The 57671-nt window shown below is 40.2% G+C and carries 44 protein-coding genes (2 of these 44 cut by a window edge); 25 read left to right on the top strand and 19 right to left on the bottom strand.

Annotated elements, in window-relative coordinates; all coding sequences use genetic code 11:
• A protein-coding gene (locus ACO6S2_RS08645) for a hypothetical protein (RefSeq protein WP_422362095.1) crosses the window boundary here: on the bottom strand, nucleotides 1-1288 show its 5' portion. It extends 518 nt beyond the left edge of the window; only the first 1288 of its 1806 coding nucleotides appear in the window; it begins with the start codon at nucleotides 1286-1288; its stop codon lies off the left edge, out of view.
• 341 nt (nucleotides 1289-1629) lie between these two features.
• Here ACO6S2_RS08645 and ACO6S2_RS08650 point away from each other — a divergent pair, with 341 nt between their 5' ends.
• The 3 genes from ACO6S2_RS08650 to ACO6S2_RS08660 all read left to right on the top strand — a co-directional run bounded on the left by ACO6S2_RS08650 (nucleotide 1630) and on the right by ACO6S2_RS08660 (nucleotide 7501).
• Nucleotides 1630-2763 (top strand): efflux RND transporter periplasmic adaptor subunit, encoded by a 1134-nt coding sequence (locus ACO6S2_RS08650; RefSeq protein ID WP_422362096.1) that lies wholly within the window; start codon nucleotides 1630-1632, stop codon nucleotides 2761-2763.
• Between the two features lie 3 nt (nucleotides 2764-2766).
• Complete coding sequence (locus tag ACO6S2_RS08655) at nucleotides 2767-5982, top strand: efflux RND transporter permease subunit (protein WP_422362097.1); 3216 nt, start codon at nucleotides 2767-2769, stop codon at nucleotides 5980-5982.
• A 166-nt stretch (nucleotides 5983-6148) separates the two neighbouring features.
• Entirely contained in the window at nucleotides 6149-7501 is a 1353-nt protein-coding gene (locus ACO6S2_RS08660; RefSeq protein WP_422362098.1) for a TolC family protein, read from the top strand.
• Here ACO6S2_RS08660 and ACO6S2_RS08665 read toward each other — a convergent pair.
• Complete coding sequence (locus tag ACO6S2_RS08665) at nucleotides 7498-7926, bottom strand: DUF3995 domain-containing protein (RefSeq protein WP_422362099.1); 429 nt, start codon at nucleotides 7924-7926, stop codon at nucleotides 7498-7500. The genes ACO6S2_RS08660 and ACO6S2_RS08665 overlap by 4 nt on opposite strands.
• A gap of 3 nt (nucleotides 7927-7929) precedes the next feature.
• Entirely contained in the window at nucleotides 7930-9165 is a 1236-nt protein-coding gene (locus tag ACO6S2_RS08670; protein WP_422362100.1) for a D-alanyl-D-alanine carboxypeptidase/D-alanyl-D-alanine-endopeptidase, read from the bottom strand.
• A 216-nt stretch (nucleotides 9166-9381) separates the two neighbouring features.
• On the opposite strand from ACO6S2_RS08670, the gene ACO6S2_RS08675 reads away from it, so the two are divergent.
• A complete protein-coding gene (locus tag ACO6S2_RS08675; protein WP_422362101.1) occupies nucleotides 9382-10320 on the top strand; it encodes a zinc dependent phospholipase C family protein in 939 nt (312 codons plus the stop codon).
• 41 nt (nucleotides 10321-10361) lie between these two features.
• Here ACO6S2_RS08675 and ACO6S2_RS08680 read toward each other — a convergent pair whose 3' ends face one another.
• The 5 genes from ACO6S2_RS08680 to ACO6S2_RS08700 form a co-directional block, all read right to left on the bottom strand.
• Complete coding sequence (locus ACO6S2_RS08680) at nucleotides 10362-12065, bottom strand: hypothetical protein (RefSeq protein WP_422362102.1); 1704 nt, start codon at nucleotides 12063-12065, stop codon at nucleotides 10362-10364.
• Nucleotides 12066-12229: 164 nt separating this feature from the next.
• On the bottom strand, nucleotides 12230-13108 hold the full coding sequence (locus ACO6S2_RS08685) for an alpha/beta fold hydrolase (RefSeq protein ID WP_422362103.1): 879 nt from the start codon (nucleotides 13106-13108) through the stop codon (nucleotides 12230-12232).
• A gap of 52 nt (nucleotides 13109-13160) precedes the next feature.
• Complete coding sequence (locus ACO6S2_RS08690; protein WP_422362104.1) at nucleotides 13161-13757, bottom strand: TetR/AcrR family transcriptional regulator; 597 nt, start codon at nucleotides 13755-13757, stop codon at nucleotides 13161-13163.
• A gap of 54 nt (nucleotides 13758-13811) precedes the next feature.
• Nucleotides 13812-16754 carry a DUF2723 domain-containing protein gene (locus ACO6S2_RS08695; RefSeq protein WP_422362105.1) on the bottom strand — a complete coding sequence of 981 codons (2943 nt, stop codon included), beginning with the start codon at nucleotides 16752-16754 and terminating at the stop codon, nucleotides 13812-13814.
• 21 nt (nucleotides 16755-16775) lie between these two features.
• A complete protein-coding gene (locus ACO6S2_RS08700) occupies nucleotides 16776-17291 on the bottom strand; it encodes a DinB family protein (RefSeq protein ID WP_422362106.1) in 516 nt (171 codons plus the stop codon).
• A 276-nt stretch (nucleotides 17292-17567) separates the two neighbouring features.
• Between ACO6S2_RS08700 and ACO6S2_RS08705 the strand changes: the two genes are divergently transcribed.
• The 7 genes from ACO6S2_RS08705 (at nucleotide 17568) to ACO6S2_RS08735 (ending at nucleotide 24344) form a co-directional block, all read left to right on the top strand.
• Entirely contained in the window at nucleotides 17568-17807 is a 240-nt protein-coding gene (locus tag ACO6S2_RS08705; RefSeq protein WP_422362107.1) for a hypothetical protein, read from the top strand.
• The gene (locus tag ACO6S2_RS08710; RefSeq protein WP_422362108.1) at nucleotides 17792-18088 is read left to right on the top strand and encodes a type II toxin-antitoxin system RelE/ParE family toxin; all 297 of its coding nucleotides are present in this window, start codon (nucleotides 17792-17794) and stop codon (nucleotides 18086-18088) included. The genes ACO6S2_RS08705 and ACO6S2_RS08710 overlap by 16 nt, the downstream gene beginning before the upstream one ends.
• A 276-nt stretch (nucleotides 18089-18364) precedes the next feature.
• Nucleotides 18365-19222: a helix-turn-helix domain-containing protein gene (locus tag ACO6S2_RS08715; RefSeq protein WP_422362109.1), complete on the top strand. Its 858-nt coding sequence runs from the start codon at nucleotides 18365-18367 to the stop codon at nucleotides 19220-19222.
• Between the two features lie 88 nt (nucleotides 19223-19310).
• The gene (locus ACO6S2_RS08720) at nucleotides 19311-19700 is read left to right on the top strand and encodes a DUF5367 family protein (protein ID WP_422362110.1); all 390 of its coding nucleotides are present in this window, start codon (nucleotides 19311-19313) and stop codon (nucleotides 19698-19700) included.
• An 11-nt stretch (nucleotides 19701-19711) separates the two neighbouring features.
• The gene (locus tag ACO6S2_RS08725; RefSeq protein ID WP_422362111.1) at nucleotides 19712-20551 is read left to right on the top strand and encodes an NAD(P)H-binding protein; all 840 of its coding nucleotides are present in this window, start codon (nucleotides 19712-19714) and stop codon (nucleotides 20549-20551) included.
• Between the two features lie 644 nt (nucleotides 20552-21195).
• The gene (locus tag ACO6S2_RS08730) at nucleotides 21196-23817 is read left to right on the top strand and encodes an AAA family ATPase (protein ID WP_422362112.1); all 2622 of its coding nucleotides are present in this window, start codon (nucleotides 21196-21198) and stop codon (nucleotides 23815-23817) included.
• 83 nt (nucleotides 23818-23900) lie between these two features.
• Nucleotides 23901-24344, top strand: a complete 444-nt coding sequence (locus ACO6S2_RS08735) for a hypothetical protein (RefSeq protein WP_422362113.1) — start codon at nucleotides 23901-23903, stop codon at nucleotides 24342-24344.
• Between the two features lie 44 nt (nucleotides 24345-24388).
• On the opposite strand, the gene ACO6S2_RS08740 is transcribed toward ACO6S2_RS08735, so the two are convergent.
• From ACO6S2_RS08740 to ACO6S2_RS08765, 6 genes are all read right to left on the bottom strand, one after another.
• Nucleotides 24389-24592: a hypothetical protein gene (locus tag ACO6S2_RS08740; RefSeq protein WP_422362114.1), complete on the bottom strand. Its 204-nt coding sequence runs from the start codon at nucleotides 24590-24592 to the stop codon at nucleotides 24389-24391.
• A gap of 228 nt (nucleotides 24593-24820) precedes the next feature.
• Entirely contained in the window at nucleotides 24821-26140 is a 1320-nt protein-coding gene (locus ACO6S2_RS08745) for an MFS transporter (RefSeq protein WP_422362115.1), read from the bottom strand.
• 3 nt (nucleotides 26141-26143) lie between these two features.
• Nucleotides 26144-27502: an alpha-amylase family glycosyl hydrolase gene (locus ACO6S2_RS08750; RefSeq protein ID WP_422362116.1), complete on the bottom strand. Its 1359-nt coding sequence runs from the start codon at nucleotides 27500-27502 to the stop codon at nucleotides 26144-26146.
• Entirely contained in the window at nucleotides 27502-29505 is a 2004-nt protein-coding gene (locus ACO6S2_RS08755; protein WP_422362117.1) for a glycoside hydrolase family 97 protein, read from the bottom strand. Before ACO6S2_RS08755 ends, ACO6S2_RS08750 begins: the two co-directional genes overlap by 1 nt.
• A 16-nt stretch (nucleotides 29506-29521) precedes the next feature.
• Complete coding sequence (locus tag ACO6S2_RS08760; protein ID WP_422362118.1) at nucleotides 29522-31939, bottom strand: glycoside hydrolase family 31 protein; 2418 nt, start codon at nucleotides 31937-31939, stop codon at nucleotides 29522-29524.
• 200 nt (nucleotides 31940-32139) lie between these two features.
• Nucleotides 32140-33162, bottom strand: coding sequence for a LacI family DNA-binding transcriptional regulator (locus tag ACO6S2_RS08765; protein WP_422362119.1), 1023 nt, complete (start codon nucleotides 33160-33162; stop codon nucleotides 32140-32142).
• 629 nt (nucleotides 33163-33791) lie between these two features.
• On the opposite strand from ACO6S2_RS08765, the gene ACO6S2_RS08770 reads away from it, so the two are divergent.
• From ACO6S2_RS08770 to ACO6S2_RS08790, 5 genes are all read left to right on the top strand, one after another.
• Nucleotides 33792-36833 carry a SusC/RagA family TonB-linked outer membrane protein gene (locus ACO6S2_RS08770; protein ID WP_422362120.1) on the top strand — a complete coding sequence of 1014 codons (3042 nt, stop codon included), beginning with the start codon at nucleotides 33792-33794 and terminating at the stop codon, nucleotides 36831-36833.
• Between the two features lie 22 nt (nucleotides 36834-36855).
• Complete coding sequence (locus ACO6S2_RS08775; RefSeq protein ID WP_422362121.1) at nucleotides 36856-38478, top strand: RagB/SusD family nutrient uptake outer membrane protein; 1623 nt, start codon at nucleotides 36856-36858, stop codon at nucleotides 38476-38478.
• Nucleotides 38479-38542: 64 nt separating this feature from the next.
• Nucleotides 38543-39580, top strand: a complete 1038-nt coding sequence (locus ACO6S2_RS08780; RefSeq protein WP_422362122.1) for a SusE domain-containing protein — start codon at nucleotides 38543-38545, stop codon at nucleotides 39578-39580.
• Nucleotides 39581-39686: 106 nt separating this feature from the next.
• Nucleotides 39687-42449 carry an alpha-amylase family glycosyl hydrolase gene (locus ACO6S2_RS08785; protein ID WP_422362123.1) on the top strand — a complete coding sequence of 921 codons (2763 nt, stop codon included), beginning with the start codon at nucleotides 39687-39689 and terminating at the stop codon, nucleotides 42447-42449.
• 25 nt (nucleotides 42450-42474) lie between these two features.
• A complete protein-coding gene (locus tag ACO6S2_RS08790) occupies nucleotides 42475-44088 on the top strand; it encodes an alpha-amylase family glycosyl hydrolase (RefSeq protein WP_422362124.1) in 1614 nt (537 codons plus the stop codon).
• 48 nt (nucleotides 44089-44136) lie between these two features.
• Here ACO6S2_RS08790 and ACO6S2_RS08795 read toward each other — a convergent pair whose 3' ends face one another.
• Nucleotides 44137-45873: an ATP-binding protein gene (locus ACO6S2_RS08795; RefSeq protein WP_422362125.1), complete on the bottom strand. Its 1737-nt coding sequence runs from the start codon at nucleotides 45871-45873 to the stop codon at nucleotides 44137-44139.
• Between the two features lie 235 nt (nucleotides 45874-46108).
• On the opposite strand from ACO6S2_RS08795, the gene ACO6S2_RS08800 reads away from it, so the two are divergent.
• Complete coding sequence (locus ACO6S2_RS08800; RefSeq protein WP_422362126.1) at nucleotides 46109-46786, top strand: SiaB family protein kinase; 678 nt, start codon at nucleotides 46109-46111, stop codon at nucleotides 46784-46786.
• A 48-nt stretch (nucleotides 46787-46834) separates the two neighbouring features.
• Here ACO6S2_RS08800 and ACO6S2_RS08805 read toward each other — a convergent pair whose 3' ends face one another.
• Nucleotides 46835-47257 (bottom strand): OsmC family protein, encoded by a 423-nt coding sequence (locus tag ACO6S2_RS08805; RefSeq protein ID WP_422362127.1) that lies wholly within the window; start codon nucleotides 47255-47257, stop codon nucleotides 46835-46837.
• A 59-nt stretch (nucleotides 47258-47316) separates the two neighbouring features.
• Nucleotides 47317-48198, bottom strand: coding sequence for a MerR family transcriptional regulator (locus tag ACO6S2_RS08810; protein ID WP_422362128.1), 882 nt, complete (start codon nucleotides 48196-48198; stop codon nucleotides 47317-47319).
• 165 nt (nucleotides 48199-48363) lie between these two features.
• Between ACO6S2_RS08810 and ACO6S2_RS08815 the strand changes: the two genes are divergently transcribed.
• From ACO6S2_RS08815 to ACO6S2_RS08840, 6 genes are all read left to right on the top strand, one after another.
• Nucleotides 48364-50139 carry a fasciclin domain-containing protein gene (locus ACO6S2_RS08815; RefSeq protein WP_422362129.1) on the top strand — a complete coding sequence of 592 codons (1776 nt, stop codon included), beginning with the start codon at nucleotides 48364-48366 and terminating at the stop codon, nucleotides 50137-50139.
• A 76-nt stretch (nucleotides 50140-50215) separates the two neighbouring features.
• On the top strand, nucleotides 50216-50374 hold the full coding sequence (locus tag ACO6S2_RS08820; RefSeq protein WP_422362130.1) for a Lacal_2735 family protein: 159 nt from the start codon (nucleotides 50216-50218) through the stop codon (nucleotides 50372-50374).
• A gap of 11 nt (nucleotides 50375-50385) precedes the next feature.
• Nucleotides 50386-50565, top strand: a complete 180-nt coding sequence (locus ACO6S2_RS08825) for a hypothetical protein (RefSeq protein WP_422362131.1) — start codon at nucleotides 50386-50388, stop codon at nucleotides 50563-50565.
• A gap of 2 nt (nucleotides 50566-50567) precedes the next feature.
• Complete coding sequence (locus tag ACO6S2_RS08830) at nucleotides 50568-51056, top strand: SRPBCC family protein (RefSeq protein ID WP_422362132.1); 489 nt, start codon at nucleotides 50568-50570, stop codon at nucleotides 51054-51056.
• Nucleotides 51057-51074: 18 nt separating this feature from the next.
• Entirely contained in the window at nucleotides 51075-52490 is a 1416-nt protein-coding gene (locus ACO6S2_RS08835; protein WP_422362133.1) for an SDR family oxidoreductase, read from the top strand.
• A gap of 1 nt (nucleotide 52491) precedes the next feature.
• Nucleotides 52492-53766, top strand: a complete 1275-nt coding sequence (locus tag ACO6S2_RS08840; protein WP_422362134.1) for a cryptochrome/photolyase family protein — start codon at nucleotides 52492-52494, stop codon at nucleotides 53764-53766.
• On the opposite strand, the gene ACO6S2_RS08845 is transcribed toward ACO6S2_RS08840, so the two are convergent.
• Nucleotides 53763-55247: a dihydrolipoyl dehydrogenase family protein gene (locus ACO6S2_RS08845; protein WP_422362135.1), complete on the bottom strand. Its 1485-nt coding sequence runs from the start codon at nucleotides 55245-55247 to the stop codon at nucleotides 53763-53765. The two genes, ACO6S2_RS08840 and ACO6S2_RS08845, sit on opposite strands and share 4 nt — an antisense overlap.
• Nucleotides 55248-55460: 213 nt before the next feature.
• On the opposite strand from ACO6S2_RS08845, the gene ACO6S2_RS08850 reads away from it, so the two are divergent.
• Nucleotides 55461-55961 carry a paraquat-inducible protein A gene (locus ACO6S2_RS08850; protein WP_422362136.1) on the top strand — a complete coding sequence of 167 codons (501 nt, stop codon included), beginning with the start codon at nucleotides 55461-55463 and terminating at the stop codon, nucleotides 55959-55961.
• Nucleotides 55961-56719, top strand: a complete 759-nt coding sequence (locus ACO6S2_RS08855; RefSeq protein ID WP_422362137.1) for a hypothetical protein — start codon at nucleotides 55961-55963, stop codon at nucleotides 56717-56719. The genes ACO6S2_RS08850 and ACO6S2_RS08855 overlap by 1 nt, the downstream gene beginning before the upstream one ends.
• Nucleotides 56720-56783: 64 nt before the next feature.
• On the opposite strand, the gene ACO6S2_RS08860 is transcribed toward ACO6S2_RS08855, so the two are convergent.
• Nucleotides 56784-57671, bottom strand: partial view of a DUF2911 domain-containing protein gene (locus tag ACO6S2_RS08860; RefSeq protein ID WP_422362138.1) — the 3' portion only. Its footprint extends 195 nt past the window's final position; the window shows 888 of its 1083 coding nt (coding positions 196-1083); its start codon lies off the right edge, out of view — the gene reads right to left on this strand; it ends in the stop codon at nucleotides 56784-56786.

Here is a 57671-nt window from a genome sequence, read left to right on the forward strand (position 1 = left end):
GCCACTTGTATTGTGATTGTCTCTTCACAATATCTCGGCTAAATGAACCCAAAAGGTGCTCTGGGTGCGGAAAATTCATTTCCAGAAAAGAAGCAAAACGAGGAGGGTTGTGATCATCGAAATGATCTTTCTCGGTCTTGGCCAGGCTATGCATACCAATACCACCGAGTAGATTTCTACGGTCTCCTTGTATAAGTGTAAGCGGGAGCTCCCAATTTTCAGCGCTGAGGTCATTTTCAAATGGTTCTTGTTTGATGCGGCCCCCAGATGGCCCTTGTGACGAGAATGGAATTTCAATGGAGGTATCAGACCCTTCGAGGTATACAATTCCACCTTGAAAGGCCAGCAATTCGTCCCCATTCTCGTACGCATCTTCAAACAATTTTATGGTTCCGATATCAACTGTGCTATTGTATGTTCTCACATTTTCCCAACTGATAGGTACGGTATAGGGATTGCCAATCATGTTCCATCCACTTTGCAAGTTCATAGTGAAAAGATTTTCCTGATTGTTTGCCGAGGCCGTTACATTGGTTCCCATGTTGAGTGTTTGGTTGTTTTTGTCGTTGACCAATAACCAATAGCCCCTGCCTCTTTCGAGGCTTTGTGCACTTCCGTTGGGGTATTCCGTGAAACCTGTACCGCCGTCATGCGAAAACAGCCGCCATTTTGATTTATCATAGTCGCCCAGGTCTACCAAATTTTTCAATAAGGTGGCCACTTCATTTTGATCTATCTGATACGGAATGGAAATCATTCTGTAATCTTCAGCACTGCTGCCCGGACTGATCAAAGTACTTGGGAAGGTGACCTGGGGATCTGTTGCGTAAGCGAAAAGACTACCTGTTGCTGGATGTCGCCTTCGTCTTGTAGTGTTGTCACCAGCTACAAAGTAGTACTCGATACCCATTTCATCAAAATCTGACAAAGAAAGGGTATAAGCGTACTTATTGTTGGATTCGAGCGTCAGAGGGATAGAATCGAAGGCGGCACTTGCAATTGGTCTGATCCAGATGGCAGCATAGGCTATGCCATCAAGATCGGATATATCTGCTGCTATGGATATATCTGTATTCGTAATGTCAAATTGAGAGAATTTATAGTCATCTATGACATCGATTAACGGAACCAGATTTGTGCTTAATAAGTCGGTAGCGGCTGAATAAAATCCTCCTGATAGGGTTTCATTATCAACATTTGATAGGGGTTGACCAAAGCTTCCTGATAAACTGATGGTACCATTTGATGAATTGGTATGTGCTGCAGATACAACAGTTTGTAGCTGCATGTTTTGGGAATATGAGAAGGATATTCCTAAAACAAAGGTTAGAATAGTAAAGGTGGTTAGTCTCAATTTTACATTTTCAAGATAAAATAAATCTCAAATGCTATTATGAATTTAGTTATATTTTTTTGAATAAAAAAAAGATTGGTAAACAGGTTTGCCAATTTCATCTCAAATGCAAAGCTTTTTTACAAGTTTTAAACTTACGCTCTTGACTTAATTTGGAATCATGAAGATTATTGAGCTTGATATGTATGAGTTAACCGCTTATAAAATAAAATCATATATCTGAAACAAATAATTCAAATTTGCGATAGAAGATTGACTATTACTATCTATCACCAATGAGAAGAAAACTTGTATCTTTTGCAGTTGTTATATTAACTGTTGTTGCCGTATATTTTGCCTTTCAGGCGCTTTCTAGTCAGAAAGAAGAACCACCCCAAAGACCAAAACCGGTTGCTAAAAATTATGTGTCCGCTCAACCTTTTCAGCCTCAGAGGGTGGAAACGGTGATTGAAGCTTTTGGTAGAGTAGGATCTGCTGAACAGTTGAACGTAATTGCTGAAGTAGGAGGAAAGTTGCTGCGTGGCAGTTCTACTTTGAAAAAAGGTTCAAGGTTCAAAAAGGGACAATTGCTTTGTCGAATTGATGATGTAGAGGAGAATTTAACCTTGCAAGCTCGAAAAAGTAGTTTCTTACATACTTTGGCTTCTATTCTTCCGGATATTCGAATCGATTTTCCCAATAGCTTCAATGATTGGCAGTCTTATTTTGATGGAATCAAATTGGATGAAAAGTTGCCGGCACTTCCAGCACCTAAATCATCCAAAGAAAAAACTTTCCTGGCAGCCAAGAACATACTAAGCGAATACTACGCCATCAAAAGTGAAGAAGAAAACCTTAAAAAGTTTTATATCTACGCACCCTTCAATGGTAGTGTAGTCTCTATCAATTATTTAGTCGGGTCCGTGGTCAGTCCTGGTGCTAATATTGGAACTATCATCAGTACGGATGAATTGGAGTTGGAAGTGCCTGTAGAACAAAGAGATATCGAGTTTGTGCAAAAAGGAAAAACAGTAACCATTGTAGATGAGTCTGATTTTGAACAAAATTGGGTAGGAAAGATTACGCGTGTTGCCGACTTCATCGATCCCAATTCTCAAAGTGTAAGCGTATTTATCAATATTAAGAAAAGATCTAAATATGAGGCCTTGGATGGATTGTTTTTGAAAGCAAGAATTCCTGGAAAGGCAGTGGAAAATGCAGCCGAGGTACCTCGCAGGATATTGAAAAACAAGAATGAAATTTTTGTGGTTCAAGACAGTGTATTGGTGACTAAGAAAGTGCGGGTTCACAAGGTCTCGGATAATAATGCCATTATCAGTGGTTTACAGTCAGGGGAAATGATGGTCACTGATCGTCCATCCAATGCTTCTGAAAACATGAAAGTAGAAATCATAAAACCTAAATCGTAAGTCATGAGAAAGGTTGTAGAATTTTTTGTCAAATATCCCATTTGGGCTAATGCCATCATTATGGTGGGGGTACTCGGTGGACTGGGTACTTATTATTTTAACCTCAAGAAGTCTTTTTTTCCTGAACGAGAGGCGCGATATGTTAGTGTAAATGTGTCCTATCCGGGAGCTTCTCCGGTGGAGATGGAAGAAGGGGTTACTATTAAGATTGAAGAGTCTCTCAAAGGACTTGAGGGAATAGAGGAGGTAACTTCTACTTCTTCAGAAAACTTCGTCAACATAAGTATTCGGTCTAAGGATGGCTATGACTTGGATGAGCTAACCACTGAAGTGAAAAACGCTGTAGATCGGATTAATGCTTTTCCTGTGTCGGCAGAAAAGCCGGTAGTGGCTAAGCAGAAATCCACCAGTATGGCGGCCTTCATGGGTATTAGAGGAACTGTTTCTTTGCTAGAACTCAAGAAAGCGGCCGAACAGGTTGAAGACGACTTTCTAAAGTCAGGTTTTATCTCGCAAGTTAGAGTTTCTGGTTACTCGGATTTGGAAATTTCTATTGAAGTGAGAGAACAAGACCTGAGAAGGTATAACCTCACCTTTGCAGAAGTAGCTAGCGCTATCCGAATGAATAATAGGGATGTATCTGGCGGGTCAATCAAAACGGTCGATGAAGAAATTCGAATTAGAGCTAACTCGAAGGAGTTTGATCCCAGTATTCTTGATGAAATTATTGTCAGAGCGAATCCTGATGGTACCAAACTTCATTTGGGAAAAATAGCTGATGTGAATTTGCAATTCGCTGACGTGCCGAATAAGTATTTTTCCAATGGCAAACGAGCAATCAACATTGCTGTACAAAAATTGCCTGAAGAGGATATTGAAAAAATATCAAAGTTTTTAGACGAATACGTTAAAGAATTCAACGCTCAACAAGAGAATATAGAGCTGTCTATGGGATTTGACTTCAACTCCATGTTGGAAGATAGATTAGACTTGTTGATTAGGAACTTTGGTACGGGGCTGGTGCTTGTTCTCCTCACTCTTGGCTTTTTCTTGTCTTTAAGATTGTCCTTCTGGGTGGCTATGGGTATCCCCATTTCATTTTGTGCCATGTTTATTATTGGGGATATGGCAGGCATTACTATCAACATGCTTACGCTGACAGGAATGTTACTTGTAGTAGGTATTTTGGTGGATGACGGTATTGTAATAGCTGAGAATATTTATACTCATTTCGAAAGAGGAAAAAAACCACATGAGGCGGCCATAGACGGTACGATGGAAATGTTGCCGTCCGTATTTACTTCTGTCATGACTACGATTGTAGCCTTCATGCCATTGATATTTTTGGATAACAATGGGTTTACCAAAGAAATGGCTATAGTGGTGATTGCCTGCTTGGCTTTTTCATTAGTGGAGGCATTCTTTGTTTTACCAGCGCACTTGTCTCACAAGTGGGTGTTGGAAGGAAGAAAAACAGACGGTTGGTATCATAGATTCCGACAAGGCATGGAGCGGATGATCGACCATGTGCGATTCAACATGTACTCTCCATTTATTGGAAGATTGCTGAAATACAGATGGATTTCGTTCATGGGCCCTTTTGTATTTATCATTTTGATCATTGGCATGTTTGCTGGTGGCATTATCAAGTTTACTCCTTTCAGTCGCCCACCTATTGATGACATCAACGTGGATTTGGTATTGAAGCCTGGAACAAGAGAAACTGTCACTGAGGAATACCTATGGAGCTTTGAACGATCGATTTGGGACGTACACCAGCGGATGCTAGATGAGGGTAGAATCAAAGATACCATCATGACAGACGTAGATGTACAGCTAGGCTCTACTTCGGATCGGCAAAATACGGGATCTCATACCGGAGCAGTAAGAATTGATTTTGATAAACTTGATGACAATAATATATCTGGCTACGAAGTAGCATCAAAAATCAGAGAAGAAATTGGCCTGGTTCCGGAAGCAGAGAAGTTTAGTGTAGGCGCTGCGAACTACTGGGGTAAACCCGTAGCCATTTCTTTGAAAAGTAAGAATATTCCTGACTTAGAAAAGGCTAAAGAGGAAGTGAAAGATGCCTTACTCAAAATGTCTGATCTGATCGACGTGGGGGATGATGCTTCTGCAGGTCAACGCGAGTTGGAATTGAAACTAAAGCCCTTGGCATACCATTTGGGCTTGACCCAAAATGATATTACTCAACAAATTCGTCAAGGGTTCTTTGGAGAAGAAGTTCAACGCCTTCAAGTAAATACTGATGAAATTCGAGTATGGGTGAGATACCCGAAAGAAGACCGTTTGAGTATCACCCAACTGGAGTCGATGAAGGTGAAGAAAAACGGAGCCGAATATCCGCTTTCCGAATTAGCAGATTATGACATTGGGCGTGGGATCACAAGTATCAACCACTTCAATGGTAAAAGAGCCGTTCAGGTTTATGCGGAGCTGGCAGATTCAAAAACCACATTACCTCCAATTTTGGACAAGATCACAAATGAAATCATGCCTCCAATCATGAATAAGTATGCAGGACTGGAGTATAGTTTTGAAGGGCAGTCGAGAGGTTCTCAGAGACAAACAGATTCCTTTATGGAAATTTTGGTTCCTGTAATTTTATTGATGTTGCTGTTCATTACTTTGAACTTCAGATCTTTTTATCAAACCTCATTGATTTTGGTGTTGTTGCCGTTAGGATGGGCCTGCGCAGCATTTGGGCACTTTTTCCATGATGCGGTGGTCTCTTTTGTGAGTTTTTATGGTATGCTAGCGTTGTCTGGTGTAATAGTGAATGATGCAGTGGTAATGCTCGATCAATACAATAGAAACCTCAAAGAAGGTTTAAGTGTGATGGATGCGATCAACAAGGCAGGAACCGCAAGGTTTAGAGCCATTTTGTTGACGTCCTTAACAACAGTGGCAGGGCTGTTTCCATTGATTTTGGAGAAAAGCTGGCAAGCACAGTTCATTATCCCAATGGCGATTTCACTAGCGTATGGTGTGCTTTTTGGTACGCTGTTTATTTTGTTCTTCTTCCCAGTCATGATCTTGTGCTTCAATGACATCAAGGTATATGTAACCTGGTTCTTTAGAAGTATCTGGCTAAGCCTGAAGGCCGTATTCTGGGGAGATCATCAAGAAATCCTGAAACCAACCAAGGAAGAAGTAGAACCAGCCATTATTGAAGGAAAAAAATTGGCGGAGTATTAAATAAACCGTCTTAAGATAATATGTCATTTCGAACCTTCAGGTGAGAAATCTCATCGACATTTCTGGTAAGGTCATTAAGATTTCTCCTTGCCAGTCGAATTGACAAGAAAGAAAATTGAAGTAATTAAGTTCGGGTGTTTAGCGCCTGAGTGAAGAAATAAAATAGATGAATAATCAAATTAGGATAGCCGCTTTGGCTTTGACCCTTTTGGGTGTTTTTTTAGGAAATGTGGTGCGAGCTCAAAATGAGCTGTCCCTTTCTCAAGCTATTGAAACGGGATTGGCCAATAATTTTTCTATTCAAATAGAAAAAAACAAGCAGCTACAAGCTGCGAATCTCAACACATGGGGGCAAGCAGGCATGTTTCCGAATATCACATTGAATGGTTCTCCGGGGGTTAGTCAGACTAATATGGATAATCCGGCAGGGTTTATACAATCGGGTAATATCAAGTCGAACAGTATTAATCCTTCGATCACTGCTAATTGGACTCTTTTTGATGGTTTTAATGTTAGAACGACTAAGCGGAGGCTAGAGCTGTTACAAGATCAGTCGGATGGAAATGCTATGATCGTGATTGAGAATACGGTACAGGCGATTATTCTTGCCTATTATACCGCATTGTTGGAGCAGAGGAGGACGGAGGTATTTTCAAACACCCTTGAATTATCAAGAGACAGATACAACTACGTGAAAATGAAAGGGGAGCTTGGGAGTGCTGTTACTTTTGATATACTCACGGATAAGAATGCGTATTTGACTGATTCTTCGAACTACTTGAGTCAAGTGCTAAATCACAAAAACGCAGTTAGAAATTTAAATTTACTCTTGGCGCAGCCAATAGATATGACTTATCAGTTTACGGATAGTTTAGGCGTACAAGAAACAAGTTTCAGTTTGGATGAATTGGCTGCAGCTATGAAATCCTCTAATAGCAATCTGCGAAACCAATATGTAAATCAGGAAATTTTGAGAAAGGATATTAAACTGTCCAAATCAGCTATGTATCCTACAGTTAGTTTAGGATTGAACGGATCCAAAAATTGGCAAACGCAAGACTTGAGTGATGCAGTTTTTGCTGGCGGAGGCAGTGGTGAGTCAGGAATCAAATCTTCGACAGCTAATTTGTCTGCAAACCTCACCTTGTCATTTACCTTGTTTAACGGAGGTAGAATCAAAAATCAAATCAAAAATGCCCGTATCGCGGAGCAAATTGGCCAATTGCAGGTCAAAGACTTGGAACTGACTTTAGACAATTCCTTAATCAGTACCTATGATCGTTACAATCTGCGCCAGAACCTTAATAGCATTGCTGCTGTCAATTTGGAAACGGCGGATTTGAATTTGGACATGGGGGAGGAACGCTACCGTAATGGTAGTATCAATTCATTCAACTATAGAGATTTACAGATTACCTACTTACAAACGGCATTGGTTTATTACCAATCGATTTATAACCTGATCGAATCTAAAACAGAGCTGCTACGATTGAGTGGTGGTATATTAAGTGAAAACTAGTCGTTCGGTTTTACTACGAGGAATCCTAAGAGAGCAATCAAAAGGCATAGGGGAGAGTAGAAAAAAAAGTCTGCCTGAGCGAACACTGTTTCCATCGGTGGTTTAAATATGCCCACATATTGAAAGTCGCCCACTGCTCGTAGTAAAAAGATACCTGGAATAATCCAGCCAATGATGCGGTTGATTTTGTTAGGCAATGGTTTGTTGATCCATTGCGTTTGAAGCAAATAGTATATGGCAAAAGCTAGTAACCCGAATCCAACAATGGCTGAATCTATCGGGGTGGGTTGCAGCAAAAATTCGCCTTCAGCTGTAGTAGGCAAGGCAGCTGCAAACCCCCAGTTACTCCCTAGAGCCCAAGAAAAGTGAAGACATGCTAAAACAGAGAATATGAGAAGAAGGAGAATAGGGTTTAGGGATTTCATGTTTTAGTATTTTTCATAGATGAGCCGCATCACCTTTTCCATTTCCAATTTAACGGGCTTTGAACTAGAGGCATAGTTGTTGTTCATAAAGCTGAAAAACAAGTCTTTACCGGATTGGGTATGGATGATTCCTGTGAGGTTGTGATTGTTACTTAGCGTGCCTGTTTTTGCGAATACATAAGGCAATTCGCCTTCTTTAGGTTTATACCAATTTTTGAGTGTACCATCGACTCCACCTACAGAGAGTACTTGTTTCATTTGAGCTATACTAATTTCTGTGGAAATATAATTCAGGACGCCGATCATACTTTTCGGTGTCACCAAATTGTAGCGAGATAGTCCACTACCATCCTTCCATATAGGTGGTTTGGGAAATATTTTTAGATTTTGCTCTTGAGTGAACAGTCGAATGGGGTCAGCTTGTAACGGCATACGCATTTCAGAAGCACAGAGATAAAGGATTTGCTCTGCGGCAAGGTTATCACTGCGTTTGAGCATAAAGGCGAACAGTTCCATAGAAGTGCGACTATAGGCCAGTTTAGAATTCTCGAACTCAAAATCTTCTACCCAGTGTACTTTTCTTCCGAGTGTGTCTTCCAATAGGGCAAGCGTAAGTGCGTCGGATGTTTTAAATGGTATACTGTTTTTGTAGGTGCTTCTTGCCGTATCGGGTGCAAAACTGAAGATGTTGGTATTTTGAAGTCGATAAGGACTTTGCTTTTCGGAGTCTATTTCACGTATTTCTGCAAAGTCCGCAAAGAAACTTGGCTTCACTGAGAAGCTGTCATTCACTGAATCATATACATAGCGAATCGTATTGCCATAAATTGGAAATGCCGTGCGTTCAGGTTGAAAGTAGTATTCATAGTCTTCCCAAGACCAACCAGGTGCAAAGGGCTCGTCTTTAAACTGTGGTTTTACATAGTGCAAACTATAGCTTGAGTCCATCAGCATATCAAGGATGGGCTGCTCAGCAAAGTCTGGGTGTAGAAGAGTAGGGTCCCCAGTGCCTGTGAAAAAAAGAGAATCTCCTTTTAGAATATATTTCAGTCCTGGCACTGAATCTCGCATGAGTGTAAGCCCCGCATAGAAGGTAAGTAGCTTGGTGTTGGAAGCTGGGGTGAAGTATTTGTCTTCGTTCCAGGTGTAGAGGAAAGTGCTATCCTCAGGGTCATAGAGAGTGAAACCTGTGAGATGGCTGTCAAACAAAGGAGAGTTAGCTAGACTCTTGTTCATCATTTTTTTGTTTGTCACAGTTTTGATGGCAGTACAGGACGAAAAAACAATGGAAACGGCCAGGAAGAACAGTAATTGTCTTAGGGTCATAGATTACTTCGAATAGAACTGAAAATTAATGGCTCGAGAAATAATTATACTATTAAAGTCTTTTTATTTTAGTCGAATCTAAACGTCACCACCTGATTTTTGAAAAAGTACTTCGTTATATTTCTGATTTTGACAACTAGTCTTGCGTTGTCTTCTTACCGCTGGGGGTTCTATGCGCACCGCAGAATTAATCGCTTAGCTGTTTTTACCATTCCTCCGGAGCTTATTGGATTCTATAAAAAACATATCGTCTATCTGACTGAAAATGCAATAAATCCAGATCAACGGCGCTATGCTGTAGATTATGAGGCGCCGAGACATTACATAGACTTAGATGTTTATGGAGATAGTGCCCTGCATGTAGTACCTCACAATTGGTTTGATGCAGTAGAGAAATATACTGAGGATACTTTACAGGCTTATGGTATTGTGCCCTGGCATATCACCTTAATGAAGCATCAATTAACTAAAGCTTTTGAAGAGCGGGATCTGGACAAAATTCTTAGATATTCTGCCGATATAGGTCATTATATTGGAGACTCTAATGTGCCACTTCATACCACGGAAAACTATAATGGTCAATTGACGGGTCAGTATGGTATACACGGATTTTGGGAGTCCAGGCTACCTGAGTTGTATGCAGATGACTATGATTTTTTTGTAGGAAAAGCAGAATATGTGGAGAACGTTCAAGAACGGGCTTGGGGTGCGGTAACTGCAGCACACCTGGCCATGGATTCGGTGCTTCGGTTTGAGAAGGAATTATCCAAAAAATTTCCTGAGAGCAAGAAGTACGCTTACGAGGAGAGAGGCAATTCTACAGTTCGGGTGTATTCGCAAAAATATTCTCATGCTTACAATACAATGCTCGATGGAATGGTAGAACGTCGGATGCGGGCGAGTATAAAGATGGTGGGTGACATCTGGTTTACTTGTTGGGTCGATGCTGGTCAGCCGGACGTGGAGGCACTTATGTCTCTGGAAATAGGAGAAAAGGAAAAGAAGAAAATGAAAGAGGAAAAGAAGGAGTGGGAAAAGCGAACGATTAAAAGTCGTGAGCATAATTGACACACAAGACCCATTGAAAATGAGTCTTGTGTGTCGTTATGTTATTTGCCTTTGGATAGTGTCACAATATCAACCAAGGCACGAATAAGATTTCTGGACTCCTCCACGCTGTTGGCATGAATAGTAAACTCATCTTCATAGTTCTGAATTTCGCCGTCCTTGTAGAATTTAATTATCTTCTCCTTAAAGTTAGTTTCAACAATCACAGAAATTGATCTACCAGAAATGTCAAAATCTATGTTTCGTTCGTTCAAATCTGCAAAATTCACTTCGTAGATGTGTTCTGTGCTACCTTTTTCATCGATCTCAATTTTCTTAAACTTAAACTTCTTAAGATCTGCTTCTTCAACTAGCGACAGGGATTGACTGTAGGTGTCATCTCCTTCACGTACTTCTTTTACTGCTCCAGTTAACCAGTCAATTTTGGCTTTCAACCCATTGCTCGGTACATCCGGGCGATAGCTTCTTCTGCAGAGCTCTATAGATTTTTTTATTGCATACTGAAGTCGTCTGGCATTCTCTGCATCTTCACAGTAAAGCTTGAATGATTCATCGTAAGGATCTACTTCTCCATTTTCAGTCACCTTCATTAATTTCTGTTTTTTGTTGGTGATGAGTTCGATGTACATTTTTGATCCGCTGATATCGTAGTCAATTACTTTGTCGTTGATGTCAATCCAGTTAAAGTTATGTTGTTTTTTTTCAGACTTACTTTCTGAAATTTCAGTGATCAAATATTCGGCCAAACAATCAGAGTTGAGGCTCTGCTCATATGTATTATCGCCATAGGTCAACACTTTAGTGCCTGTACTCACAGCTGCCAAGGCTTCTTCTTTGCTGCTGAATGTTGGAAAACTTGCTTCTACTTGCTTTTCAGCTTCTGGAATGATCAGGGTTAACACGGTTTGAAGATCCCTCGCTTCCTCTACATTGTTGGTTTTGATAACAATGTCATCAATGAATGGCTTGGATTCACCATCTGCTGAATATTTGATCAACTTGTGTTTTCTTTTCGTTTCAAATTCCAATCCAAACTCGGACCCACTGATGTCAAATCTTACCGTGTTTACATTGATGTCTGCAAGATTAAAAGAGTAGTCCGCTTGCTTAGATGATCGACCGGTTTCTACTATGCTGAGGTTGACCTTTCCTGCATATTGTGGGTCGGCTTGTAATGATTGGGCATAAACTTCATCTGAATAGGTGGCGTCTTTTACGTTAGCTGCGAGCCAGTCGAGCATTTCGTCATAATTGGCTAAACTCAATTTATTGAGCATTATTTTCTCAGCTATAGGAATGGCTTTTTCAATTATCTCTCGGATTTTTCTGGCATTGTTAATATCTGAAGCCACAATCTGCAGCTCTTCAGCATAAGCCTTCACTTCTTGATCTTCGAAGGTTTTGATTAAGTCTTGACTGTTCTTGATTTTAATGTTCACTACGATCAAATCGCGTTCTGTACTCTCGCGTACCGTGTATGGGTCTATATCTGCAATGTTCAATTCATAGGCGTATGAATTGGCTGAGCCCTTGGTACTGGTTTTCGTGTAGCTATACTTGATCACACTTGTATGCTCAAAGAGCAGCTCAGGTTCATATTTATATTTACTGGTTTCTACAGTACCTACCGCTGCTTCAAGGTCACTGAAGAGTTGGTTGAACTCTTGTTGCTGCCCATAGGATACTCTGGATAAAAGTAATAGTACAAAGAATGTTTGAGTGGCGATTTTCTTTATTGAAAGCATAGTTTGCTAGATTAATTCGAGCTACAAGATATTAACTAGCTTTTTGGAAGCAAAATTAGGGTTAGATTTTAATGAGAATATTTATAAAAATACTTAGTAATAAGTACTCTTGCGAACCCACAAGAACACCTTGGATTCACAAGAGTTCTAGAAACGAATGGTTTCTAGAAGGCCAAAGCATAGAGACTTTTCTCTTTGTTTGTGTCCTCATCAGGCTGAAACTCTTTCATAACCCTATCTATTACTTTTTTGTCCCATAGCATTTTGTAATGACCAGTTTTGTCTAGTAGGTCCAAATCGGAATTTGGCCATTGATTGTAAATGGCAATCGAATTGGACTTAGGAATAATCTTGTCTTCCGAATCGTGAATAAGAGTAAGATTGTTGTAGCGGATTTTTTTATGAAGTTGATCTACTCGCAGGTCTTCAAGTGGTTCGTGAAGAATATTTTCTGCTCGCTTATTCAATTGTCGATGGGCACGCTGATTGAGACCAATAAAGTTAGCATAGTCTTCAAAAATTTGTGTGATTTTGTTTGGACTGGTCAAGAAGATCAGCTTTTCCACCTTGTGTGTGGTTTTTGATAGCGCATATGCAGTGACAGCAGATCCGAAGGAATGAGAAACGATAGAAAAGGGCTGTTTGGGATTGAGATGATTGATTACCTCAAGTAGCACTTCTTTGCACATTTTGATATTGGCTTTTTTGAGTTTGGAGAAGCCATGTGCAGGTAGATTAAAGAGAATCACATGATGGCCAGCTTCGGCAAGTTTCAAACCTATAGCCGACATGCTGGCTGCATTAGATTCCCAGCCGTGTACTAAAAGTACGAGTTTTCCGGAAGGATTACCCAGTTCATAGCAGTGGATGTCTTCCAGATAATGTTTGATTTTGAACTGTTTGGCTACTTTGAAAAATGATTGTTCCTTCTTTCGAATTTTCTTATTCAAAGGTCTTTGAAATAATTCAAAAGCTTGATTGCCTGCTAAGGTCGGAGCGAGAGCAGAGACGATCTTGAAATAGGTTTGGATAAGTTTTATCATGATTTTTCTGTTTTTATAATATACCAATCGGTATATTATAGTTTAAAATTTTTTATACTATCATTTCACTATCAATCATTTGATCAATATGAATCATTAATTCTGATAAATGATTGTCATTGTTGAGCATATTAGAAACAAAAATGCCGCCTTGAATTTGAGCATATATTTTGTGTGCGTAAGCCATGGAGTCAATGGAGGGTTTTATGGTTCCTTCAGTCTTAGCTTGGTCGATCATTTCTGCAATCCGCAGAATGAGTTTGTTCATGACTTCTACGACTCTTTTATTCAAAGCACTGTTATGGTTGAGCGAGTCAATACCCACGTTGAGCATTGGACAACCACCCAAAAGCTTTTCGGTGAAGTAGTACTTTTTGTAGAAGCTTGTTAAATTCTTGAGCTTGGTTAAGCCATCCGCGTCCGAAGATATGTAATCACCAAGGTTGGACATGGCACGACGGATGGTATAGTTAAAGGCTTGAATCGCTAGGTCCTCTTTGTCTTCGAAGTTACCGTATATGGCACCTTTGGTCAGCCCTGTTGCCTTCACGATGTCAGACATGCTGGTGCCTGTATAGCCGTGCTTATTGAAAAAGGGGCTTACCTTCTCCAGTATAAACTGCGTTGTTTTTTCGGCTTTCGTCAACATAACAAAGCAATATTAAACAAAATATTTTAAAATATACCGATTGGTATAAAATAATTAACCTTCAATCTCTTTGGCGTAGTCCTCAAAAAGCTTGGCGAATTGGCTACTCCGATCTGAATAGCCCTGTCGATGATACATCACAGCCAGTTCTCTCAGGGCATATAAACTTCTTCTGGAGTCTAATGAATCCAGATTCTTGGTCTCCATAGCAAAGTTCAGTCTTTGCTGAGACTGACCAGCTAATGTATCTGCAATATGATTGGCTGTAGGCAGGTCACCCAAAGTCAACAGTATGTTTGTCGTTTCCAAATGGGAAAGATCGTAAGGAGCCAGTCGCTCAGGAAAAACTTCCAACGCATAAGCTATCGTTTCTTTCGCTTTATCCACATGACCCGTATCCAGCAGTGCTTGAGCGAGTTCATTATATTGATGACGCTGATTCATCAACATGCTTCGGTAATAATCCGAGTAATAAGGGGAATCTTCTTTGTAGTCGCGCCATAGTCCGTTCGTGACCAATCGATCAAACATTTTCTTTTCATCAACCAGCAAGCTGTCGTCGTCTGGATTTATCACAGGGAGCAACTGATAGGCGCTGCCTTCCTGAATTACGTTTTTTTGAAGGTCAAAATTCACACTATTCAACGAAGTGAAGTTGAAATAGATCGGACGCTTCCAGGCGTTCGAATCAATCAGGTCGAGGATCAGGAGGTCCTTTTTTTCCAGTGCTTTGCCTTTAAGTTTGATTTCTAGCTTATTGGTCATTAGGCTATGAAATCGTTCGGGTACCTTACTTTTTACATCAGCCAGATTCGAGTTGATATAAAAACTATCCGAAGGTGTAGTGTTCAATTCTCCAAAGCCGGTGCTAGCTCGCAGTGCCTTACTTTCTTTTTCTATCAGACCGAGATATTGTTTGGCGCTGATGGCACCCTTGATTCTTGAATTTTTCACCAAAGGCAAATAGTCATTCAAACCGCCGGACTTGTAGTTCTCTTTTGTAAGCGCCAATGGCAGCGCTTCGGATTGGTTCACTTTTCTGTACATCTGATCTACATACCAGTCGGCGTTGGCATAGCTCATCACAACCACTCGTACGTCAGTTCTGAATCCTTCCACTTCCTGAACATACCATAGTGGATAGGTGTCGTTGTCACCCCCGGTAAAAAGGATGGCATTTTCATCGCACGAGGCCAACATGGTCTTGGCTTGATCTATACTGAGATAGCGATTGCTTCTATCATGATCGTCGTAATTTTCGAAGAGCAGGATACCCGGAATCAAAACAGACAGAAGCGTAGCCGCGACCATCGCATGGTTTACGGCAAGTTTAGGTATCGATTTGAAAATTTGAAATAGACTGATCACGCCAAGACCGATCCAAATACAAAAAGCATAATACGACCCTACATAGATATAATCACGTTCTCTGGGTTCTACAGGTGGCGCATTGATATAAACGACTATGGCCAGGCCGGTCATGATAAACAACATGCCAGTGATATAGAGCTGCTTTTTGTCAGACCTGAAAAGCAGAACCAAGCCAGCTATTCCCAATAATAGAGGGAGCATATAGTAGTTGTTTCGTGCCTGATCTTTGGCCAGGTAATCCGGCAACTGTTCAAATGAATCGGCCAGTCCCAGCCAACTGGCTCCTTCAATGCCATTGGCTTTGCCTGCAAAATTCCAAAGTAAATAGCGCACATACATGTGGCCGATTTGATGTGAGAGCATAAAGCCAATATTGTCTGCAAAGGACGGCTTTTCACCTTTTTTTAAGCCAGTCATCCTGCGATAGGCAGGGGCATGCTGAGGCATCATACTGCTATGCATGCGAGGCAAAAACATCTGATCTTCGTCACGATAGATGTACTCCATTTTGTGATCCTTCACCTCATAGCGTCCTTCCCCAATCTCGTAGTAGGCTTTGCCTTGTTTTTGGTCAACTGGATTAGCATCAAAGTGCTTTCCGTACAACAAAGGACGAGTGCCATATTGCTCCATGTTGAGATAGTAAATCAGTCCGAGTAGATTGTTAGGATTATTCTGATTGATAGGCGGGTTGCTATCCGCTCGCACCAAAACCAAGGTATAAGAAGAATATCCAATCATGATAAAACCAAGCGCCAGAACGAGTGTATTGGCATTCACCCAAACCTTCTTTTGTGTATAACCCATAGCAAAGAGCCATACACCCACAATAAGTATTAAAAGCGTCAAAGCGCCTGTGCCAAAGGGTAAACCGAAACTGTTCACAAAGAGCACTTCGAAACTCTTGGCAAGGTTGGCACCAGAAACTAGTCCGTACAAGATGCCTACGAGAATTAAGCAGGAGAGCCCAAGCGCTGCTACACCTCCCCAAATAGAGTGTTTTTTATATTTTTTGAAATAATAGACCAAGCCTAAGGCTGGAATGGCCAACAGATTGAGTAGGTGCACACCCACTGACAACCCCATCAGATAAGCGATTAAAATCAGCCAACGGTTCTGATCGGCTACATCTTCTTTTCTTTCCCATTTTAAAATGGCCCAGAAAACCAAGGCAGTCAAAAAGATTGAAAATGCATAAACTTCAGTTTCTGTAGCTGATGTCCAGAAGGAATCAGAAAAAGCGAAAGATGAAGCACCTATCATTCCACTTGAAATCAATAACCAAGCAGGGGTTTCTTTCGATATTTTATTCATCAATTTTTCAGCGATCATCACGATGGTCCAATACAAAAACATCACCGCTAAGCCACTGGTGACAGCACTCAAGGCATTCACTGCCATAGCTACCAACTGCATATCTCCAAGCGCCAGCAAACTCCATAATCGACCAATTAGTAGAAACAGTGGAGCCCCTGGTGGATGCGGAATCTCAAGTTTGTAGCTGGCTGCTATAAACTCCCCACTGTCCCAATACGAGGCTGTGGATTCTAATGTGAATAGATACAGGATGGTACTGCCTAAAAACAATAGCCAGCCAATGAGATTATTGGTTTTGTTGAAGTTCATAGTTGAGTGGTTTTGGGAGTTTTACCTGCCGTTCAGCATTTCCTGGATGGTAGCCAGGTGATGGTCGTCGTGCTCTGCTACAAAGTAGGCCAGGTCCACCAATTTCATCGGTTTATCCAGTCTGGGATGTTTGGATTCGTTTTGCAACTGGTCAGCGGTGCAAGCTCGGAGTTCTTCGATCATTTTTTCACGCTGGGAGGTAAAGTCAGCGATCAGCTCTTTTACTTTTTTGTCATCATGGGCGGCTTCCTCTGTTTTTCGGTTCGACAGGTCGGCGGCTTTGAGATCACGTTCACCTGTTTTGATTTGTTTGATGCGCTCCAGCCAAAGTGGTTCTAAGTCACCCAAATGACCGATCTGTTTTTTTATTGACCATTTGTCATTGGCGGTGGACTGTAAGTAGGCGCTGCCACTATTGTGGAGCTTGTGCTCAATGCGGAGGCCAGTGCCTTCTAGTCTTTCGATGATGTCTAATAGGAGTGAGGAGTCGGCGATGGTTTCGAATTTTCTATCAAACCATTTTGTTCGTGTGATCATAAGTTCTTGGTTGTACTCCTTTCCTAATCGTAAGAATGTGGGTTTTGGTTTCAGGATTTGGTGGTTTTATCGCAAGAGTTAGTGGCCTTCTATTGTACTCAGTCTTTGTACTTCAGACAAAAAGTTCTATTATTGAGAAGTAGCACTTATTAGAGATACTGGTGCTTTTATATGGTTAAATGCATATACATATATAAGAGAAATAAGTGTAACTAGTTACACTTACATAAATGTTAGCAATAAAATCTAGTTTACATAATTTCCTTATCTTTGAATATGGCATCAGTTGGAACAAAATACAAATCAAAACTCATAGAACGAATTAATTCTATCCAGGATAAAAACATCCTCGATGAAGTCAACAGACTTCTAGAGGTAGATGTTGAGGATTCCATATATAAAACTTCTTCTGAGCAAAAACAAGAAATTGATAAAGCACGCCTTCAACTTTCTCAAAATAAAGGTATCCCATCTGAAGAAGCAGACAGAGAAATTGAAAAATGGCTCACAAAATAATTTGGTCACCTCTAGCACAACAGAAAAGGAAACATATACTAACATACTGGAACGAACGAAACGCTAATTCCTCCTTCAGTAGAAAGCTAAACTCTCTTTTCGTTGAAGCCACAAATCAACTGTCTAAATTTCCTTACATCGGACGAGCTTCTGACATAGAAGGAGTTCGAGTCAAAATTGTAAGAGACTATCTCTTGTTCTACGAGGTGAAAGGTAGTGTTATTCAAATATTGACAGTTTGGGATAACAGGCAAGATCCCGATGAACTGAAAATAAGATGATAACATGCTGTGATCAAATCATGTCCATTCAGCCGTAAATGAAAGCTCTCTGCTTTCTGGAAGCTCCGCCTTCGCGGCCCGACCCAAATCAGAGATTTGGTTATCTTGTAGCCGAAACTATAACTATACCACACGCCATGAATGATAAAGAGGCGTTAAGAAACACCCTCCAATTTTAAAGGCAAAATTTCAGCCCTTGCTGGTGCACTCATAGACAAGCAAGTCACTTTTTTGATTTTCTATTTATCTTCGAATACTTAATCCTATTAATTATTTATGACTCGGGATATCATCGACATCAGCGACTTCACTATTTTGGTAGAAACAGGTGAAGCAGAAAAGCCTACGGTGGATGCCTGCCTGTTTGATGAGTCGGTCATTGCGGTAGCTTTTTACGGATCTGGAAATGTAGATCTTAAGGTAAAATATGGGAAAGCTGAAAAGCAATTCAGTCATACCAAAGGACTGGCACTTTCATTTTATGCAGACCATGAGGTGGAATTTGTTCATACCGTATCAGCCAACAAACCGCTCGAATGCTTGGTAGTTGCCACTTCTATGAACAGCATAGATAAACTGCCTGAGTTGGAAGGGGAGCTTTTTGGTGAAATGCTCAATCAGCTGGTAAAACCCAAAGATCATTATGTGGAAGGGCCTAGTTTTTTCATGACCCCGGACATGCAATCGATCGTAGATCAGGTTTTTCATACCCAATATGAAGGAAAGGCTAAAATGATGTTTTTCAGAAGCCAGATCAATACACTACTGGCTCATTTCTTTGGTCAGCTGTCCTTGATGTCAGAAGAGACCATTCCGTCTGAAGAAAGACAAAAGCTGGAACTGGCCAAGAACATCTTGATTAATAATCTTGAGCATCCTCCCAGTTTGTCAGAGTTGTCAAAGGAGATAGGGCTCAATACCTTCAAGCTTAAAAAGAACTTTAAAGAACTCTTTGGTGTGCCGGTATTTAAGTACCTCCAAAACGAACGGTTGACCACGGCTGACGAATTGATCCGGTCAAAAAAAATGACTATACAGGAAGCCGCCTGGCATGTAGGCTATGACAGCCTCAGTTCCTTTTCTAATGCCTTTTCAAAGAAATTTGGCTTTCGCCCTAGTGAAATAAAGGGATAATCCTTTTCGAACAAATCGTGCTCCTTTTCAAACAAACCAATCGATAAAATTGACGGCAGCTTTGTCTCATCAACAAAAAGACAAAGCAATGAAAACAATTAAAGCAATCATTACCGCAGTATTCATCTGGATGGTAGGAGTGAGCGTATTTACACTTTCTTATTACCTGCCCATCCTTGAGGATTTGGAACTCCAAGCCAATCTGACGGTTGCCATCATTTTGATTCCAACCGTTTGGTTTGGGACGCAGCTATACTACCAGTGGAGTGGCTATATGCATGGACTTAAAGTGGGTGCCATCATGGTGCCCACATTGGTGGTATTAGATGCTGTACTTACCGTGCCGTATTTCATCATCCCTTATGGAGGTAGCTATCAGGAGTTTTTTGGAGCTCCTTCCTTTTGGCTGATCGCCCTGGAATGCCTGCTGGTTATTTATCTCTACTGGTGGTCAAACATTAAAACAAAAACAATTTAAATCAATAGATTATGGACAACATATTAGTTATCGGCGGAACTGGTAAGACCGGACGCAAAGTCGTAGAACGACTCGAAAAATTAGGACATAACGTACGCGTAGGTTCTAGAAATGCTAACCCTGCTTTCGACTGGGAAAACCCTGAAACCTGGGCGGCAGCCCTGGAGGGAATGGACAAAGTGTACATCACTTTTCAGCCGGACCTGGCAGTGCCAGGGGCCTTAGAAGCCATTGAAGGATTAACAAAAATGGCAACTAAAGCTGGCGTCAAAAAACTTGTACTCCTTTCTGGAAAAGGCGAGCGAGAAGCTGAATTGTGTGAGCAGGTGGTGATCCATTCAGGATTGGATTACACCATAGTTCGGGCCAGCTGGTTTATGCAAAACTTTAGTGAGAGTTTCTTCTTAGACCCAATACTGGAAGGGCATGTGGCGCTGCCTAAGCCAGAAGCTCAGGTTCCTTATGTGAACACAGATGATATCGCAGATGTGGCTGTAGAGGCTCTGCTAGACAATCAACACAATGGTCAGATCTATGAACTGACTGGTCCTCGCCTGTTGACTTTTGAGGAGGTGATCCAAGAGATTGCACAAGTGAGTGGCAGAGAGATTTCGTTTACTGCGGTGGAATTGGAAGATTACATCAAATTCCTGGAACAGGCCGGCGTGCCGGAGGATTATGTTTGGCTCATTAATTATCTATTCTCAAATGTACTGGATGCCAATGGCAATGATGTGGTGACTGGAGATGTAGAAAAGGTACTAGGCAGAACGCCTAAGGACTTCTCCGAATACGCCAAAGAAACTCAGCAAACGGGTGTCTGGAATCCTGAGCTGACTAAGGCGATATAGTCTGATCATTCTTCTTCTGCTGTCATTTCGAACAATCCGACGGTAGGTAGGTGCCGAGAGAAATCTTAATAAACTTTTAGTTGGGCAATCGTGCCTAGGGTGGTGTTGTTTCCAATTAAAAACTGATAGACAGGCTTTCTGAATGGTGCAGGCATTCCCTTTTCCAACCCTGTCAGGTTTCAAAAACCTGACAGGGTTATGCTATAAATAGAAGTGCCCCTTACACATGATCAGCAGTAGCCGCGAGGGACTGCCACGTCGTCCTTTTCGCTGGTGCCAGAAGGTGCTACTTGCTTAGGACTCCTCGCAGTGACCGGTAGTAGGGACTGACTGTTAGAAGCCGGCATGGCGAGGAAGCGGACAGACTGGAAGGATGGTCGCTGACGTGGCCATCCCTTGCGGACTTTTGCTGCCGCCAGCCTTTGATCTCTTCCTAAAAAGTCCTATCCTTGAGTAGCAGCTCTTTTTTAGAAAAATCAATTTTCATATTAATCATTATTCTAACCTGGAAACAGGGTAGATGAAAGGTAAATAACAGCACCTTGTGATTGTTTATTTCTAGTATTGGGAAATAACACGCACTAAGTATGTGTTAGCTAATTGTTATGCTTTATTAAAAAGACTACCCAAAAAACAAAGAAACAATGCCAATACTAAATGATATAATTAATTGGGTAGAAAACAAGCCTCAGTTTTGGCAGGTTGCAATTGAACGTTTAATAAGAAATAATCAACTTTCAGATGCTGATATTTTGGAAATCAAAGAAATCTGTAAGGTGGACTTTGGATTGTCAGATATACAATTTGAAGAAGTAGATTTTGAAGATTTAAGAAAGTTCGCAGATAGTGCTATTAACAATGAGGATATAATCCTATCAAAAATATCCAATGTTGAAAACATAAATGCTCTTTCTCAAACGAGTTCATTAGAATTTTCTCCAGGTGGTTTGACCTTAGTATATGGAGATAATGGTGCGGGAAAATCAAGTTATGTTAGCATATTAAAACATACTTGTAATACTAGAGGTCATAAACCAACAATAAATGGAAATTTATATGACCCAACTTCTTTTGGGAACGACAAAAAAGCAGAAGTAGAATATACAATTGATGGTACGAATTTTCAATCTGTCAATCTTTTAAATGGTGAAATAAACGATTCAACCCTCAAAAGTGTAGATGTTTTCGACACGTTTAGTGCAAATCACTACATAGAAGGAGAAGATGAAATTGCATTCATACCGCAAGGTTTATCCATTATTGAAAGATTTGCCCTCTACCTAAAAAGGATTGAAGATAAAATTAGTGCCGAATTATCAAGCCCAGCTTTGGTAGGATTTGATTACTCATTATTAGAGGTAGCAGAGGGTACAACTGCTAAGTCTTTTCTTGAAAATTTAAATCTTGACACTACCCTTGATGAATTAAGAGCGGAATCAATTTGGGATCCAAGTAAAGCCTCTAGAGTAGAAGAGCTGATTAAAGAAATTGATAAGTTAAAAGCAACCGATCCAAAAAAGAGTCTTAAGGATAATGGTGAAAAAATAAAAAGGTTTGAAGTTTTAAAAAACAAATTTCAAGTGCTTGAAAACGCCTTATCAGGTCAAACTTTAATTGATTTGAAGACAATTTTGAATTCTTATGTTACCACTAGTGAGGCTCTTAAGAAATCTTCAGAGGAAGCATTTTCTGAATTACCTATTAAAGGTGTAGGAAACAATTCTTGGAAGTTTCTTTGGGAGAGTGCTCGAAAATTTTTCAATGAAAGTGTAGGAACTGAGAGTTTTCCCGAAACTAATGATGACAGTAATTGTCCTCTGTGCCTGCAAGATTTAGATGAAGAGGCAAAACAACGATTCACCGTCTTTGAGGAATTTATAAAAAATGATATTCAAAAAACTCATAATGAAGCCCTAGAAAAGTATTCTTTGGCAATCGACAATCTTAATGGGTTAGATTTCTCTTTTATTGAGCAGGAACCCACAACAAGCGAATTAAATGAACTAACAGGTGACTTCACTCAAAAGCAAAAGGATTATCTAGCCTTACTTACTAGTCAAAGAGATTATCTAATTGATCTTTTCAATTCAAAAAACCTTGTTGAAACAATAGACTCTATTGACATTGAAAACACCCCTAAGACAGATATAATCAATATTATAGCGGATTTAATAGAGGTTAATAAAAAACTAAAAACCCAATCAATTGAAGAAGATTTAAAACCACTGAATTCTGAACTAAATCAACTAAACGGTGAGAAAAAGATTTATGATTTCAAACCAAAATTAGGTCGTGAAATCTTCAGGCAGAAGAAAATAAGATTGCTTAACCAGTGCATTAGCAAATGTAATACTCGGTCTGTTACAACTCTCAGCAATGAACTAACGACAAAGTATATTACTCAAAGTCTTAAAGATAATTTCAAAATTGAGTTAAACAAACTTGGTTTTAAGAATATCAAAATTGAGACTGAAACAAAAGGAGAAAGAGGAAAGCAATATCACTTTTTAAAGCTAGAAGAAGAAAACGCTACAAATATTGCATTAAAGGACGTTTTAAGTGAAGGCGAGCATAGGTGCATTTCCCTAGCAACATTTCTTTCTGAATTATCAATTTCTGAACACAAAAGTGCTGTCATTTTTGACGATCCAGTATCCTCTCTTGACCACAAGTGGAGATATAAAATATCTAAAAGAATAGTAGAGGAATCTAAGAGCAGGCAAGTAGTTGTTTTTACCCACGACATTACTTTTCTATTGTTGATTCAAGAGCATTCAGCGGAACTAGATTCTGATTTAGAAATTACGAGTCTGACAAGAAAGAAAAAAGAAACAGGGATTATTGCGAAAAACCCACCTTGGGACGCATTATCTGTAGGAAAGAGAATTGGCATTTTAAAAAGTGCATACCAACAACTTGAAAAAATAGAAAGGACAGAAACAGAAGAGATTTATAAGGAAAGAGCAAAAACTCTATATGGAAAGCTAAGGGAAACTTGGGAACGATTTATAGAGGAAGTTTTCTTGAACGGAGCAGTTCAAAGATTTGGTAGAGCAATCCAAACACAAAGACTTTCAAAAGTAATCGATTTAACTGCCGAAGATTATAGCCTTGTTGATTCAAACATGAGCAGATGTTCAACATATTTCACAGGACATGATACAGCAGGAACTTTAATTGAGGAAATGCCTGATTCAGCTGAGTTTCTTTCGGACGTTAAAGCATTGGAAGATTATACAAAAGAAATAAGAGATAGAAGAAGATAAAAACAAAGCATAACAATGTGTATAGTGCGTAGCACCTTGCAGGATGCGACGCACTATACACGGAACGTTAGGCGTAATTAAATATGAAAAAAAGATTATCAACATCAATGACTTTCTTTTGGAAATATATCTTTTCAAGTATATGGTTGGGAGGGTTTGGAATAGGTACAATTGCTGCAATTTTCACACTTGGAGCAGAAGGCCTTCTTTTTCTAATAGGATTAATCTTTGGATATGCAATGATTTATTATGGATGTTTAAGAGCGAAAAATGTCCATATTGATGATAACTATTTATACGTAAGTAATTATAGGAAAAACATTCAAATCCCTCTAGATAATATTAAAAATGTATCTGACAATATAATGTTCAGTCCAAGACCAATATTTATAGAATTTAATAATCAAACTGAATTTGGAAAGAAAATTATGTTTATCGGATATACAGAAATGTTTCTGTTTTGCTCTACTCATCCAGCTGTAAAAGAAGTAAAAAATAGAATAAAAAAAATCCAACGCTGTATATGAAATCATAGCCGCCTATCGGCAGGCTACGCTTGTTATACAAACTGTCACTTACCCAACTCCTCCCATTTAGGAATCTCTTGATCTTCTTTCTCTTTCATCTGAACCACCTGTTCGGTAGGGGCTTTGTCGAAGTTGCTGGGGTGCATGTAGATGCTGGACTGTGTGGTGTCTACTTTTCCACCTTGGATGATCATATAGCCGAGGATGGTCAGGCCTAATACAGATAAGATTACAGCGAATGTTTTCATGATTTTAGGTTTAGTGTTTCACAATCACTATCAAAGGTTTTGCCAAGTGCTTGACTGAGACAAGTTGACAGGCCTAAAAACAAAAAGTCCCAATGGCGATCGGGACTTTTTTACTATTCACTAAAATCTATCAGTTTCCTGATTAGTTTCTTGCCTCGTTGCATTTGGTTCGTGTCTTCACGAACCTTATGCATGTTCGTATTTGTAAAGACACCATTTGTCATGTAATTAACTGTCTTTGACTTTCAGGTTGAGTATTCCGGCGATGATAAAGGCTACACCTGCTGAAACTAAGATGTAAACGGGATTTCCTCCGTAAAGATACTTTATCATCGGACCTGATAATAATCCATTGACAATCTGCGGTATTACTATAAAGAGGTTGAAAATCCCCATATAGACCCCCATTTTACGTGCAGGTATCGAACCTACCATCATGGCGTAGGGCATGGCTAGAATACTGGCCCACCCAATTCCAATTAGTATCATTGAGCCAATTAGAAAAAGTGGATTCGATACCATGTAAATGCTAATCAATCCAATACCCCCAAGGGTTAATGAAATCGTATGCGTATACTTTCGACTTGTTGCTTTGGCAATAGCTGGAAGAAAGAATGCGTATATAGCTGAAATGCCATTATAGACGCCAAATAGAATACCCACCCAATCTCCAGCATCTTGGTACATTTTGGAGGAAGTATCAGATAGTGGTAGGCCATATACATGATGAGTTATTGCAGGAGTGGAATAGACCCACATTCCGAATAAGCCAAACCAGGAAAAGAATTGAACCAGGCCTAATTGCTTCATTGTTGAAGGCATCTTCTTGAAGTCCGAAAAAATGTTAAGTAGGCCGTCTTCTTTTGGTTTGTCGGCTTCGATATCATTGAAACTAGCTAACTCTTCCGGAGTATACTCTTTTGTAGTCAAAATGGTAACAAGGATGCTGCCAACCAAAACAGCTGCCCCGATTGAAAATGAGAGAATAAGATTCAAGGGGATTTCTCCAATAGAGGACTCGTTAGATATACCAAACCAATTGGTCAAAGCATAGGGCATCCATGAGCCAATTACTGCTCCAATACCAATCAGTGAGGTCTGTACGCTGAAACCAAGCGTTCTTTGATCCGCAGGCATCATATCAGCTACCAAAGCCCTGAATGGTTCCATGGCGACATTGAAGGCTGCATCCATAACCATGAGTGTTCCTGCTCCAATCCATAAAGCTGGCAATATTGTTGTTACAGCACCTGCGTTTGGCATCACCACTAATCCAGAAGCAGCAATCAAGGCTCCTACGAGGAAGAATGGTTTTCTCCTTCCAAGCCTTGTCCATGTCTTATCACTATAGTGACCAATTATTGGTTGTACTACGGCCCCCATCACTGGAGCGACGAGCCAGAACCAAGAGAGTTCGTGGATCTCAGCTCCAAAAATTTGAAAAATTCTACTGGCATTGGCATTCTGCAGGGCAAAGCCCATTTGAATGCCCAGGAATCCAAAACTCAAATTCCATACTTCCCAAAAGCTTAGGCGTCTCTTTTCCATCAATTAGTTATTCTCAAAAATTAAATACTGCCAAGGCTCCATTTCGATTGATTGGTCTTTGGCCAAGGTAAACGACGCTTTGGTAAATGTATCCGAATACGTGCCTGAGACGGTTTCGTCTGTTAGGTTGAATTTTTGCTTCTCACCAGACATATTGATCAATCCAATCACCTGATTACCATTCTTTTCTCTGCTAAAGGCATAGATCCATTCGTCCTTATTGATACGTTTGGGCGTGCCGCCATAGCCACCATTCCAGAGAGCTTCGTTGTCTTTTTTCAATTGCACCAGCTGCTGATAGAATGGAGTCAAGTTTTTAGGATCATCCCAATTGATGGTGTCCTTTTCGAAGAAAAGTAGGCGTTTGTCCAGTCCTACTTCCTGTCCACTGTAAATCATAGGAAAACCATAAGCCGTGAAGATAAAAGTAGCAAAGGCCTGATGACCCTCACCATATCTTTCGAAGACGGTACCTGCCCATGAGTTTTCGTCGTGGTTGGTAGTGATCGTCATGCGAAATGGATTTTTACCATAAAGGGCTAAATCCTTATTGATGAATTTATCAATGTCATGGGCAGTTTTTTCTCCTTTGGCTACATGCTCTGTCAGGTGTAGCAGCTCCCAAGAGTAGGACGCATGAAAATTGGCGTGCAATCTTGGCTCATCCCACTCAGCCAACCAGAACAAATCCTTCAAGGGATCTAGCACCGCCGTAGCTTCTTCCCAGAAGTAAAGCGGTATCTCATGCGCTGCATGGTCACATCTGAATCCGTCAATGTCAGTTTCGGTGATCCAAAACTTCATTTCTTCGATCATGCTTTTTCTCGTGCCTTCGTTGGTATGATCAAGGAGGGCAATGTCTTCCCAATCTGCTTCGTAGGTGATATTGCCCAAACTGTCTTTGGCGTAGTACTCGGGATTTGACGTGATCCACGGATGATCCCAAGCCGTATGGTTCGGTACCCAGTCGAGGATAACTACCATATCTAATTCATGCACTTTTCTGACTAATGATTTGAAGTCATTCAACGTGCCGAATTCAGGATTGACGGCTGAATAATCTGAAATGGAGTAGTAGCTTCCTAAAGAGCCTTTCCGTTTTTCTTTCCCGATCGGTTGAACTGGCATGATCCAAAGCATTTCAACGCCTAGCTCTTTCAGTCGTGGCAAATGCTCGGCAAAAGCATTGATGGTTCCTTCTGGGGTATACTGGCGGATATTGACCTCGTAAATCGTCATATCTGCTGCACGTTCAGGAAATGTAATGGCCGGTTCCTCTGTTTTTTGCTCTGATGGTTCACAGGCAAATAGGAAGCACAAAGAGGCTAGAAATATGATGGCTAATATTTGAATTTTTGTCATTAGTTCTTAGGGTATAGGCTAATTGCTGCTCCACCACCGGCAGCTAATTTCATATCTAAAACTGTGGCTTTGGTTACTTCCATTTCGTTGATTTGATAGGAGGTAGGGTTGTCTACATAGTGACAATCCTCTCCGTCAGCATAAATGGTGGCTTCGTAAGTCACTCCTTCTTTTAAGAAATCCAGCGGCAATTTAAACGCTCTGGGGTTCTCATCGGTAATACTACCAACAAACCAGTTGTCCGTGTTGCGTTCCTGACGAGCGATGGTCACAAAATCTCCAATTTCACCATCAATTACCTGAGTAGTTTCCCAGTCGGTAGGTACTGCTTTGATGTATTCAAAAGCCGGATGGCCTTCGTAATTTTCTGGTAAGTCATTGGCCATCATCATGGGTGCATAAATGATGGTGTAAAGTGCTAATTCTTTTCCTATCGTAGTCTTTACCTGATCCGGGCTGGTCTTGATTTTGATATCGAATACCCCTGGAGTGTAATCGAATGGGCCAGACAGTGATCGTGTAAAAGGAATAGTCACTACATGATCCGTTGGACTTCCACCCATAGCATTGTATTCCTGACCTTTGGCTCCCTCACGAGAAACCATATTGGGCCAGGTTCTTCTTTTGCCGGTGTCTTTGATTGGCTCGTGCGCTACGATCATGGTTTTGTGCTTGGCACCCATTTCTATCACTCGCTGAAAGTGCTGAACGAAGTATTGTCCATGGTGATAAAGGCCATTCGGTAAAGTGTCGCCGTTTTCTACGTAGCCAGTTTTTACGGCTTTCATGCCATGATCTTCCAAAAACTGATAGGCGTCTTCTAGCTGCTCGTCGTAGTTTTCGGTGTCCGCACCAGTTTCGTGGTGACCTATGATATACACACCTTTTTCGGCGGCATACTTACTTAGGAATTCAATATCGTAATCAGGATATGGCTTGGTGAATTCAAACTTGGTGCCACCACCCATCCAGTTGCCGTCCCAGCCGTAGTTCCATCCTTCTACAAGCACACCAGAGAATCCATTCGCTGCAGCGAAATCGATGTATTTCTTTACGTTCTCGGTATTGGCCGCGTGCTTCGGTCCTTGGTGCCAAGTGCCCAAATTGATGAACATCTCCCACCATACGCCAATGTATTTGCCCGGTTTGATCCAAGAGGTGTCTTCGATTTTGCTTGGTTCATTGAGGTTTAGGATCATATAGTTGGTGATCAGGTCACCAGGGGTTTCGCCTACTTGAATCGTCCGCCATGGTGTATTGAATGGGGCCTTTAGGTAAGCTTTCACAGGATTGGTTTTGCTGTATGGAACCAGATCACATTTGAGGTTCGAGCCGCCAGTGTTTTTCACGACCATACTCGGGTAGTCATAAAGAGCCGCTTCATGCATGTGAAAGTATAGACCATTTTTGGCTTCTATGGTCAGCGGCGTATGAACCATATCAAACGCAGAAACCGGAGCTTTTTGGTACAGATACTCGTATCTGTTACCAGCATAGGCCGGAATAGACCAAGCATCGTGGTCATCGGAAAGATTAAACTCCGTCAACTCATCCATAACCTCAAAATCGCCAAGTTTTTCTTGCTGTGGGAATTCGTAACGGAATCCTAGACCATCATCAAACAATCGAAAAATGACATTCAATTTGATTTGGTTGGCATTGACCAATTCAACCTTCAACTCGTTGTAATTGTTTCTGATTATTCGTTGTTCGCCCCATGGTTGTTCCCAAGTTTCGTCGAAACTTGATGTTTGCGAGTTAACAAGTTCAAATCCATTTTTTAGGCTGATGTTGTTTCCGAGCTCAAACCCGAGCCTGGAACTATCTGCAACCATTTTATCGCCGTACCTGGCCAGGTAGCCTGGAGTTCCATCGGCTTCTAAGTAAAAGCCAACAGAAAGTGTGTTGTCGGGAGAAAAAACGGCTGTTTTAAGTTTTTCTGATTGATCAACACCACAACCAATGAGATGTAGTGCAAAAGCAAATAGTAGTATTTTTTTCATAAGCATACTGAAATCCTTATTTCCAATTTATTGAAAATTCGTTGTTTTTAAGTTTGAATGTAGTGTAGGGTAGGTGCTTGATTTTATAATCCTTGTGGTGATCTGTAGCAATTGGATCAAAATTAGATAATGGTGAAATGAAGTGATAGTCTTCATGATCAATGGCTAGTGATTTCAATTCGTCATCTCCAAAACCATGAAAGTATAGTTTTACTTCACTAAAAACACTGCTAAAACTTCCCTTTACAGTCTCAAATACCAATTGACCTTTTTGAGGTTGATAAGAGATGTTTCTCTTGTAAAATTCACCGGATTCGAAGGCAAATGAATCGCCATCATCTTCATAATAGATGTAGCTGTTAGTTGTATCTCCCTTGTATAGGTGGATCTCCAGTTGTTCGCTTGGTTTTTCCTGATTGCTATATACCTGTGATTGAACCGGGATAATGGCTGATGCTTTGGCGAACACCGGTAGCTTTTCCATCGGGCACTCCACCAAAGTTTCTTTATTACCGACATACTTTTCATCTGTGAATAAATCATACCATTCGCCTTTTGGGAAGTAGATTTTTTCGATTTCCTTTTCACTCGATACTGGAGCCACTAGTATGGATTCACCGAAAAGGAATTCGTTTTCGTAGGCCGATTTATAAATGTTATCGTCGAACGTAAAGTCAATAGCTAATGAACGATTGATTGGTGTACCTGTCTCACTCGCTTCGTAGAATGCGGAGTACACGTATGGCATTAGTCGATAACGAAGGCTGATGTAGTTTCTCGAGATTTCTTCTGTGTGCTCTCCATACGTCCAGGGCTCGCTAGACTTGGTGTTTACATTGGAGTGACCTCTAAAGAATGGAGTAAAGGCTGCCATGGATATCCATCTCGCAAACAGGTTTTCTGAAGCATTGCCAATAAATCCACCCGCATCAAATCCCGCGAACGGGACGCCTGACAGTCCCATGCTATTCAGCATTCTCATCCCTAGTAGCATATGTTCGTCGGAGGCTACGTTGTCGCCAGTCCAGACAGCAGCATATTTTTGAATACCTGCAAATCCGGCTCGAGTCAAGTTAAAGGGCCTTTTTCCTTCTAAATTTTGTTTGGCTCCTTCCCAGGTGCTTTTGGCCATCATGAGGCCGTAGATGTTTCTGGCGTTTCTTGTTGTTCCTTTTTCTCCGTCGAAGTCAAATTCAATCAACTCAGGCAAGGATTGTCCCCAAGTAGCAATTTCATTCATGTCATTCCAGAAACCTTCTATTCCAAGATCGCTGTAAGACTTCAATTGCTCTGTCCACCAGTTTCTGGTCTCCGGCTTGGTGAAATCTGGAAAATGACACCAGCCTGGCCAAACTTCACCTTCATAGTTGTTGCCGTCAGGGTATTTGATGAATACGTCTTTGTTTAAGCCGTCCTCATAAGCAGCATATCCTTCTTCTACCTTGATACCTGGATCACACATCACCACTACTTTAAAACCCAGATCTTTTAATTTATTGATCATGGTTTCAGGACAAGGAAATCTTTCTTTATCCCAGGTGAATATTTTGTACTTCTCCATATAATGGATATCCAAAACAATCACATCTGCAGGAATTTCTTTATCTCGGAAGTTTTGGGCTGTGTTGAGTACTTCTGCTTCTGGGTAATAACTGTATCTGCATTGCTGGTAACCTAATGACCATTTGGGCGGAAGGCTCATTTTTCCAGTCAGTCGACTGTATGCCCCAATGATTTCGTTGACTGAATCATAATGCATGAAGAAGTAGTCCATATCCCCTGCATCTGCGGAGAAGCTGGAGAAACGATTGTTGGATGCACCGAAGTTGAAGTGCGTTTTGTATGAGTTGTTAAGATAGATGCCGTAGGCCATGTTGTTGTGGATTCCCATATAGAATGGGATAGAACAATATAAGGGGTCTGTGTTTGCACCGTACCCGAAATGGTCTGTATTCCAGTTTTGAAAGCCGTGGCCCTTTTTATTGAGCGGACCGGTTTTTTCACCTAGTCCAATAAATTTTTCGTCAGGTTGTAATTTTTTGTAGGTAGTGACTTGTTCGCCAATCCAAGAGGTGCCAAAGGAGGCATCGTCTTCGTTTATGATTTCACCTTTCTCATTTCTGAAAACAATACGGAATGGTGCCTTCATGATAGAAACTTCCACCTTGCTGGTAGATATCACAATGCTATCCTCTTTTTCCAGATAGTCTATGGATTTTTGGTTGAGGCTATTATCTAATGCATAATGAAAATTATCAAATTTCTCCTTTCTAGAAATCCTCACCCGAATCATTCCTTCTTCATATACCTCAAGGCATATGTTTTCGGATTCGGTACGGCCATAGAAGCCGAAGGCATCCAGCTGATAAGATAATAACGACCCTTGAACGAGTGTTCCGTTGGTAGTTATGTTTTTTCTCTCTTCAACAATCATAAACAATTATATCTTGTATAAGTGCTTGAAAGATGTTTCCCGAAGAGGACACGAAATGTTTCAAAAAGCTTTTAAAGCTAGACCCGTTTCTTAATCAAATACAAATTTTCTCAATGACTGAAATAACGGAAACAAGTGATTTTGAGCTGTTTTGAGGGTTTTTGCTCTGTTTCAATCGTTTGCAGAGAAAATGAAAAAAATTAAGGTCGTTTAGAAGATTTTCGGATGATGAGGTCGGTTTTTAATACCTGACGGATGGGCTGCTCTCTTAATTCCTGGTCTTGAAGTTCGGCGATAAGTCGTTTGGCTGCTGCTCTGCCCATGTCTACTCCAGGTTGGGATACGGTAGTGAGTTGAGGTTCTATCAGTGACGAAAACTGCCAATTGCTGAAGCCGACAATGGCAATATCTTTAGGAATTTCTAATCCAGCTTCTTTAATGGCTTTCATGGCGCCATAGGCTGCGGTGTCGTTAGTGCAAAATACGGCGTCAGGAGGTTTTGGTAAGTCTAATAACCTTTGCATAGCATGAAACCCTTCATCTAAAGTGCCCCTAAAACAAGGAAGAATGTAGTTGGGGTCTACTTTCATGTTATTTTTCTTTAGGGTATCTTGATAACCTTTTTTACGCTCTGCACCTATAGTGAGGTTGTCAGGGCCGGCGAGATGAGCAATGCGTTCACTTTTTTGATTGATTAGATGTTGGGTTGCCATAGCGGCTCCATCGTAATCATCCACCACAATTTTACTGACGTTCAACTCATCCGTTTCTCTATCAAAGAGTACAACAGGTATTTTTTTTGCCACCTCCTGAAAGTGCTCGAAGTGCTGAGTTTCTTTTGAAAAGGAAACAATCAAACCGTCTATGCGCTGATTGAGTAGTGCTTTGGTGTCTTTTACTTCACGTTCGTAAGATTCACTGGTTTGGCAAAACATTACGGTATATCCTGCTTTATAGGCCACTTCTTCAATGCCGGATATGACCGTCGAAAAGAAGAAATGAACGATTTCAGGGATGATTACTCCTATTGTATTGGTTTTTTGACTTCTTAGATTTTGTGCAACTACGTTGGGTTCGTAGTTTAATTGTTTGGCCAGGTCGTTTACTTCCTTTTTGGTTTCCGGGCTAATGTCTGGGTGGTCGTTCAAGGCACGAGACACTGTAGAAGGGGATACCCCTAGTGCTTTTGCTAAGTCCTTGATTGTTACTTGACTGCTTTTCATTCTCTAATGCTTTATTTTTGTGGCTGACCTATCTCAACTGCTGGTTTCGTAAATCTGCCTCACCAAGACTACACTGAGAGCGTAAAAAGCATGAACCAAAGCTTTACACTCCATTGTTAAACCTAATGTATAATCCGTCAATTCCCAATGACGTGTCTATACATTTCTACGTTACGGAGCGGAAAAGTAAAACATAAACCTCCAACCTACAAGAAATTGAGTTGAGTTGATTATTGCAATAGTACAATTGTGAAATGAATAGAAGACAGGTGGTCTATGATTTATACTAAATGCAGGACGTGTTGACGTCTTTAAAAAAAGTTCAAAAATAAATGGCCTCCGAAATCGTTTGCGGAATCGTTTGCATGCGAAAAAGCATGAAAATAACTGTGAATAGAGCTTGTATTCTATGTTTTTAGGTTTATTATTGAATATGCAAGAACGAAGAAATGTAGTTGAATTCCTTATAATATTAGGCAGTCAGCAGCGTATGAATCGGTTTTGTAAGAAGTTAACATTAATTAATTATTAGCGCTTGAATTAGATGTTTTTTTCGAAGAGGACGAGATGTTCAGAAAGCAAATCTTAGAAAAGTACAATTAACAAAACTCGTAATTAATTAAAACACTATGAAGAACTATTACCAGTTAGTTTTCAGCTTACTGTTTGGAATGGGGGTCTTAATCGCTCTTCCAACTTCCAGTGCTTTTGCACAGGAAAGTCTAGTATCTGGAACAATCAAAGATGCAGAATCCGGTGAGCCCATCCCCGGAGTAAATGTAGTTGCAAAGGGTACCTCGAATGGTACGGTCACTGATATTGATGGGAAATACAGCGTAAATGTAGATTCAAATACAGTTCTTGTTATCTCATACGTGGGATTTGAAACACAAGAAGTAGTAGTTGGTACACGCTCCACTATAGACATTGATCTTGGTTATGACGTCTCCCAGTTAGGAGAAGTGGTGGTTATCGGCTACGGTGAAGTGGATCGTGGTGATGTAACCGGCTCTGTGATCGCTGTAGACTCTGACGATTTCAACAAGGGTGCAATTTCTACTCCACAGGAATTGCTAATAGGCAAAGTGCCAGGCGTAGTAATTACCTCACAGGGTGGTGCCGCAGGTACCGGGTCGACTATCAGAATTAGAGGGGGATCTTCATTGAGAGCAAATAACGATCCATTGATTGTTGTGGACGGAATGCCATTAGAAAGTAGAGGAATCTCTGGAATGGCTAACCCATTGGCGACTATCAACCCCAATGATATTGAGACCTTTACTGTATTGAAAGATGCTTCAGCTACAGCTATTTATGGTTCTAGAGCATCTAACGGTGTAATCCTTATTACAACCAAGCAAGGTTCTCAAGGCAAAATGACAGTAAGTTATAACGGTAATGTTTCAGTTGGAACTCCAGTGAAGACGCTGGATGTATATACTGGAGATGAATACAGAGCTATCGTTAATCAAAGAGTTGCTGACGGTGATTTAGATGATAATGCATTAGTGAACCTTGGAGCTGAAAACACAGATTGGCAAAACGAAATTTATGAAAACGCCATTTCTACTGACCATAACGTAAGTGTGGGGGGTAACATAAAAGGTGTTCCTATGAGAGGTTCTGTTGGATATACCAATCAAAACGGTATTTTAAAAAACAACAACATGACAAGAACCAGTGTGTCGTTGAATGCTTCTCCTACACTACTAGATGGTGACTTGAAAGTGAACATCAATGCCAAAGGATCATTCATTGACAATGATTTTTCAAATCCAGATGCCATTGGTTCTGCAGTTTCATTCGATCCTACTCAACCAATCATGAATGGAAATTCTAGATATGGTGGGTATTTCGCTTGGACAAATCATGATCCATCTACTGTTATGGATATCAATGAAGCACCAATCAACATCGCTACACACAATCCTGTAGCGCAATTGGCTTATAGAGACAATACCTCTTCTGCTCAACGATATATAGTAGGAGGTAAGTTTGATTATACTATGCCATTCCTACCGGAATTGACAGCAACATTGAATTTAGGCATGGATTACTTCTCATCAGAAGGTGATGATGTAGTAGATCCGCTGGCATCGTGGTCAGAAAGAGAGCCAGCTCAAAATATTAAGCATTATGAGCAAACTAGAAAAAACAATTTGCTTGACTTCTATTTAAACTACAGCAAGACGATTGGAGCAGATCATGATTTGGATTTGACTGCAGGGTATTCTTATCAGCATTTCCATGTATCAGGTAGTGATGCTAACAGGTCGTGGGTAGAATTGGACCCAGGGGCGGATACCGTTGACTACAAAAGAGAATACTTTTTGGTTTCTTTCTTTGGTAGAATGAACTACACTTTTAAGGATAAGTACCTAGTTACGGCCACTTTGAGAAATGATAGATCTTCTCGATTTGGAGAGGAAAACAGATCAGGTTTATTTCCTGCTGTAGCAGTAGCCTGGAAGCTGAACGAAGAAGGTTTTCTTGCAGGCTCTGATTTCTTGAGTGAATTGAAAGTGAGAGCTGGATGGGGACAAACTGGTCAGCAAGATATTGGTGATGACAACAAATCTTATTATCCATATATCCCGACCTATACGGGTAGCCAGCAGGGAGCGTACTACCAATTCGGAAGTGCATTTTACCCAACACAAAGACCAAATGCATACGATGCAAATATCAAGTGGGAAACTACGACTACTCAGAACATTGGATTGGATTTCGGTTTCCTAAATGGAAGATTCTCTGGTTCGGTTGACGTATACAAAAGAGAAACAGAAGATTTGATCAACGAGATTCCAATTGCAGCTGGATCTAACTTCTCCAATTTCTTGATTACTAATGTAGGTACTTTAGAAAACAAGGGTATTGAAGTTGGACTTTCAGCTGGAATTATCTCAACTCCAGACTTTAACTGGGAAGTGTCAGGTAACTTGACTTACAACGTCAATGAGATTACTAAATTGACTCAAATTGACGATCCTAGTTACCCAGGGTACAACACGGGTGAAATAGACGGAGGTGTTGGTAACAATGTTCAGATCAATAGTGTTGGGCATGCTACAAACACATTCTACCTATTTAGTCAGGTTTATGATCAAGACGGAATGCCGATCGAAGGTTTGTATGTGGACAAAACTGGAGAAGGTGGTGTTGTTTCTGGAAACGAATTGAATAAGTACTATCTCACTAATCCAGCTCCAGAGTATCTGATTGGTGTTTCATCAAAGGTGAACTACAAAGGATTTGATTTCTCCTTCTCTGGGAGATTCAACATTGGCAACTACGTGTACAATAACAATGCATCAAGCAAAGCTTTGTATCAAAACCTGTACAATCAGGCTGGATATACAGCTAATATCTTGACTGCAGTTGAAGATACGCAGTTTACTAATGCTCAGTATTGGTCTGATATCTATTTAGAAGATGCTTCATTTTTTAGAATGGACAACATCACAGTGGGATACAGCTTCGACAAGATTTTGACAGAAAAATTGAACGGCAGAGTCGCTTTTACAGTTCAAAATGCATTTGTGATCACCGACTATTCCGGATTAGACCCTGAAATCAATAGCGGCTCTAAGTTAGGACCTAATGTAGGGATTGATAATTCTATATACCCACGACCACGAACATACATGTTGGGTTTAAATCTTAATTTCTAATTGACATTCAAAAGAGAAAAACATGAAAAAGATTAAAATATCATATTTATTGATGCTCGTGGCGACTGTATTGTTTTCGTCATGTCTGGGAGATTTGGATGTAACACCGATTGATCCAAATGATGCAACGTCTAATAATGTATTCAAAGACGAGGCGGCTTATAAAGAAGCTTTAGCTAAAATATATGCGAGTTATGCGATTAGTGGACAAGATGGCGGAGGAGGAGGAAATCCTGATATTGCCGGTATCGATGAGAACTTTGGTAACTACCTGAGACAGTATTGGGGATTGCAGCAATTATCCACTGATGAGGCTATTATTGCCTGGGATGATGCTACAATCAAGAACTTTCACTGGCAAACTTGGGCACCTAATGATGTGTTCATTGCAGCCCTTTATTCTAGAATTTTCTATACTGTAACAATCGCTAATGAGTTTATAAGAAATGCAGACGAAGCCTTGGAAAGTGCATCAGGTACTTTTGCTACTGACCTAGAAGCTTATAAAGCTGAAGCTAGATTCTTAAGAGCATTTTCTTACTGGCATGCGATCGATATGTTTGGTAATGTGCCATTCATTACTGAAGAAAATTTACCGGGTGCATTTTTTCCTGAGCGTATCGAAAGAAGTGATCTGTTCACTTATATAGAATCAGAATTGCTGGATATGGAATCTTCTCTTCCTGCAGCAGGAGCTAACGAATACGCAAGAGCGGATCGAGGAGCTGCATGGATGTTGCTAGCGAAGCTGTATCTAAACGCTGAAGTATATACAGGTACAGAGAGAAATACAGATGCTTTGACTTATATCAATCAGGTGATCGCAGCCTCTTACTCTTTGGAGAATACTTATGAGAATGTATTTAGAGCAGATAATAACTTAAGTAATGAGATTATTTTCCCATTGGCATTCGATGGTACTAATACTCAGCAATATGGGGGAATGACTTTCTTACTTCACGCTTCAAACGGTGGTGGTATGCCACTGAATGGAATCGATGGAGGTTGGGGAGGTATCCGAGCTATACAAGATTTACCAGCTAAATTTGGATTGTCTTCCTCAGATTTTGCAGCTGATTCAGAATTCTCAACTGCAGATAGTAGAGGAATGTTCTTCTTTGACCCTAGCAGTTGGACTTGGGATATTGCCAACGTAGGTACATTTACTGAAGGAGTGGGTGTGACCAAGTTTAAAAATATCAGTTCAGATGATGGCCCGGCACCTAATGCGCATCCAACATTTGTTAGCACAGACTTCCCTGTATTTAGATTGGGAGATGCTTACCTGATGTATGCTGAAGCTGTACTCAGAGGTGGAAGTGGTGGAGATGCCGCTACAGCTCTGGGATATGTGAATGATTTGAGAGAAAGAGCGTATGGAGATGCATCTGGAAACATCACCTCTGGCGAGCTGACACTTGATTTCATCTTGGAAGAAAGAGGTAGAGAACTGTACTGGGAAGGTCATAGAAGAACTGATTTGGTTCGTTTTGGCCAGTTTACTGATGGAAGCTATGTATGGGAGTGGAAAGGAAACACGCAAGCTGGTACTACCACTGATAGTTACAGAGATCTGTATCCTATCCCGAGCAACGATTTGAATGCCAATCCAAATTTAGTTCAGAACGACGGTTACCCGCAATAAGAAGCAGTCTTTGGGGGCATAATAAAGCTCCCAAAGAGTTTATAACTAATCAAAATTGATATACATGAAAAATTTTAGATATATATATATTCTCATGGCTGCCGTATTGTTTGGAGCCTGTGAGGAAGAAATGGACAAAGTTGTGATCAGCAGCGACCCGGTTTCTCCTGTGCTTACAGGACCGGGGTCAGATGCCTTTGATTTCGTATTAGCTGATAAGGACGAGACAATTGAATTCACTTGGGAAGAAAGTGACTTTGGATTCGATGCTTCTATCGCCTACGTTGTGGAAGTTGCCACAGATGAGGCTTTTGAGAATAAAGTTGAAATTGTTTCGGCGGAAGGAAATTCGGGAACGGCCAGAGTAGATGATGTAAATACCTCTTTGCTTGGACTTGGTTTACCAATTGGTGAACTGGCTACGGTTCATGTACGAGTATTGTCATCAGTCAATGACAACGTCGAAGCCTTGCCTTCAGGTTCATCATCATATGAGACCACACCGTATGAAACCATCTATCCTCTGATTTATGTACCTGGTGCTTATCAGGGATGGAATCCAGGGGGCGATGATGGTAGATTGTATTCTTACGGATTTAATAGTCTGTATGAAGGTATTATTAGAATTACAACAACAGTTGATAATAATGGTGAGTTTAAAATCACTCCAGAGGCTAGTTGGGATGTAGCTTGGGGTGGTTCTTTGACTGCAAGTGGTGCGAATTACTCTGGTACAACGGATGGTGGAGATAATTTTGTAGTGACTCCAGGAACTTACATTTTTAAAGTAGATGTCAACGGCCAAACTATTGACCTGGAAGCAACTGATGATTGGGGAATAATTGGTAGTTCTACACCAGGCGGTTGGGATGCTGATACAGATATGATGTACAATGGACAGAAGCAAGCTTGGGAAATCACAACTGATCTTGTGGCAGGTGAATTGAAGTTCCGAGCCAATGATGGATGGGACTTGAATTACGGAGATACTGACGCAGATGGTACCATCGATGCTGGTGGAGACAACATTGTTGTTACTGCAGGTAACTACACCATCAGACTAGACTTAGTCAATGAAAAGTACGAATTGATTGCGAATTAATTCAATCTAATGAAGCAGACGAGAGAATCTTCCTCGTCTGCTTTTTTCTACTCTTTTATTATCGGATCAAGTTGATCCGATCCTCAACCATTCAATGGAAATCCATATGAACAAAATCTTACTTTGCCTAATTTTTATATCTACCTTCAGCTATGGACAGGTGACCACGGATCCGGTTTTTCCAATAGCCGATCAGGAAGTAACTATTACTGTCGATGTATCTAGCACGGGCTTGGCTGGTTACGCCGATGACTTGTGGATTTGGACTTGGGTGGAAAAAGCCTCTGGAGATGTAGATGCACCAACCAATGTAAACCCGGCAACGGCTGCCCAGAGTGCCGCATTAATGACTCGATCTGAAAGCAATGGTGATGTTTACAGCATAACCATCACGCCAACTACATTTTTTAACCTGACCGATGATGAAATAGAAAATATTGGGCTCCTATTGAAAGGAGCTGACTGGAGTGATGGCCAAACACCAGATTATGATTTTGATGTTCTTTCAGATCAATTCGCGGTAAGCTTTACTAGTCCCTCTTCTTTTCCTTTATTGGTAGATGCCTCCTCCTCAATTGAAATTTCGGTTGCAGCTTCAGAAGTCGCTGACTTGAGTTTGGAATTAGATGGTATGGAAGTAACTTCAGCAACTAGCGTAGCCACTTTGGATTATACATTGACTGCTGCCGCAGATGGTATTCATGAAGTTGCCATTGTGGCCAATAACGGCTCTGAACAAGTAGAAAAAAGCTTTACGTATACGGTTCGATCAGCTACAGTAGAGGCTGTTAGGCCTGATGGTATCGTAGATGGTATCAACTATCATACGGATAAGACCAAAGTGACTTTGAGCTTGTTGGCACCTTTGAAATCCTCGGTTTATGTAATTGGGGATTTTACAGATTGGGAAATAGATCCGGCTTTTCAGATGGCTAAGGATGGTGAACATTTCTGGATAGAACTGACGGGACTGACCAGTGCAAAGGAATACGCCTTTCAGTATTTGGTAGATGAAGAAATTTGGATTGCCGACCCTCATGCTGATAAAGTGCTAGATCCAGATGATCAGTATATCCCTGAATCAACTTATCCAGGGTTAATGGATTACCCGACAGGTGCCTTGCATGCGCATTGGTATGAAAACAGAGCGGCCGTACTCCAAACTAATCAAACGGCCTACTCATGGAAAAATACTGCCTTTAAGAAACCAGAAAAGGAAAATCTGCTCGTGTATGAATTGTTAATAAGGGATTTCCTCGGAGAGGACAATATGAATTATCAGGCTATGATAGATACACTTGACTATATCAAGGATTTGGGGATAAATACAGTGGAGTTGATGCCTATAATGGAGTTTGGAGGAAACGACAGCTGGGGCTATAATCCTACTTTCATGTTTGCTGTCGACAAAGCCTATGGTACGAAAAATGACCTGAAAGAATTTATTGACGAGGCCCATGGAAAAGGAATGGCGGTAATTTTGGATATGGTTATGAATCAAAACGACATCCCTTCTCCTTATGCACAGATGTATTTTGACTTTGATAGTTTTAAACCTACAGTGGAAAACCCTTGGTTTAATCAAGAGGCCAAGCATCCCTTCAACGTGTTTTCAGATATCAATCATGAGAGCACTTATACCCAAAACTGGCTGGATTCGGTCAATCACTATTGGTTAAATGAATTTCATTTTGATGGTTACAGATTTGATTTGTCTAAAGGTTTTACGCAAGTAGATTCGGACGATGACGTGAGCGTATGGGGGAAGAAAGACGATTCAAGAATTGCTCTGCTAAAAAGAATGGCTGATGAAATATGGTCTCATACGCCGGATGCCTATGTCATCCTGGAGCACTTTGCTGACAATGATGAGGAGAAGGAGCTATCAGATTATGGTATGATGCTTTGGGGTAATAGTTACCATGATTACAATCAGGCTGCCATGGGATTTGGAGGATCCATCGAATGGGCGTATTATGAGGATAGGGGATGGACGAATAACTACCTGATATCTTATATAGAGAGTCACGATGAAGAAAGACAAATGTATCAGTTGCAAAATTTTGGAAAGTCTAGCGGCAACTACAACATCAAAGATTTTAATACTGCTATAGATCGACTGAAGCAATCGGCGGCCTTCTTTTTTACTGTGCCAGGTCCAAAAATGATTTGGCAATGGGGTGAATATGCCTATGATATCCCTATAGATGAAAATGGACGTACGGGGAGAAAACCTGAGAAATGGGAGTATTTGGAAAATGCCAAAAGGAGGGAGTTATACCTGATGTATAAAGAAATGATGAAGCTTAGGAATGACTATGAGGTATTCACTAATGGTGATTTTACCTGGTCACCAGATGGTATGCAAAAATCTATTCACATTGCCAATTCAGATACCAGTGTGGTAGTAATAGGGAACTTTGACGTGAGTTCAGGTTCAATAAATCCTGAGTTCCAGCATACGGGTACTTGGTATGATTTTATTTCAGGAGAAGAAATTGAAGTGACTAATACCAGCAATACAATAAAACTTAGTCCAGGAGAATTTCACATTTATACAGATCATAAGCTTCACAGTCCGGCAGCAGGAATTGTTACCTCGGTTGATTCACGAGAATTGGGAGGTCAAATGATTTTCTATCCAAACCCAACAAGCGATTGGCTAAACATAGATGTGCCAAATTTGAAGGGTAGGCCTAGCGATTATAAATGGGTGATTTCAAATGTCCTGGGTCAGGAGATACAGAAAGGAAACTTTGAGTCTTCTGAGTCAATGACACTTAATGTGTCAAGCTTGACCAAAGGGATATATACTTTTAGGTTAAAAGTTGGAAACCAGTTGGTCTCCAGAAAATTCATTAAAAAATAGACTTAAAAAGAGTGTGCTTTAAAAAATGAAACTACAACAACTATCAATAGCAATCTTGGGTTTGGCCATTGTGACCTCATGTACATCGACTCAGCCCACACAAAAAGATCAAGGGTCTTCAATTGATTGGAACAAAAAAGTGTTCTACGAAATTTTTGTTCAATCCTTTGCTGACTCTAATGATGACGGAATAGGAGATATCCCTGGCATGACCTCTAAGTTGGACTACTTGAGTGATCTGGGGATAGATGCCATTTGGTTGATGCCCATGTCACCGTCTCCTAGTTATCACAAATACGATGTAACCGATTACAGAGCTATCCACCCTGACTACGGTACCATGGATGATTTCAAGACGTTCATTGAAGAAGCCCATAAGAGGAATATTAAAGTAGTCATGGATTTTGTGATCAATCATAGTGGATATGATCATCCATGGTTTCAGGATGCCATGACAGGCCCGGATGCCAAATACAGGGACTACTATGTATGGGCAGATAAGGATTCCATCTCAGCACAAATTGCTAAAAAAGAGACTTCTTTCGATTCAGACAATATCCGTCAGTGGCACCCGGTAGATGAAAATAATCCTGTTGGGGAACATTACTATGGCTTTTTCTATGGAGGCATGCCAGACTTGAATTATGACAATCCTCAAGTGAGAGCCGAAATGTATGATGCAGGTAAGTTTTGGTTACAAGAAGTTGGCGTGGATGGTTTTCGACTGGACGCAGCAAAGCATATTTATCCAGATGATCGGGCAACTGATAGTCATGCCTTTTGGAAGGAGTTTAAAAATGAAATGGAGAAAGTAAACCCCGATGTTTACCTGATCGGAGAAGTCTGGGCAGATGCAGGTACCGCTTCGCCGTATGCTGCGGGATTTACGTCATTATTCAATTTTGATCGTGCCTTTAGCATTCTGGAATCCATCAATAAGGAGAGAGTAGTTGCTGCTAATATTGCTGGCCACGGCTATGAAATAGATTCTAACGCGAACATGGCAGAAGTGATCAATACTTCGCTGCCTTGGTTCAAAAAATATAATCCTGAATTTGTTGAGGCCAGCTTTCTGAGCAATCATGATCAAAATAGAGTGGCTTCCGTTTTGGGTGATGATGAGTCGAAAATCAAACTGTCGGCGTCTTTATTGTTCACTTTGCCAGGTACACCATATATCTATTATGGTGAGGAAATAGGTATGCTCGGTATGAAGCCAGATGAGAATATTCGAGAGCCTATGCTCTGGGAAAAGTCAGGTGCTGATGAAATGCGAACTTCCTGGATGGAAGTCGCTTACACGACTGATGAATCTGTTAATTCAGTAGCTACTCAACAAAAAAACGAAATTTCAATTTTGAATCATTATAAGACTTTGATTGGTCTGAAGAAACAGGAGGTTTTTTCTCGGGGAAACATTCAGCATTTGGATTTTGGTAATTCCTCGATAATAGCCTTTACCAGATCTTATGGTAAGGAGTCGGTAGCCGTGATTCACAATCTTTCAAGCAAATCGGTCGAGTTGGACAATACGACTCTAAAAGGGTTCGATAGCTTAATTTGGAAGGAAGGTGAGATAGTCCGCACTGCGGCAATGATCAAATTGCCAGCAAGAGGAAGTGTGGCGTACAAAAAATAATAAAGACAGTTTTGGGTTACAGGGAATGTCGGGGGGCATTCCCTTTTTTTATACCGCCTTCAAAGCAACGGTAAAGGTGGTGCCCTCGTTAGGGGCAGATTCCCAGGTTAATTTACCATCAAGCAGTTCAGTATACTTGGCCACAATAGAAAGGCCTAATCCTGTTGACCTCTCTCCGGCGGTGGGTTTGGCACTTAGTCTTTGAAACTTTTTAAACATCAATTGCTGATCTTCTTCTGTCATTCCAGGACCCCCATCGGTAAAATTGATGTGGTGATATCCATCCTTTTTTTCAACTCTGATCCAAATGGCTTCTCCCAAAGGAGAAAATTTGATAGCGTTGGAAAGGAGGTTTTCGAATACATGAAATAGATATTGTTCAAGACCTAATACTTTATGTTCGCCTTCGGTATCAAGTTGTAAAGTGATTTTTTTGTCGAGGGCTTGTTGCGTGTAGTTCTTAAGTACTTTTTCAAGTGTAGGAGAGAGATCTACCTCTCTAAAGTCTTCAGTAGATTTTGATTCTATACGTTCCACATCCAAAATCCTGGTAACCATCTTATTGAGTCTTCTCGATTCTGCCGCAATGTGCTTTATGGAGCCGACTTGGCTTTCTGTTAGATTTTCGTCCATGGCGAGTAGACCGGTAAGGGCCGTGATATTATTGATAGGAGCTCTAAGGTCATGTGACAGGATATTGATGAAGTTATTTTTTTCTTCATCTAATTCAAGTAGTTCATTGTTCCGCTTGCTAAGCAATTCATTTTGGTTTTCAATCATAGCTCGGTGAGCTGTTAGAATCTTATTGGCCTTGGATTTAATTTTACTTCTGTTGTACAGTGCAAATGCAACAAGAAACACAATGATCACGCATGCGATTAACATATTGGTGATGTACTCCTGTTGTTGGACCTGTTTTGATCGTTCTAGAAGCTCTCGATCTACTAATTCTTTCTCTTTGAGGAGGAGTACCATTTCCTCATCTTCTCCCTGAGAAATGCTTTCAATCAAATCATAAACATCATTACCCAAATATTTCTGTATGCCCTTGTTTCTTAAAATTTCGTATTCGGGGCTACTCAAGTATTCATTAATAGGGGTTTCCCAATCGCTGCCTTTTTTGAAAATTATACTAAATCCAAGTCCCTTTATAGGTAATACGGGCTGTCTTTTAATAGCCAGATTTTGGTTGAGTGCAATAAGGTAATTGGGAAGATCCATGTATCCAAATCTTCCGGGTTGTTCTAATATGCCACTTAGGATATCGTTGCTAGATTTTTTATAGATAATGTTAAAATCAATACCATGTTCCTCTCTAATGTTTTTGAGATATTGATCGTATGTGGTTTCCGTTACTGATACCGCAGTGTATTTGTCAAATTGTTCCTTAAATTCATTCAAGGAGCTTACTGTAGGTATAGATTTATCGGAAACAAGTACTTGAATGTCTGGAAAGTAGGGATCAGAGAAGCCTACTGACTCTTCACGGACGGAAGTTCTGGATATGATATCTAATCCAAATTCACCCTCCTTGGGGTTGTCCTTTATCAAACCGAAGACATATTTGAAGCTTTCTTGTGACTGCCAATCTAAATCGATTCGAATACCGTACTTATTCCAAAGGAAGTACTTGAATCCAACCATCATTTCATACTCAAGACCACGTAATGAACCGTCCGGTTCTTCTATGAGAAATGGTTCTGTGCTACGATAATATATAGTTACCGATCCCTCTTTTTTCTTTTGTATTTCGGCCCAGTCCAATCCGGAACAAGCTGCTTTCAAAAAACAAAAAAGACACAATATTGTAAAGAAAATGCTTCTAATTACCCTCACGAGTCAAAGATAGCCAATCTGCTCAGAGCAAAAATCTTTGCTAGGTTTTTATTGATACTCTTGCCCTGCGTGCTAAATTTCTGATACGATTCTTTGCAAAATCCAAATAATTGGAGTTTAACATATTATTTTTGTAGATTTAAAGCCGAGTGTATATAAAGCCGTAGTATTAGTTTTCAGCTATATGGATAAAGAATCAAATGAAATGCTAGGCGCCTTCGATGAATGGAAGGATGAAAAATCTACTCAAGAGAATATGACTGAAGACGTAAAGAAAAAAAGCGAATCTGTGACAGATAGCCCAAGCGCTAGCAGCTTCGATTTGTACAATAAGATATATAATGAGAATGTGTTGCTCATGTACAAAGGGGCTATCACATTTGACTTGGTTACCTCAGTAATTGAAACGCTCGACAGAAAAGTAAACATGACTGAGTCAGATAAAAAAGTACAAAAACTTTTTTATAGTGCAGCAGTTGAATGCGTGCACAATCTATACCATCATATGGATGAGGTGAAAGGTCACTTCAAGGAAATTTCAGAGCACGATGCAAAATCAGGGCTGATTACTGTAATTGCTAAAGAGAAATATTATAATATCATTACTGGCAATTTTATTCCTACCAAACATACCTATGATTTAAAGGATAAGATTGAGGAAGTAAATAATACAGACAAAAACGGACTGAGAGCTCTTTATAAGGAAACCTTAAGTAATGGAGAGTTTTCAGAAAAGGGTACTGCGGGACTAGGATTAATTCAGCTAGCTAGAAAAACTGGTGAACGTTTGAATTATAAGTTCGACAAAGTGAATAGTGAGTATTCTTATTTTACCTTTCAGATCAAGATCAATAGAGTCTAAGTTTTTCAAAAATTTTAAAAATGAAATCCCGCCTTATGCGGGATTTTTTTATTTCAATTTTGACTCAACAAAGGCTTGTGCTTCGAGGGTTTTATGCACTGGACAAGCATTGGCTATTTGAAGCATTCGCTCTTTTTGCTTGTCATCGAGATCTCCCTCCAGTGTGATGATGCGCTCAAAGACATCTACTTTTTGAGATTTTTCTTCGCAGCTTTCACAAGCTTCCTTGTAGTCCTTCTCGTGTCTAACTTCAACTCTAATTCTTGTTACATTCCATTCTTTGCGCTTAGCATATAGGCGTAGGGTTATTGAAGTGCAACTGGCAAGGGCACCACACAGTAGGTCATAAGGAGTTGGACCTTTGTTCAATCCACCGATTTCTACCGGTTCATCTACAAGTCCCATATGGCCATCTGTACTTACTTGGGTAGTTAATTCATCTTTGGTTATTGCAACAGCGAAAGTGGACATGATTTATATGTTTGGTTCATTGTTAGAACACTATGAGTAATCAATAGTTCAAAATTCTGCTATTTTATGTACTCCTCTAAATATTGTCTAAGCTCCTTCGGTGAGCTTAGAAAGTGAGTTTTCTCTGGGTGATTAGATAATTTGATTATATCCCCACTCCCAGAGTATAGCATTTTCGTATTCGTTTTCATCAAAAGATTGTCAATTGTGTTAACGAACTTTTCCTTGCGGGGAGAAATAAACATGGTAAAGGTCAGATCAGATGATGTTTGTTGGCATATGATCTCAACATTTTCATGCGGTACATTGGAACCCAAGTAGTAGGTTTTCCAGCCGAGTTCTTTGGCTATGTAGTTTGCTAGCAATAAACCTATTTCATGATCTTCTCCTTCGAATAAAAAAAGTAACAAGCTTGGAGCATCAGAGTCAGCTACCGCTAGGTTTTCCGTCGCCGTTACAAGTTTTTGTCTAATAAGATTAGAAATAAAATGCTCCTGAGCGGGCATCGCCTTATTGATTCCCCAAAGCACTCCCACATGCTGAAGGAAAGGATATATCAGGTGAATGAATGCATTGACTAATCCATTGTTGCGGACGTGAGTGTTGAATACTCGGTTGAATTCCAATTCGTTCAAGTCAATCATTGAGATGGTTAGGGCATTAATATCTTCCTGATAGCTCTCTGATGCCTCAAGTAGTAGGTTGCCAACGAGTTTGTGAATTCTAACATCATCCATTGCCGCGACCTTTGAGATTTTATAGTCGTGCCTTAAGAGTATACCTACATTGATAAGCTTTTTCAATTGATCACCGGAGTAGTATCTAATATTAGTCTTGGTCCTGTGAGGCTTTATAAAATCGTACCTGCGTTCCCAAACCCTGAGAGAGTGTGCAGAAATACCCGTTAGGGACTCAACTTGTGCTACAGAATATGTGATCATGTCTAATTTTTATTAAGGTAAAGATGGACAATTTTTTTTTGTCATCTGGTTATACAACCTATTTGAGCGCATTTTGTTCAAAATGTCTAATAAAAAATTAAAAAAGTTAAACAAAAATATAAACCGTGCGTAAGATTGTCTAAGAAAAACAAAAATATGTTAGACATGAAAACTAAAATCTTATTATCTCTTTTGTTATTATTCAGTGTTTCGTTCTTCATGGTAAGTTGTGATGACGATGATGATGGTATGAATGATGATTCATCAAATAATATTGTAGCCGTTTTACAGGCAAATGATTTCAATATTTTAGCGGCAGCTGCCACACAAGCTGGATTGATTGAAACATTACAGGGTGATGGACCTTTTACAGTGTTTGCACCAACTGATGCAGCTTTTGTTCAATTGCTGGCAGATTTGGGAGTTGACGGCCTGGGTGACATTTCAAATCTTGACTTAGTTGAAATTTTGACCTACCACGTGGTGGCGGCAGAGGTGTTTTCCGCCGATGTGACTGACGGAGATGTAACTACAGTGAATGGGGCTGATATCACATTAGCTACTACTGATGGTATTACCGTCAACGGAGCCTCTGTGGTTTCTCCATTTGATTTGGATGCCTCTAATGGAGTTGTGCACAGTATAGATAAAGTATTAATTCCAGATGGTTTCGAACTATCTCCAACCAAAGATATTGTTGAAACTGCAGTTGCGAGTGGATACAGTTCTCTAGCGGCGGCTTTAACAAGAGCAGATTTGATTAGCGCACTCGAAGCAGATGGGCCATTCACAGTTTTTGCTCCTACAGATGAAGCATTTGCTTCATTGTTAACTACTATTGGTCAGGAGAGTATCGATGACGTTCCGGTAGACGTACTCACTGAAATCCTTAAATATCATGTGGTGAGTGGATCGGTACCCTCTTCAGCTGTAACTGCAGGGAATGTTGCGACCTTGCAAGGTGACGAAATTACTTTGGCCACGGAAGGTGGCATTACTGTGAATGGTGCAAAAGTTATAAGTCCATTTGATGTAGAAAGTACCAACGGTATTATCCACACTATTGATGCGGTACTAGTACCAGAAGATATATTGGCTTTCGTAGGCACTATTTTAGAGCCTGCTTATTTCAACAAAAATTTCACAACATTGATTACGGCGGCAGTAAAAGCTGATCTTGTTACTACACTGTTGGATGCAGAAGCACTGACGATTTTTGCCCCTACAAATGATGCTTTTACGGCTTCTGGGATTGATCTCGATGCGGCAACCTCGGATGAAGTAGCAGAGATTTTGAAGTATCATGTAGTGGGTGACAAATTACTCAGTTCTCAGTTATCGGCTAGTGAGACCACATTACAAGGTGATGATATCTTTTTCTCCTTATTGGATGATGGAAATTACATCAACGGATCTTCAGAGATCACTACTGTAGATGTAGAATCAGGAACGGGTGTAGTACATGTTATTGATGATGTATTGGAGCCAGCAGCAGGAACAATAGTAGATGTAACCTCGGCACTCGCAGACGATGGATCGTTCACCTCCCTTTTAGCCGCTCTTACGAGAACAGCAGGAGACGGTTCGCCAGAGGATTTAGTAGCTGTGCTGAATGCAACAGGACCGTATACGGTATTTGCTCCTACGGATGCCGCATTTACTGGGCTATTGAATAGTAATGAGTCATGGAATACATTGAACGATATTCCAATTGCTACACTGGTAGATGTTTTGAAATACCATGTGGTCTCTGGTAGAGTGTATGATGTAGACTTGGCTGGGGCACTTACAGCAAACAAAGTGGCCTCAGTAGAAGGAACGGACTTAACATTTGATTTAGCAGAATTGACCATAAACACGAGTGCGAACATCACTGGTACCAATGTTCACGCTACGAATGGTGTAATACATGTGATCGATGAAGTATTGTTGGTCCCTTAAAGAAAACGTAATTGGTTATTGTAGAGTGAAGGTCGAGGGCGAGACGCGCCCTCGATCCTTTTAAAATTTTAGAGATATGTTCAAAAAATATTTTCAAAAATCCGCAAAACGAAAGCTAGAGAAAAAGTACGCAAAACTATTAAAAGAGGCTCACCGTCTATCAACAGTTAATAGAGTACTGAGTGATCAGAAAATAGCAGAAGCGGATCATGTACTCCAACAAATAAATTCTTAATCCCTACAACTATGATATCATTTTTCAGAAGAAAATCGAGGTCAACGAAAGAAAGACTTGAAGAACGTTATGATAGAATTTTATCAGAAGTTCATGAGTTTACCACTCAAAAAGGAATATTTATTGATCAAAGATTAGAACAAAAATTGGCAGAGGCTCAAAAAATATTTCATCAACTGTCTAAACTGTAGTTATGGCTTTCTATCAATATTACAAAGCGCAAGTGGTTGATGCAAGGAGAGAAGAGTTATGGGACTTTATTTCCACTCCAAAAAATCTCAAACGAATTACTCCGGATCACATGGGGTTCGACATTACATCCTCCCATGCCGCAGATAAAATGTATGAAGGAATGATTATTTCTTACAATGTAAGCCCCTTGCCTGGATTTAAAACTGAATGGGTAACCGAAATTACTCACATTAGAGAGGGAGAATTTTTTGTGGATGAGCAGCGTATAGGACCTTATACGATGTGGCATCATCAGCATATTTTGGAAGAGATAGATGAATTGGTTGTCATGAAGGATATCATTACCTATCAGCCTCCATTTAGTATTTTGGGAGCATTGGCTAATTCCCTTTTTATTAAGAAAAAATTGGATGAAATTTTCGACTATAGGGAGAAAGCGATTGATGATTATTTTGGAAAGGTTGATACCGCACATATGACACTTGTGTGAATTTTAATATCTTAAAGTATGAAGGTATTACTCACGGGAGCTACAGGCTATATTGGTAAAAGGTTATTATTGGAGTTAATCCGAAAGGGTCATCATGTAGTATGCTGCGTGCGTGATAAAAACCGTTTTAATCCTCCTGAGGCGGTGCAAGAGAACTTGCAGGTATTAGAAATTGACTTTCTCAATCCATCTGCTATATCCACCATTCCCAATAACATAGATGCGGCTTATTACCTGATGCATTCCATGAGTGCGGATGCTAATTATGAAGAACTGGAGTTAAAAGTGGCCAGTAATTTTATGAGGCTGATTGAGAATACCGGAATCAAGCAGGTTATCTACTTAAGTGGTATTGTCAACGAATCAGGTTTATCTAAACATCTATCTTCTCGAAAGGCCGTGGAAAATAAGCTCTCTGAGGGAAAGTATTATCTGACCACTTTAAGGGCAGGTATCATCATCGGTTCGGGAAGTGCATCCTTTGAAATTATTCGAGACTTGGTAGAAAAGTTGCCTGTCATGATTACACCCAAGTGGTTGAATACCAAATGTCAGCCCATTGGTATTAAAGATGTAATAGATATTTTGTCAAAGAGTTTAGGTGAGGACAAACTTTATGGTCAAAGTTTGGATATTGGAGGACCAGATGTGCTTAGTTATAAGCAGATGCTTTTGCAATACGCGCAGGTACGCAGACTAAAACGCTATATTTTCACAGTGCCTGTTATGACTCCTCGTTTGTCTTCGTATTGGTTGTATTTTGTGACTTCGACGTCTTATAAATTGGCTACTGCCTTGGTCAGTAGTATGAAAGTAGAGGTTGTCTGCCGAGACAACCGAATCAACCAAATTTTGTCTATTCAACCTAAATCATATCAAGAATGTCTAAGGAAAACTTTCATGAAAATTGAGGATCATGAAATTGTTTCTAGCTGGAAAGATGCTTTGACAAGTGGTGTATTGACTCATCACTTGTCAGATTTTATGAATGTGCCGTCCTTTGGTTGCTTTACAGATCAAAGGAGCTCATTGATATCCAATCGGGAAAACACAAAAGATCGTATTTGGCAAATTGGAGGAGAAACTGGATGGTATCATGCTACCTGGCTTTGGCAACTAAGAGGCTTCATAGATAAAATTTTTGGTGGTGTTGGATTGCGCAGAGGCAGGACGCACCCAGACCAGCTAGCCACTGGAGATGCAGTTGATTTTTGGAGAGTGTTGCTTGCCGATAAAAATAAAGGTAGGTTACTGTTATTTGCTGAAATGAAATTGCCAGGAGAGGCTTGGTTGGAGTTTAAGTTTGTTGGCGATGAATTGGTACAAACGGCAACGTTTAGACCAAAAGGCATTTGGGGGCGCCTTTATTGGTATATGGTTTACCCTTTTCACGGTGTAGTTTTTAATGGGATGCTAAAAAAATTATCAAAATAGTATGGAAAATGTTGTATTCTGGTTCAGAAGAGACTTAAGACTTGAGGACAACACCGCTTTAAATGAAGCATTAAAATCAGGCAAACAGGTGCTCCCTTTATTCATTTTCGATCAGCAGATATTGAGTGAGTTGCCATGGAATGATGCCCGTGTTTCATTCATTTTCGACGAACTAAGCAAACTTCATCAGAAGTTAAGACAGCTTGGTAGTTCATTGTGTGTGCGACAAGGAGATCCCGAGGAAGTATGGAAGGAGTTTATGAATGAATTTGATATCCAGTCAATTTATGTGAATGAAGACTATGAACCCTATGCAATTCGAAGGGATGAAAGAATTAAGCAATTAACTGAATCTCAGGGAATTGATTTTTTTCAGTTTAAAGATCAAGTAGTTTTTGGACCAAATGAAATATTAAAGCCTTCGGATCACAAGCCGTATACGATATATACGCCTTACAAAAACAAATGGCTTGAGAAATTCAAGCAAACGCCAACTAAACCTTTGCCCGCCAATGATAAAAACCATTTTCTTAAAGTCAATCTTGAGTTTCCCACCCTTGAAAATATAGGGTTTCAAAAAAGTGAGATAGGGGTTAGGGCTTATGATTTGTCAAATCTAGCTCAGTATGAGCAATTCAGGGATTTCCCAGCGCATGACCAGACTAGTTATTTAAGTGTTCATTTGAGGTTCGGAACTATAAGCGTGAGACAAGTGATTGAGCAACTAGGAGCAGGGGATCAAGTTTTTTTGAGTGAATTGATTTGGAGGGAGTTTTTTATGCAAATTCTATTTCATTTTCCAGAAGTGATTAATGAAAATTTCAAAACTAAATATGACGGCATTGTTTGGAGAAATAATGAAAAGGATTTTGAAAAGTGGAAGAAGGGAGAGACCGGTTACCCTTTAGTCGATGCTGGAATGCGTCAGCTGAATGAAACGGGCTATATGCACAATAGGGTGCGTATGGTAGTGGCGAGTTTTCTATGTAAGCATTTGCTGATTGATTGGCGATGGGGAGAGGCTTATTTCGCCGAGAAATTGTTGGATTATGAGCTTTCATCAAATAACGGAAATTGGCAGTGGTCTGCAGGAACTGGTTGTGATGCAGCACCATATTTTAGAATCTTTAACCCCACAGAGCAACTCAAGAAATTCGATCCTAAAATGGAATATACAAAAAAATGGGTGACAGAATTTTTGCCACCCATGATAGATCATTCATTTGCCAGGAAAAGAGCTTTGGAAGTTTACAAAGCTGGAATCAGTTCAGACTAGGCAAAAGCTACGTTTTCTAATTTCCCATCCTCAAAACTTGTACACCTCATGGCATCCCTTAGTACGCCAGGTTTCAGCATGGACTTGTTGAGTAGCATTCGTACACACTCCTGAATACCTTCGATGATGGAAGGGTGGGGGTGAATCAGTTCTGCCAATTCTTCAATGCCCTTGTTCATGGAGATCAAGAGTGCAACAGCTTCGATGGAACTCGATGCATGTTCGCCAACCACGCGCATACCCAAGACCCTCATTTCTTCATCATTAGACACAATGACTTTGATAAATCCTTCGGTATTTCTCATAGCGATGGCCCTTGAAATACAACTGTAATCCAAGCTCACTACTTTGTGCGGAATGTTTTGTTCACGAGCCTTGATCTCATTCAACCCCACGCCAGCAACTTCAGGTGCCAAGAACATGATTGTTGATATGTTTTCATAAATCAGATCTTTTTCAGGCTCTCCAAATATCTTTTCGATAGAGTATCGCCCTTCGAGCTCACCTACATTCACTAATGCAATATCAGCGGTGATGTCACCTACAGCATAAATATTCGGAACGGACGTCTGAGTGAGATCATCGATAATACCTCTGCTATCCATATTGATTTTTACAGAAGCAGAGAGGAGATTTTCATAGTTAGGAATACGCCCAACTGATACTAAAGCTTTCTCGACATGAAAAATTTCTTTTGATCCATTTTCATATTCTAAAGTATAAACGACCATGCCGTTTTCTACTTTCATATCCATCAATTTGGAATTTCTATGAATCAAGACCTCCTTGCTTTCGAGGTTTTGTTCAATAATTTTTACAATGTCCTCGTCTTCAAAAGGTAGAATACGATCGCCTTTATCGATCATATGCACTTTAGTTTGCCCGAAGTTGGAGAAAATGGTAGCGAATTCACACCCAATCACTCCCGCACCTACGATCACCATGCTCTTAGGAAATTCCTTAAGGTTCTCTATGCCGTCGCTAGTGAGAATAATATTTTCATCAATTGGAATGTTGTCTAATTTTCTTGGCCTACTACCAGTAGCCAATATGATATTGTCAGCTTCTATCTCGAACTCGCCATCTTCAGTGCGTACTACAACCACATTCTCTCCAACGACCTTGGCGATACCTTGACGGAAATGAAAAAGATCGGCCCCTGCATTCAGGTTGATGTTGTGCATGTGATGCTCCAGCAGCTCTCTTCTTTTGCTTACTGCTTTATTAACCTCTTCTTTTAGAATCTGAAAATTATGCTTTGGCGTGGGTACATTGGTGGCTTTACAGTGTGATCGAAGGGCAAACGCTTCCCTGGAAAGTTCCCACCAGGTTTTACTTGAAAGTGCTCCATTGTGGATGCCAGCTCCACCAATCTTATTCTTCTCTATGAGTAATACTTTCTTTTTGAAATCTACCGCTCTCATCGCTGCAGCATACCCTGCTGGTCCACCGCCTATTACGCATACATCGTACTTATCCATGTTGAATATCAAGTTTTAAATTAGGGTAGCTGATTGAGTCCTATATAAAATTTAAGAATAAAAATTAATATTAGTAATAAAATGACACTTATATCTGATAAATCTCCTTCTATTTTAATTCGAGTAGGCAATTGTCATAATATGCTTATACTTGTATATCCTGAACTATTTGCATCCTAACCTTCATGTCAAAAATTACAAAATAAACTCCCGATGCTTAAGAGAAATATTGCAGCATTAATACTCACTATAGTGTCCTTATGCCTGTTGTACCCAGGGCTTACCAAGCCTATACTTCAGGTGGTAATCTCTGCTGAATTACCAATTATTGGAAAAACTACTTTCTACGAACAAACACAGAGTATCTTAGAAACAGTAGATACTCTGTATAATACTAATAACAAGTTTGTGGCCATTCTGATTTTCCTATTTAGTGTTATTATACCACTCACTAAAGGAGTGATTATTCTGGCGGTTCTGTTGGTGAAAAAATTTGCATTGAAGTCCAAGCTCTATCGGTTTGTATTCATCATAGGTAAGTGGTCCATGGCGGATGTTTTTGTAGTTGGTGTTTTTATGGCCTATTTATCTACACAATCCAATAGTTCGATTGAAGCCAATTTGCTAGAAGGTTTTAACTATTTCGCCTTTTATTGTATCCTATCCTTACTAGGAATTCAGATGACCACTATCGATAAACCTGAGACCCACTAATGCTACAAAAGCTTAAAATTCTTTGGATTACGCTATTAGGTATTTTTCTGACCTGTTTTTTATTGTTTGAATATATGGATGAGGGTTTGCCCGATGGTGAATTGGGTGATGAAGCTGATGCGATGGCTAAAAAAATGCTATCCTCAATAAACGATCGGGCTTGGCAAAGTACAGGTGCGGTAAGCTGGGGCTATGATGATCGAACCTATATATGGGATCGTAAGCGACATTTCACTCAGGTTAACTATGAAGGCAATCAAGTGCTACTCGATTTAAATAATCGTAGAGGGTATATTATTGAGAGCGCTGAGAGCCTGTCTGAAGAGAAAAAAGTTGAAGTATGTCATTGGGCTTGGAGGTATTGGTGTAATGATTCATTTTGGCTTAACCCTATAAGTAAGGTATTTGATCCTGGAACAGAACGGCGTGTAGTGGATTGGCATGGACAGAAAACATTACTCGTTACTTATACTTCCGGCGGGTCAACACCTGGAGATTCTTATTTATGGGTTTTGGATAAAAATGGCAGGCCAACAAGCTGGAAACTTTGGGTTTCTATTATTCCTATTGGAGGAATGAGATTCAGCTGGGATAAATGGGTGGAATTAGAAACTGGTGTGATGATATCTACCTATCACTTCAATACCGTCAAAACAATACCGTTACACAATCCAGTGGGTAAAACCGATTTATCCATGATGGTAGATGAAGATATTTTTGAAGTATTATCTGATCCCGAACAGCTGATTTCATTTTAAAAAATTGAACAAGCGCTCTAGATATAAACCATAACCTATTCGAACGCTTGCCAATTTTTGTTTCTTAGATTGCTTCCCCTTTATTTATTTTTTCTTCAATACCATCAAGGTAGTTGGCATAATTGGCTGGAGCCATCGCCTTTGTTTTGGCTAGATGTTTAAGTGCCTTTTTTGCGTTCCCATTTATGTATTCTGCTCTTGTTGCACCTAGATAGACATACCAGGTTTCTGGAAATTTCTTAACCATTTCATTGAAAAACTGTAAAGACATGTTATTCCTTCCTTGGTCAGATAATTGTTTGCCAACCCAATAATCACTTTGTACATTATTCATTAAAGGTATGGCTTCGGCCATTAGTTTATCCGAATCTTCCTTTTTGCCCAAAGCCCAAAGAATGGAAGATTTGGTACTCAAATTGGTAAAGTTTTTCGTGGCAGCATATCCTCCGTAGCCACCTTCAATGGAACGATTAATCCAGGTCAGTGCTTCATCTAAGTTTGTATTTCTGTTGAGGCACCACTGCGCTGCAGTATCCCAAGCCTCCCAGGCATAAGTGGTTTCGCCCCTAAGTTGATACCTAAAGCTGGCTAAAACTGTTTCATTTAAATCAACTCCTATCTGAATTGGGAGACTTAGTTTCTCCCATTCTATGGTGACCTCTAAGGTGCTATCCGTCCTATTTTTAAATTCAAAATCGAGTTGTTCAGAGTGTTCACTTTCTTCAGGGCTAATTTGTACACTCAGAATCACATCTTTCTCTTGATCCAGATAATAGCTCCCCCATAGATTGTCATTTTTTGAAAAGAGTAGTGTCCAGTCTTCAGAGGTAGGAATGGCATGCAAACCGTAGCTGCCAGCCTTTAATGATTGGCCTTCTACAAGTACATCAGTAGAAAAAGCAATGGTAGTATTCATATTCGCTCCAATCCGCCAAGGAATAGGGTCACCATT

It is taken from the genome of Reichenbachiella sp., assembly GCF_965233835.1.
Classification (GTDB): Bacteria; Bacteroidota; Bacteroidia; order Cytophagales; family Cyclobacteriaceae; genus Reichenbachiella.

Bases quoted from the DNA above. Each gene is read 5' to 3' on its own strand.
- ACO6S2_RS08765 (WP_422362119.1), bottom strand. From the start codon at position 33,162: ATGAAAAGCAGTCAAGTAACAATCAAGGACTTAGCAAAAGCACTAGGG.
- ACO6S2_RS08735 (WP_422362113.1), top strand. From the start codon at position 23,901: ATGAAAAAAAGATTATCAACATCAATGACTTTCTTTTGGAAATATATC.
- ACO6S2_RS08810 (WP_422362128.1), bottom strand. From the start codon at position 48,198: ATGATCACATATTCTGTAGCACAAGTTGAGTCCCTAACGGGTATTTCT.
- ACO6S2_RS08685 (WP_422362103.1), bottom strand. From the start codon at position 13,108: ATGATAAAACTTATCCAAACCTATTTCAAGATCGTCTCTGCTCTCGCT.
- ACO6S2_RS08695 (WP_422362105.1), bottom strand. From the start codon at position 16,754: ATGAACTTCAACAAAACCAATAATCTCATTGGCTGGCTATTGTTTTTA.
- ACO6S2_RS08670 (WP_422362100.1), bottom strand. From the start codon at position 9,165: ATGATGAACAAGAGTCTAGCTAACTCTCCTTTGTTTGACAGCCATCTC.
- ACO6S2_RS08755 (WP_422362117.1), bottom strand. From the start codon at position 29,505: ATGAAAAAAATACTACTATTTGCTTTTGCACTACATCTCATTGGTTGT.
- ACO6S2_RS08830 (WP_422362132.1), top strand. From the start codon at position 50,568: ATGGCTTTCTATCAATATTACAAAGCGCAAGTGGTTGATGCAAGGAGA.
- ACO6S2_RS08780 (WP_422362122.1), top strand. From the start codon at position 38,543: ATGAAAAATTTTAGATATATATATATTCTCATGGCTGCCGTATTGTTT.
- ACO6S2_RS08835 (WP_422362133.1), top strand. From the start codon at position 51,075: ATGAAGGTATTACTCACGGGAGCTACAGGCTATATTGGTAAAAGGTTA.
- ACO6S2_RS08740 (WP_422362114.1), bottom strand. From the start codon at position 24,592: ATGAAAACATTCGCTGTAATCTTATCTGTATTAGGCCTGACCATCCTC.
- ACO6S2_RS08705 (WP_422362107.1), top strand. From the start codon at position 17,568: ATGGCATCAGTTGGAACAAAATACAAATCAAAACTCATAGAACGAATT.
- ACO6S2_RS08700 (WP_422362106.1), bottom strand. From the start codon at position 17,291: ATGATCACACGAACAAAATGGTTTGATAGAAAATTCGAAACCATCGCC.
- ACO6S2_RS08800 (WP_422362126.1), top strand. From the start codon at position 46,109: ATGGATAAAGAATCAAATGAAATGCTAGGCGCCTTCGATGAATGGAAG.
- ACO6S2_RS08680 (WP_422362102.1), bottom strand. From the start codon at position 12,065: ATGCTTTCAATAAAGAAAATCGCCACTCAAACATTCTTTGTACTATTA.
- ACO6S2_RS08825 (WP_422362131.1), top strand. From the start codon at position 50,386: ATGATATCATTTTTCAGAAGAAAATCGAGGTCAACGAAAGAAAGACTT.
- ACO6S2_RS08730 (WP_422362112.1), top strand. From the start codon at position 21,196: ATGCCAATACTAAATGATATAATTAATTGGGTAGAAAACAAGCCTCAG.
- ACO6S2_RS08760 (WP_422362118.1), bottom strand. From the start codon at position 31,939: ATGATTGTTGAAGAGAGAAAAAACATAACTACCAACGGAACACTCGTT.
- ACO6S2_RS08650 (WP_422362096.1), top strand. From the start codon at position 1,630: ATGAGAAGAAAACTTGTATCTTTTGCAGTTGTTATATTAACTGTTGTT.
- ACO6S2_RS08805 (WP_422362127.1), bottom strand. From the start codon at position 47,257: ATGTCCACTTTCGCTGTTGCAATAACCAAAGATGAATTAACTACCCAA.
- ACO6S2_RS08710 (WP_422362108.1), top strand. From the start codon at position 17,792: ATGGCTCACAAAATAATTTGGTCACCTCTAGCACAACAGAAAAGGAAA.
- ACO6S2_RS08775 (WP_422362121.1), top strand. From the start codon at position 36,856: ATGAAAAAGATTAAAATATCATATTTATTGATGCTCGTGGCGACTGTA.
- ACO6S2_RS08720 (WP_422362110.1), top strand. From the start codon at position 19,311: ATGAAAACAATTAAAGCAATCATTACCGCAGTATTCATCTGGATGGTA.
- ACO6S2_RS08770 (WP_422362120.1), top strand. From the start codon at position 33,792: ATGAAGAACTATTACCAGTTAGTTTTCAGCTTACTGTTTGGAATGGGG.
- ACO6S2_RS08850 (WP_422362136.1), top strand. From the start codon at position 55,461: ATGCTTAAGAGAAATATTGCAGCATTAATACTCACTATAGTGTCCTTA.
- ACO6S2_RS08665 (WP_422362099.1), bottom strand. From the start codon at position 7,926: ATGAAATCCCTAAACCCTATTCTCCTTCTTCTCATATTCTCTGTTTTA.
- ACO6S2_RS08845 (WP_422362135.1), bottom strand. From the start codon at position 55,247: ATGGATAAGTACGATGTATGCGTAATAGGCGGTGGACCAGCAGGGTAT.
- ACO6S2_RS08785 (WP_422362123.1), top strand. From the start codon at position 39,687: ATGAACAAAATCTTACTTTGCCTAATTTTTATATCTACCTTCAGCTAT.
- ACO6S2_RS08855 (WP_422362137.1), top strand. From the start codon at position 55,961: ATGCTACAAAAGCTTAAAATTCTTTGGATTACGCTATTAGGTATTTTT.
- ACO6S2_RS08840 (WP_422362134.1), top strand. From the start codon at position 52,492: ATGGAAAATGTTGTATTCTGGTTCAGAAGAGACTTAAGACTTGAGGAC.
- ACO6S2_RS08715 (WP_422362109.1), top strand. From the start codon at position 18,365: ATGACTCGGGATATCATCGACATCAGCGACTTCACTATTTTGGTAGAA.
- ACO6S2_RS08660 (WP_422362098.1), top strand. From the start codon at position 6,149: ATGAATAATCAAATTAGGATAGCCGCTTTGGCTTTGACCCTTTTGGGT.
- ACO6S2_RS08820 (WP_422362130.1), top strand. From the start codon at position 50,216: ATGTTCAAAAAATATTTTCAAAAATCCGCAAAACGAAAGCTAGAGAAA.
- ACO6S2_RS08655 (WP_422362097.1), top strand. From the start codon at position 2,767: ATGAGAAAGGTTGTAGAATTTTTTGTCAAATATCCCATTTGGGCTAAT.
- ACO6S2_RS08790 (WP_422362124.1), top strand. From the start codon at position 42,475: ATGAAACTACAACAACTATCAATAGCAATCTTGGGTTTGGCCATTGTG.
- ACO6S2_RS08750 (WP_422362116.1), bottom strand. From the start codon at position 27,502: ATGACAAAAATTCAAATATTAGCCATCATATTTCTAGCCTCTTTGTGC.
- ACO6S2_RS08725 (WP_422362111.1), top strand. From the start codon at position 19,712: ATGGACAACATATTAGTTATCGGCGGAACTGGTAAGACCGGACGCAAA.
- ACO6S2_RS08690 (WP_422362104.1), bottom strand. From the start codon at position 13,757: ATGTTGACGAAAGCCGAAAAAACAACGCAGTTTATACTGGAGAAGGTA.
- ACO6S2_RS08815 (WP_422362129.1), top strand. From the start codon at position 48,364: ATGAAAACTAAAATCTTATTATCTCTTTTGTTATTATTCAGTGTTTCG.
- ACO6S2_RS08745 (WP_422362115.1), bottom strand. From the start codon at position 26,140: ATGGAAAAGAGACGCCTAAGCTTTTGGGAAGTATGGAATTTGAGTTTT.